Source organism: Hymenobacter persicinus, assembly GCF_004167665.1.
GTDB lineage: Bacteria > Bacteroidota > Bacteroidia > Cytophagales > Hymenobacteraceae > Hymenobacter > Hymenobacter persicinus.
On record NZ_SEWE01000032.1, the window covers coordinates 1 to 57671 of the forward strand.

At 63.8% G+C, this 57671-nt stretch carries 39 protein-coding genes, 1 pseudogene and 1 riboswitch (1 of these 41 running past the window's edge); of the genes and pseudogenes, 9 read left to right on the plus strand and 31 right to left on the minus strand.

All coding sequences use genetic code 11. The features are described from left to right. The 8 genes and pseudogenes from EWM57_RS14485 to EWM57_RS14520 form a co-directional block, all read right to left on the minus strand. Positions 1 to 240 (minus strand): annotated as a pseudogene (locus EWM57_RS14485) (hypothetical protein); the annotation flags it as partial. 125 nt (positions 241 to 365) lie between these two features. Continuing rightward, the gene (locus EWM57_RS14490) at positions 366 to 908 is read right to left on the minus strand and encodes a phage tail protein (RefSeq protein ID WP_129921876.1); all 543 of its coding nucleotides are present in this window, start codon (positions 906 to 908) and stop codon (positions 366 to 368) included. Between the two features lie 114 nt (positions 909 to 1022). Continuing rightward, positions 1023 to 1526 carry a phage tail protein gene (locus tag EWM57_RS21615; protein ID WP_242510079.1) on the minus strand — a complete coding sequence of 168 codons (504 nt, stop codon included), beginning with the start codon at positions 1524 to 1526 and terminating at the stop codon, positions 1023 to 1025. Positions 1527 to 2183: 657 nt separating this feature from the next. Next, entirely contained in the window at positions 2184 to 3338 is a 1155-nt protein-coding gene (gene galK / locus EWM57_RS14500) for a galactokinase (protein WP_129921877.1), read from the minus strand. Between the two features lie 118 nt (positions 3339 to 3456). Further along, positions 3457 to 5940 carry a DUF5686 and carboxypeptidase-like regulatory domain-containing protein gene (locus tag EWM57_RS14505; protein ID WP_165370524.1) on the minus strand — a complete coding sequence of 828 codons (2484 nt, stop codon included), beginning with the start codon at positions 5938 to 5940 and terminating at the stop codon, positions 3457 to 3459. A gap of 278 nt (positions 5941 to 6218) precedes the next feature. Beyond that, positions 6219 to 7184: an NAD(P)/FAD-dependent oxidoreductase gene (locus EWM57_RS14510; protein WP_129921879.1), complete on the minus strand. Its 966-nt coding sequence runs from the start codon at positions 7182 to 7184 to the stop codon at positions 6219 to 6221. A 149-nt stretch (positions 7185 to 7333) separates the two neighbouring features. Next, positions 7334 to 13108 carry a T9SS type A sorting domain-containing protein gene (locus EWM57_RS14515; protein WP_129921880.1) on the minus strand — a complete coding sequence of 1925 codons (5775 nt, stop codon included), beginning with the start codon at positions 13106 to 13108 and terminating at the stop codon, positions 7334 to 7336. 809 nt (positions 13109 to 13917) lie between these two features. After that, positions 13918 to 16650 carry a 4-alpha-glucanotransferase gene (locus EWM57_RS14520; RefSeq protein ID WP_129921881.1) on the minus strand — a complete coding sequence of 911 codons (2733 nt, stop codon included), beginning with the start codon at positions 16648 to 16650 and terminating at the stop codon, positions 13918 to 13920. A gap of 287 nt (positions 16651 to 16937) precedes the next feature. On the opposite strand from EWM57_RS14520, the gene EWM57_RS14525 reads away from it, so the two are divergent. After that, positions 16938 to 22127, plus strand: a complete 5190-nt coding sequence (locus EWM57_RS14525; RefSeq protein WP_129921882.1) for a translocation/assembly module TamB domain-containing protein — start codon at positions 16938 to 16940, stop codon at positions 22125 to 22127. Positions 22128 to 22162: 35 nt separating this feature from the next. Then, positions 22163 to 24508 carry a translocation and assembly module lipoprotein TamL gene (gene tamL / locus EWM57_RS14530; protein WP_129921883.1) on the plus strand — a complete coding sequence of 782 codons (2346 nt, stop codon included), beginning with the start codon at positions 22163 to 22165 and terminating at the stop codon, positions 24506 to 24508. Positions 24509 to 24687: 179 nt separating this feature from the next. Here the strand turns inward: tamL and EWM57_RS14535 are convergent, their stop codons facing one another. The 4 genes from EWM57_RS14535 to fdhD form a co-directional block, all read right to left on the minus strand. Beyond that, positions 24688 to 25248, minus strand: a complete 561-nt coding sequence (locus EWM57_RS14535; RefSeq protein ID WP_129921884.1) for a hypothetical protein — start codon at positions 25246 to 25248, stop codon at positions 24688 to 24690. A 350-nt stretch (positions 25249 to 25598) separates the two neighbouring features. Next, positions 25599 to 28163, minus strand: coding sequence for an FdhF/YdeP family oxidoreductase (locus EWM57_RS14540; protein ID WP_129921885.1), 2565 nt, complete (start codon positions 28161 to 28163; stop codon positions 25599 to 25601). Between the two features lie 50 nt (positions 28164 to 28213). After that, positions 28214 to 28537, minus strand: coding sequence for a DUF7009 family protein (locus tag EWM57_RS14545; protein WP_129921886.1), 324 nt, complete (start codon positions 28535 to 28537; stop codon positions 28214 to 28216). 94 nt (positions 28538 to 28631) lie between these two features. Beyond that, on the minus strand, positions 28632 to 29498 hold the full coding sequence (gene fdhD, locus EWM57_RS14550; protein ID WP_129921887.1) for a formate dehydrogenase accessory sulfurtransferase FdhD: 867 nt from the start codon (positions 29496 to 29498) through the stop codon (positions 28632 to 28634). A 188-nt stretch (positions 29499 to 29686) separates the two neighbouring features. On the opposite strand from fdhD, the gene moeB reads away from it, so the two are divergent. Both moeB and EWM57_RS14560 read left to right on the plus strand, forming a co-directional pair. Continuing rightward, positions 29687 to 30796 (plus strand): molybdopterin-synthase adenylyltransferase MoeB, encoded by a 1110-nt coding sequence (gene moeB / locus EWM57_RS14555; protein ID WP_129921888.1) that lies wholly within the window; start codon positions 29687 to 29689, stop codon positions 30794 to 30796. Positions 30797 to 30829: 33 nt separating this feature from the next. After that, complete coding sequence (locus EWM57_RS14560) at positions 30830 to 31999, plus strand: putative sulfate/molybdate transporter (protein WP_129921889.1); 1170 nt, start codon at positions 30830 to 30832, stop codon at positions 31997 to 31999. Here the strand turns inward: EWM57_RS14560 and EWM57_RS14565 are convergent. The 6 genes from EWM57_RS14565 to moaA form a co-directional block, all read right to left on the minus strand. After that, on the minus strand, positions 31972 to 33210 hold the full coding sequence (locus tag EWM57_RS14565) for a leucine-rich repeat domain-containing protein (protein ID WP_165370525.1): 1239 nt from the start codon (positions 33208 to 33210) through the stop codon (positions 31972 to 31974). The genes EWM57_RS14560 and EWM57_RS14565 overlap by 28 nt on opposite strands. Positions 33211 to 33378: 168 nt before the next feature. Then, the gene (locus EWM57_RS14570; RefSeq protein WP_129921914.1) at positions 33379 to 34077 is read right to left on the minus strand and encodes a ClpP family protease; all 699 of its coding nucleotides are present in this window, start codon (positions 34075 to 34077) and stop codon (positions 33379 to 33381) included. Positions 34078 to 34163: 86 nt separating this feature from the next. After that, positions 34164 to 34448 carry a hypothetical protein gene (locus EWM57_RS14575; protein ID WP_129921891.1) on the minus strand — a complete coding sequence of 95 codons (285 nt, stop codon included), beginning with the start codon at positions 34446 to 34448 and terminating at the stop codon, positions 34164 to 34166. 3 nt (positions 34449 to 34451) lie between these two features. After that, a complete protein-coding gene (locus tag EWM57_RS14580) occupies positions 34452 to 35003 on the minus strand; it encodes an RNA polymerase sigma factor (protein ID WP_129921892.1) in 552 nt (183 codons plus the stop codon). Between the two features lie 488 nt (positions 35004 to 35491). Beyond that, entirely contained in the window at positions 35492 to 36307 is an 816-nt protein-coding gene (locus EWM57_RS14585; protein ID WP_242510080.1) for an alpha/beta hydrolase, read from the minus strand. A gap of 48 nt (positions 36308 to 36355) precedes the next feature. Next, complete coding sequence (moaA, locus tag EWM57_RS14590; protein ID WP_129921893.1) at positions 36356 to 37363, minus strand: GTP 3',8-cyclase MoaA; 1008 nt, start codon at positions 37361 to 37363, stop codon at positions 36356 to 36358. 128 nt (positions 37364 to 37491) lie between these two features. Between moaA and EWM57_RS14595 the strand changes: the two genes are divergently transcribed. Further along, positions 37492 to 37734 carry a MoaD/ThiS family protein gene (locus EWM57_RS14595; RefSeq protein WP_129921894.1) on the plus strand — a complete coding sequence of 81 codons (243 nt, stop codon included), beginning with the start codon at positions 37492 to 37494 and terminating at the stop codon, positions 37732 to 37734. A 72-nt stretch (positions 37735 to 37806) separates the two neighbouring features. Further along, entirely contained in the window at positions 37807 to 38223 is a 417-nt protein-coding gene (locus EWM57_RS14600; protein ID WP_129921895.1) for a molybdenum cofactor biosynthesis protein MoaE, read from the plus strand. A gap of 9 nt (positions 38224 to 38232) precedes the next feature. On the opposite strand, the gene EWM57_RS14605 is transcribed toward EWM57_RS14600, so the two are convergent. Genes EWM57_RS14605 through moaC form a run of 3 tightly spaced genes read right to left on the minus strand, consistent with a single transcriptional unit; the run spans position 38233 to position 41782 of the window. Further along, complete coding sequence (locus EWM57_RS14605) at positions 38233 to 40044, minus strand: S41 family peptidase (protein ID WP_129921896.1); 1812 nt, start codon at positions 40042 to 40044, stop codon at positions 38233 to 38235. A 60-nt stretch (positions 40045 to 40104) separates the two neighbouring features. Beyond that, positions 40105 to 41301, minus strand: coding sequence for an NTP transferase domain-containing protein (locus EWM57_RS14610; protein ID WP_129921897.1), 1197 nt, complete (start codon positions 41299 to 41301; stop codon positions 40105 to 40107). Continuing rightward, entirely contained in the window at positions 41291 to 41782 is a 492-nt protein-coding gene (gene moaC / locus EWM57_RS14615) for a cyclic pyranopterin monophosphate synthase MoaC (RefSeq protein ID WP_129921898.1), read from the minus strand. The genes EWM57_RS14610 and moaC overlap by 11 nt, the downstream gene beginning before the upstream one ends. 220 nt (positions 41783 to 42002) lie before the next feature. On the opposite strand from moaC, the gene EWM57_RS14620 reads away from it, so the two are divergent. Further along, positions 42003 to 43226 carry a molybdopterin molybdotransferase MoeA gene (locus EWM57_RS14620; RefSeq protein WP_129921899.1) on the plus strand — a complete coding sequence of 408 codons (1224 nt, stop codon included), beginning with the start codon at positions 42003 to 42005 and terminating at the stop codon, positions 43224 to 43226. An 80-nt stretch (positions 43227 to 43306) separates the two neighbouring features. Here the strand turns inward: EWM57_RS14620 and EWM57_RS14625 are convergent, their stop codons facing one another. From EWM57_RS14625 to metH, 9 genes are all read right to left on the minus strand, one after another. After that, the gene (locus EWM57_RS14625) at positions 43307 to 43759 is read right to left on the minus strand and encodes a putative signal transducing protein (RefSeq protein WP_165370526.1); all 453 of its coding nucleotides are present in this window, start codon (positions 43757 to 43759) and stop codon (positions 43307 to 43309) included. Between the two features lie 100 nt (positions 43760 to 43859). Further along, entirely contained in the window at positions 43860 to 44009 is a 150-nt protein-coding gene (locus EWM57_RS21195) for an MFS transporter small subunit (RefSeq protein WP_165370527.1), read from the minus strand. Positions 44010 to 44045: 36 nt separating this feature from the next. Then, positions 44046 to 45446: an L-lactate MFS transporter gene (locus EWM57_RS14630; RefSeq protein ID WP_165370528.1), complete on the minus strand. Its 1401-nt coding sequence runs from the start codon at positions 45444 to 45446 to the stop codon at positions 44046 to 44048. A gap of 160 nt (positions 45447 to 45606) precedes the next feature. After that, complete coding sequence (locus tag EWM57_RS14635) at positions 45607 to 47100, minus strand: N-acetylmuramoyl-L-alanine amidase (protein ID WP_129921901.1); 1494 nt, start codon at positions 47098 to 47100, stop codon at positions 45607 to 45609. A gap of 47 nt (positions 47101 to 47147) precedes the next feature. Beyond that, positions 47148 to 47684, minus strand: coding sequence for a hypothetical protein (locus tag EWM57_RS14640; protein ID WP_129921902.1), 537 nt, complete (start codon positions 47682 to 47684; stop codon positions 47148 to 47150). Between the two features lie 66 nt (positions 47685 to 47750). Further along, complete coding sequence (locus EWM57_RS14645) at positions 47751 to 48341, minus strand: energy transducer TonB (RefSeq protein ID WP_165370529.1); 591 nt, start codon at positions 48339 to 48341, stop codon at positions 47751 to 47753. 277 nt (positions 48342 to 48618) lie between these two features. After that, positions 48619 to 49095 (minus strand): tetratricopeptide repeat protein, encoded by a 477-nt coding sequence (locus EWM57_RS14650; RefSeq protein WP_129921904.1) that lies wholly within the window; start codon positions 49093 to 49095, stop codon positions 48619 to 48621. A gap of 124 nt (positions 49096 to 49219) precedes the next feature. Beyond that, positions 49220 to 50176: a methylenetetrahydrofolate reductase [NAD(P)H] gene (gene metF / locus EWM57_RS14655; RefSeq protein WP_129921905.1), complete on the minus strand. Its 957-nt coding sequence runs from the start codon at positions 50174 to 50176 to the stop codon at positions 49220 to 49222. 189 nt (positions 50177 to 50365) lie between these two features. After that, positions 50366 to 54082: a methionine synthase gene (gene metH, locus EWM57_RS14660; protein ID WP_129921906.1), complete on the minus strand. Its 3717-nt coding sequence runs from the start codon at positions 54080 to 54082 to the stop codon at positions 50366 to 50368. Between the two features lie 69 nt (positions 54083 to 54151). Continuing rightward, positions 54152 to 54261, minus strand: a riboswitch (SAM riboswitch). A 119-nt stretch (positions 54262 to 54380) separates the two neighbouring features. Here metH and EWM57_RS14665 point away from each other — a divergent pair. Further along, on the plus strand, positions 54381 to 55505 hold the full coding sequence (locus EWM57_RS14665) for a PA14 domain-containing protein (protein ID WP_165370530.1): 1125 nt from the start codon (positions 54381 to 54383) through the stop codon (positions 55503 to 55505). Between the two features lie 10 nt (positions 55506 to 55515). On the opposite strand, the gene EWM57_RS14670 is transcribed toward EWM57_RS14665, so the two are convergent. Further along, positions 55516 to 57189, minus strand: coding sequence for a hypothetical protein (locus EWM57_RS14670; protein WP_129921908.1), 1674 nt, complete (start codon positions 57187 to 57189; stop codon positions 55516 to 55518). Between the two features lie 190 nt (positions 57190 to 57379). On the opposite strand from EWM57_RS14670, the gene EWM57_RS14675 reads away from it, so the two are divergent. After that, positions 57380 to 57671 carry the start of an alkene reductase gene (locus EWM57_RS14675; protein ID WP_129921909.1) on the plus strand. It continues 815 nt past the right edge of the window, so 292 of the gene's 1107 nt are visible here — the first part of the coding sequence; its start codon is at positions 57380 to 57382; its stop codon lies beyond the right edge, outside the window.

Here is a 57671-nt window from a genome sequence, read left to right on the forward strand (position 1 = left end):
CCCGCCGGGCGTGATTTTACGGATAACGTGGGCGTTGCCACCCGCCACGTAGATGTTGCCGGCCGGATCAATGGCCACGCCCAGAGTGAAGCCGGTGCTAGTACCGGTGCCGGAGGTGGTTCCGTCGCCGGCCACCGTTGTAATCGTCTGGGCATGGCCGGATAGCCTGAGCCCCAGCAGCAGCAGCACTGCCAGGCAAAGCCTGACCAGTCCCTGCCGCATAAAGTATGGGTGATTCACGAGAAAAAGGATTTAGTGAAAAAATGGGACGCCAAGCAATGCAAAGTTGGTAGTCGCAACGGGCACCGCCCTGCTGCCATCGGGCAGGCAGAACGGTGCCCTACGCTGGGGCCACTGGGCCGATATTAGTTGCGCGAGGGATAGATGCCTTCCGTGCAGATGATGTAGTTCAGGCCCAGGTAAGGCTGCATCACGCTTACGGGCTGGTTGCCGCCGGCCACCGAGGTCTGGCCACCCGCTACAGGCGAACCAGTCGACCCGTAGATGTTGGTCGTGGTGGTATCACCGGTACCCGGCACCGAACCGTTGGTCTGGGCCAGTGAAAGGCCGGCCGCCGGAGTTGCCGCCGTGGCTGCGCCTGACATGAACTGCTGGCCGTGCGTGTGCGCGGGCATGTTGTTGGTCGTCAGCGTTACGGTGGGCGTGCCAGCTATCTGGCCCTGGACCACTTGGGGCAGGCCCGGCCCGGTGCCAACGCCTACTGGTACGCGGCCCATCAAGTTGGGCAGGGCAAACGTGGTCTGGCCATTGCCACCATACGTGGTGCCAAGCAGGGAAAACAGGGCACTATTCTGGGCAATGGATAGGATCTGGCCGTTGCAGAACATGAAGCCACGGGGCGCGAAGTTGCCTGCAAACAGTTTGATAACGCCGAGGTACTCTTCCATATGGAAAAAAAGAAAGGAAAGGATGGAAATTAACTTTAGCACCCTGCTAAAGCGAAGGGAAAAAGATTCTTGACGCAGGAAGGTGTTGAGCGGCAATGCTGCCGCTGGGAGGGCTTAGCGCACCAGACGCGTTTTGGCGCGGCGCAGGTGCTGCAAGCGAAGCTCAATGCCGGCCTCGGTCGTGGCGGGGGCATTGGCTACTTTGATAGCCAGCGTGAAGGGAGCCACTGACTGCTCCGGGCTGTGGCCCGGCACGGCCCGACCCGTCGGCACAAGCTTGGGAAGGGCAAAGTTTGCGTTGCCGTCGCCGCCGTACATGGTGCCCAGTAAGGCAAACAGGGCCGGGTGCTGGCTGACGGGTAGTTCGCGCCCGTCGCAGAGAGCCCAACCCTGGGGGACGGTGGGGCCGGCCAGCAGCTTTACCATCCCGATGTATTCTTCGCCGCCCACGTTAGCCGAGGCGGGTAGGGCTGGCGTAGCGGGGGCCGCCAGCAAGGTAGCAGGCGCGGCCAGTAAGCCACTCCCAACGAGGGCGCCCAGTCCTTTCAGCCAGTGGCGACGGGAAGCAAGGCGGGGTTGAGCGGAAGCAGTGGAGAGTTGAGTAAAAAGTATTCCCATGTTGCGAGGCGTGAGGACTGGAACGAAGGTTGTGTGAGGTCGTAGGAAGGAGGGTGATTGTTGCTTAAATCCAAGTGGCAGCGATGAATGCAACAAAAAGGGAGGAAAACCAGTAAGCGTGGAGCCACCAATGGCCTTTCTTTGCTTGCTAGCAAAAGTTAGGCGCGGCAGGAGAGGTTAGAGGGGAAGGAAAGCACAACAGTAGAGGTAAAGGGCACTAGTAAGCAGCTCAGCACCGGTTGGAGCGAGTAATCAAACACGACCGGAGTCATGGGGGCTAAGGCTATGCCGGGGTAAAAAAGCCCAGCAAAGCTTCAGAGGCAGTAAGAGGAGCGGAAATCGAGGCCAGAAAGCGGCCTAATGCAATAGGAGTAACAGGGCGGGTAAGCAGTAGCACACGACGGGCTAAAACTTATACCAAAAGTAGAAAAACTAATTTATATTTTACAATCTTTTAAGAATTTCCATAGTTAATCCAATGTCTTAAGCTCTTATCGGCAGTATGGACGGGCTTTATCTATACCCAGTGCAAACCCTTGGGAATACACTGAACGAACATGGTACATATAATATATACTTATACATTACCTAGGTAGGCGCTGTGGCTGAATACCGAGACAGGACCGAGACCCGCGGTAGGGCGGCCATTGGTAGTACCTAAGCTTCGACCGTACTCACGCCCCCTACGATCGTGGCGTCGTAGGTTTCCAAGGGGCGACCAAAAAACTTTTCGTAGCCCTGGGTCATGTGGTGAGTGAAGTGCTCGACATGCTCGGTGGCCACCAGATTGATAGTGCAGCCGCCAAAACCGCCACCCATCATGCGGGACCCAAACACGCCCGGCGTGGTGCGGGTGAGTTGGACCAGCGTGTCGAGCTCAAGGCAACTCACGGCGTAATTGTCGCGCAGGCCGGCGTGGGAGGCGTAGAGCAGATGGCCGACGGCGCGTAGGTCGCCGGCGGCCAAGTGGCGGCAGGTTTCCTCCACCCGGTGGTTTTCCTGCACCACAAACACGCACCGCTTATGCACCGTAGGGCCTAGCTCGGCACGATGGGCGTGCACCTGGGCCAGGGTCACGTCGCGCAGGGACTGAATTTCGGGGTAGTGTTGCTGCAAAACGGCCATGCCCTGCTCGCACTCCCGGCGGCGGGTGTTGTACTCCGAGCTGGCCAGGCTGTGCTTCACCCCCGAATTGCAGAGCACCAGGTGGTAGGCGGCCGAATCGAAAGGAAAATACTCGTATTCCAGCGAGCGGCAGTCGAGACGCACAACCTGGCCGGCGCGCCCGTGCAGGCTGGCAAACTGATCCATGAGGCCGCACTGCACCCCGGCAAACGTGTGCTCGGCGGCCTGCCCGATCAGGGCCAGCTCCAGCAGGCTGAAGCCGGTACGCAGCAGCTCATTGAGGGCAAAGGCCAGCCCGCATTCTACCGCCGCCGACGAAGACAGCCCCGCCCCCATCGGCACGTTGCCCCCGAACACGCAGTCGAAGCCCGGCACAACAACGCCGCGCTGCTGAAACTGCGCCACCACGCCCAGCAGGTAGTTGGCCCAGGCCGTGTTGGTGCGCTGCACGGCGGCGGCCTCAGCGGTAAAGGACTCGTGCAGGTCGTGGGCGCGCAGGTGGATGGTGGGCGTATTGTTCAAGGCGACGGCAAAAACCATTTCCCGGTCGATGGCCGCGGGCAGCACGAAGCCGCCGTTGTAGTCGGTATGCTCCCCGATGAGGTTGATGCGGCCGGGAGCCCGGACCAGCAGTGGTTCCAAGTCGAAGTGCTGGCGAAACGCGGTGAGAATGGCTTGGGCGAGCATAAGCGGCAGGAAAAGCGGGCGGGAGAACGGACGCTGTGGGCATTATACAACGAAAATCCGGCGCAATGGATAACGTTCTGCCCCGGCTTAATGCAAGGCTTGGGGCAGCCACCCAGGCCTAGAGCTTAAACTGCAGGCTGAGCTTGACGCCAAAAGTCCGGGCCTCGGGGGCGTCGCGGTAGGTGAGGCGGTGCAGGAAGTCGAGGCGCACCACCTTGAAGATGTTTTCCACACCGTAGCCCACCTCGGCGTAGGGCACGTGGCTCAATGACTGAAACGTGGGCAAGGGCCGGCCGTCGAGGGGATGGAAGGCCGGGGTGAGCTGGCGGTTGGCCGCGCTGACGCCGCCGTAGAGCACGTTGGCCGAAGCTAGTAGGCGCCAGTTGAGCTTTTTGAGCAGGGGCACCGAGTTGAGCAGCATCCCCTCGAAGTGGTCCTCGACCCGCAGCGCCACGTACCGGTCACTGACAAACTCGAAGTAGCGCATCAGGTTGAACGCCGCCCCGTTGTAGAACGGCGACTGGTTGCCCAGGTGCGTCTTCAGGATCGGGTAAGGCACCGTGCTCGGAATGTAGCCCGCGTCGAGACGGTAGTCGGCGCGGCCGAGTTGGCCGAGCTGCAGGCTCTGGGTGACGATGAAATTGAACTTCTGGTACTGGAAGTTGCTGCCCAGCACGTGGTTGGCCCCCACGGTATAGCGCAGCGTAAACACCGGCCACTTCATCAGCCCGATGGCTTTGCGGCGGTTTTCGGTTTCGACCAGCACCTCGTCGCGGGCGTAGCGCGACTCCAGGATAACTTCGGCCAAAGTGAAGTTGGCCGACGTAGGCGCGCCGGGCTCCCGCTGCGGGGTTTTGTAGTAGGCAAACTCGTAGAGCGGGTCGAACTGCTGGTGGCGGACCGTGACTTTCTGGGTGAAGCCCCGGAACAGATCGGTTTGCAGGGAGGCCGATGAGAGGTTGCGCATCAGCGGCCGGCCCCGGCGCACGTTGCCCAGGCGGGCCGCGGCGTCGAAGAGGGGATTTTCCTGCCCAAACTCGTTGTCGAGCAAAGCGACCTGGTCCAGGTCGTGGCGGTATTCCACGGTGGCCACGGTCCAGTGGTTACGCTCCACGATGCGGTTGATGCGCACCCCGTATTTGAAGCGGCCGTCGTGGGTGCCGTAGGCCAGGTAGGCCTTGGTGAGCCAGTCGCGGCTCAGCTCGGGCGTGGTGCGGAAGCCGAGGCGGAAGCGGTGGCCCTCCACGTTGTTGAAGCCATAAGTAGCCAGCAGCGGCCCCACGTCGAGCTTGCCCACGCGCTTGTAGCCATTGACCACGATATCGGCCAAATCCAGCAACGACCGGACGCTGGGCAGTTCCTTCACCGAGTCGAGCAGTACGAAGGTGTGCTGCTCCTGGGCACTGAGCGAGTCGGGGCGGTGCTGGGCGAAAAAGTCCCGGGGTACGTCGTAGGCGTCGGCGGCCGTGGCCACCGGCCGGTCGTAAAAGGCCAGGTCGTGGGGGGCGTTGCGGGTGAAGTTGGAGTTGAGGGTGAGCAGGTTGAGCAGCACCCCGGCCTGCTTTTCGGCCGGCGTGACGCGGATAGCAACCTTGGTGCGCACCGGCAGGCCCGGACCCTCGGCGGGCGGGGTCAGCTCCTGAAACACCGTGAACTGGTCCACGAAGTTGATGTTGGCCTGGGGGCTTTTGCGCAGGTCGAGGCGGCGCAGGGCATAGGTTTCGGCCGTAATCCAGATAGTGCCCACGAAAGCCAGATCCTGGGGCCGCCGGGGGGTGACGCCAATCTGGTAGCACCAATCCTTGCCAATCCAGACCGAATCCTGGAGCTCGTACTCGTACGTGAAGCGCCAGCCGTCGGCAATGGGCGAAATGAAGTCCTTGCCCAGCACGTTCTGCCAGTTGGGGTAAAAATCGTAGTCCTGAAAGGAGGAGCCCAGAATCTGGGACAAAACCGAGCCTTCCCGCGGGCCGAGGCCCCGCATCTGGGTTTTGCGGATTTCCTCCCGCTTGCGCCCGGGCCGGTTGCGGGCGTAGTAGCGCGACAGAATTTCGGAGGCGAAGATGGGCAGATTGGCCGCGCCGTCCGCCGGCCGGGCCGCACCCAGACTGTCAGACAAGGTCAACATGTCCTGAATTACGCGGCGCTTGGCCAGGCGGTCGGGCAGGTTGGTGAGCGTGGTCTGGACGCGGTTGTAGGAATCAAACTCAAAGGCCTCGAGGCTGCGCTTGTCGTTTTGGGGCTTGCGGGCCTGCACCCGGCGCAGAATCTCGTAGGCCGGGTTTTCGTGGGGGCGTACCACTACCTCGCCCAGGGAAAAAGCCCCGGAGCCCAGCGCGAAGTTTACCGTCTGCCGGGGCTGGCGACCCACGGCTTTTTTCAATGCCGCAAAGCCCAGGGCCGAGGCCGCCAGCGTATCGAAGGGCTGGGTCACGGTCAACTCGTAGCGGCCCTCAGCGTCGGCGGTGATGCCAATGGCCGTGCCGGGCACAAACAACGACGCGAAAGGTACCGGCTTGCCGTTGCTGGCCTCGGTCACGCGGCCCGAAAACACGAGGCGCTGGGCGCTTCCCGGCAAAACGCCAACCAGCAGCAGGAGCACAAGCAGAAGCAGCGGGTAAACGTTTCTCATGCGGGCGTCAGCGCAACGGGTAGGGGTAAGGCAACAAGGGCAGCTTCGTAAATTATCGGGCCAAGACAAGCGTTTGCCGCCCGCGCCGCATTTCGAATGGATACCGGATTAGCAAGCTAACCAAAAGCCGGTCGGTTCAAAACTGAGCGGGCAAAATTGCGCGTCCAATCCCCGGGCTGTTCCCCCCAACCATCGGCGTTCCGGGAAAGTGCACGGCTGCCCGGAATTGTCCGGTTTTCGGCCGGGAGTTAGCGCGGGCATTCCTCCCGGGTCATCATCTCGTTGATAATCATGGCGGCCCGGGTGCCGTCGGCAGCGGCAATGATGGCTTTCTGGGGGCCGGGGGTGTTGTCGCCGGCGGCGTAGATGCCGGGCACGCTGGTTTGCCCACCCTTGTCGACCCACACCGCGCCCTTGCCCGTAATGCGGCAGCCCAACTCCTGGGCCAACGGGCTGCGTTGGTGCTGCTGGGGATGCAGAAATACCGCGTGTCGGGCCAGCTTGTCGCCGTTCTTAAACACAATGTGGCGCAGTTCCCCGCGCTTGGTGCCTTCGAGGTGGCTGATGGGTTCTTCCAGCACCCGGATGTGCTGCTGGCGTAGGCGCCGCCGGGCGTTCTGGGTCAGGTTGCCGGGGCCGTCAGTTACCAGTATCACGTCCTTCGACCACCGACTGATCAGCAGGGCCAGGCCCGTGGCCGACTTGCCGTGGCCGTACACGGCCAGGGGCGTGTCGCGGGCTTCCCAGCCGTGGCAGTAGGGGCAGTGCAACACGCCGCGGCCCCACATTTCGCGCATGCCGGGCAGGGGTGGCAGTTCGTCTTCCACGCCCGTCGCCAGCAGCACCTTGCGGGCCGTGACCGAGTAGGCGCGGCCGGCCTCGCTTTCTATGGCAACCTGAAAGCCGTAGTCCGTCGGCCGAATCTGGCTGACGCAGGCTTGCTGCAGCTGCACGGTAGTGTAGGGCTTCAACTGCTCCCGCCCCAGCTGGAGCAGGTCGGCGGGCTTGGTGCCGTCGCGGGAGAGAAAGGCATGGACGGCCGGGGACGTGACGTTGCGCGGGGCACCGCTGCCGCACACCAGCACCCGGCGCAGGCAGCGGCCGAGCAGCATGGCGGCGCTGAGGCCGGCGCTGCCCGCGCCCACAATCAGAACGTCGAAGTCGGTGCGGGGCTTTTCGGGCGGGGCGTGGCGGGGAGCAATTTTCTTGGGCATGGCTGATTTGGGAATGCCTACCCTATACCCGCAAAGGGCCCGCACGGTTAAGCTGCCCGCCCGGAAAATGCCCGTTCGGCGCCCGGAGCAGGGGCATAAAAAAAGCCTCTCCCGAGGGGAGAGGCTTTTTTGGGCTTACGCGGGGAAGGTTAGTTTTTCACCAGCGTCTTGGTAATCTTCAGGCCCTGGCCGCGCACGAGCACCACGTAGGTGCCGCGGGGCGCCTGCTCGAGGCTGAGCGTGTGCGAAAGACCACCGGCGCAAGTCGACGTGCTGATGGTGCGGCCCGTCATGTCTACTACCGTTACCTGGTAGCTGCCAGCAGGCAGCGTCGACAGGTCCAGGGTGCTGGCTTCCGTCGTGGGGTTCGGGTAGAGCTGGAACTCACCGGCTACCTGCGCCGTGAAGCTCAGCGTGCGGACGGGGCTGGTGCTGATGGTGCCGTCCGTATCAACCTGCTGCAGGCGGTAGTATACCGTGCCGCTGTACTTGGCGCCCACACCGGCATCGGTGAAGCTGTAGCTGTGCTCCTGGGTGGTGCTGCCCTGGCCTTTCACGGTGCCAATGGCTACGAAGTCGCCGCCGGCAATGGAGCGCTCCACGGTGAAGTGGTCGTTGTTACGCTCCGAGGCCGTGGTCCAGCTCAGGCGAGCGTCGTTTTTCACGGCTTTGGCAGCAAACTCCTTCAGCTCCACGGGCAGGGGCTGGTTGCTCGATACAGTGAACACGCCCGAGTACTCCGAGGTGTTGCCCACGGTCAGCCCGCCCACTACGGCCGGGAGGGTGGCCGTGGCCGTAATCTTGTTGGCCACGAAGCTGGCGGCCTGGGCCGGCGTCACGTCGAACGAGAAGGCGAAGCGGCTGGCGTTAACCTGCGAACCTTGGTTGAGGCCCATGTTGCCCACCACGCCGCTGTACGAACCGATGCGGTTGTCGACGTCGGCCGCGGTGTTCTCGGTAGCCGTAGCGAAGTAGGTAGCGCCTTCGCCGAAGTTCGTGGGGTCGGCGCTGGCAATGAAGAACTCAATCAGAGCACCGGTCCGCGAGTAGCCCGTTACGAGCAGCTTGCCGTTGTTGATGGTGGCCTGGGTGATAACCGGGAAGTTGAACAGACCGTTGGCGCCGCTGGCGGCAGTTTTGCCGTCGGCGTTCAGCGTTACAGCATCGCCGTTCGGGTTAGTGTTGTTAGCCGACAGGTCGATGCCCAAGTCGCCAGCAACCCCGTTGCCGTTGTTGGCGCTGATGTTGTTCTGGCTGAAGCGGTTGCCCGACGTGCCGCTCATGGCCACAATACCGTCGCCGGAGTTGGCCGTGATGGTGTTGCCGCTGAACAGGTTGTTGTTGCCCGACTGGATGCTGATGCCCGCGTCAGTGGCCGAAATCGTACCCACCCCGTTGCCGCTGATGGTGTTGCCGCTGATGGTGTTCGTGGCGTTGGCCCCGATACCGCCGGGCGTGATGAAGGTAATACCGTAGCCGTTGTTGGAGCTGATGGTGTTGCCGCTGATGGTGTTGCTCGAGGCATTAGAGAACAGGATACCGTTGCCGTCGTAGGCAATGGTGCCCGCACCCGCCGCGCTGGAGCGGGCCGAGAGCAGCAGGTTGTTGCTAACCGTGATACCGGTAGCACCGCCGGTGAGCAGCACCGAAGCAATGGCGTTGCCGGAGCTGGTCACGTCCGTCAGTACCGAACCCGTGGCGGCGGCGCCGTTGAAGGTCACGGCCGAGCCGTCGGAGGCTGGGCCACCGGCGGTGCTCAAGCTGCCACCCTTGGCGTTCAGCAGGCCAATCGAAGCAATGCGGGTGTTACCAGCGTTCACCAGCAGGCCGCTCACGCCGGCGTTGAAGCCGAAGTCAATCACCACTTCCGGACCGGTGCTCGTGGCCGACACGGCAGCGGTTTCCCCCGTCAGGTTCGACTGCACCTTGCCGTCGATGGTCGTGTTGGCGTCCGTGATGGCGGGCAGGGACGACGAAGGCGAGAAGGTGAAGACCTTGTTCGTAGCATCATACCCGGCAGCAGCTGCGGTGCCCAGGCGGATGCCCGGTACTGCCGTGCCTGTCGTGCGGCCGTCGCTCAGCATGAAGACGGCGCTTTCCTTGGCGGCCGTCAGGCCCTGCTGGGCCAGCTTGCCGTTGTCGAGGCGGTTGCTGTTGGTGATGAACTGCCGCAGCGAGCCGGGGCCCGAGTCGTTGGTGTTCACCACGGCGTCGAAGTTGAAGCCGAAGTCGTTGATCTGGGCCGTCACGTTCCGGTTTGGTACCACCACGGCGGCCACCGACTGGGGAGCGAAGGAGCCCGAGGTCAGGGCGCTCAGGTTCTGGCTGCCGTTGTTAGCGGCGGCATCGGTCAGAGCCGGGACTTCGCCACCTACTTTGTCCGTCACGCCGGTGCGGAAAGTCTGCACGGGCACCACGGCACCCGAGGCGGTGCGAACCGACGTCACGCCGCTATTCACTACCCGAACGGTGTAGTTGCCGCTGAACACGATGGGGAAGGAGTACAGGCCACCGGTCGTGGTGGTCGTCGTGGCCGACAGCACGCCCGTCTCGTCGTAGAGCTCTACGGTTACGCCGCTGCGGCCAATGGCGTTGGCTGCGAAGCCCGAGGCAATGGCCGAGTTATTGGCATCCTCGTAGGTGCGGCCAGCGCCGCCGCCGTAGTTCACGTCGTCGAAAATGGTGCCGCTCACGGCGGCCGTGATGAACACCGGAATGGTGAACGTGGCCGAGTTGGAGCTCAATGCCCCCGAGTTGTCGTAAGCCTGGTAGCCGAAGGCGGCGTTGCCGGCATAGCCCGCTACGGGGTCAAACTTCAGCTGGCCGGCTTCGGTTGGCGTCAGCTCCTGGCCAGCCGTGACGGCCACGCCATTCAGCGACAGAACCCCTTGCGAAGCATCCGGAATGCTGGTAATCAGGAACGACGCAATGCTGCCGTCCGAATCCGAACCCGACAGGGCCGAGATGCTCGTGGGACCATACTGGTCCGACATCCGCGCGTTGGTCACGTCAGCCACGGTGGGCACCACGTTGGCCGAGCAGTCAGACTTGGCCGCCGTCGTGGCATTCGTGATAACCAGATCATCTACAGTGAAAACAGTCGTACCACGAGTGTTGACGAATACGATCTGGACTTTAAGGTTTCCAGTGACCGTGTAAGGCGACGAAACCGGGAAAGCATTGGTGGATGTAATGTCAGCCGAAGTCACGGAAGCAACCGTAGTGCCTGCGGCATTAATGTAGTTGATGATGTAGTTGGGGCGGTTCTGGTTGTTCTGAACGGTGTTTACCTTGAGGTTGAAGGAAGTGGTACCACCGGTCAGATTGAGGAAAGGCGTCGTATACGAGGTCGTAACGTTGGCCGGCACAGAGGCAGACAGCGACTCACGACCCGTGAGGGAGTTTTCGGTAATGGTCACATCGCCAACGGTAGCTGCGCAGAAGTCAGCAATCCGGCCTTCAAAATCTTCCGAGTAGGTACCGTTGTTGGCCGTATTGATGGTTTGTACAGCCGTGTTATTGCTGTTGTTCCGGTCAGGAGTGGTAGTGGAACCAATGTTGGCAGTGGTCGTCAGATCACCGGTTTGCGTTACGCGGGCCGTAACGGTGAGGGTCTGCGAGCTGCCGGCCGTCATTGCGCCAATGTTCCATACGCCGGTACCGCTGTTGTACGTAGTGCCGGTAGGCGCGGCGGCGCTGACGAAGGTAAGGCCGGTTGGCAACAAATAATCAACCGTAACCCCCGCGCCAACGGCGGAAGAGGAGGCTACTACGGTGTAGGTAACCGTTTGTCCCACGCGGTAAGGGCCGAGCGTCGGCCGCTGCGTTACGCTGAAGTCGGAAGGAGTGGCAATGGTCGATACAACCGGAATGGTGTACGTAGCCGTGTTCGACGACGTCAGAGTCAAATCATCAGTAGCCTTATAGGTGAAGGTGCGGTTGCCGGTCGTGCCGTTGGGCGAGAAAGTGAGGTTGCCGGCATCGGCAGCGGCGATAACCTGGTTTAGGGTTACGTTGGCGCCGTTCAGCTTCAGCGTGCCGTTGCCGGGCAGCGATAGAATCGTGAAGCTGGCAACGGTAGCATCGCCTTGGGGGTCGGTGCCCTGTAGGGGCTCAATAGGGTTGTCCGTCGTGTTGATTGTCAGGGCGCCGGTCGTGACGTTGACGGCCGTGGGGGCCGCGTTGACGACGGTCGTAATCTGCGCGGCGGGCGTGGTGCCGTTGTTGTTGCCCGCTACCGGGTCTGAGGTGTCAGCCGTGTTGCGGGCCGTGCCGGTAACGGTGCTGTTAGGCATGAAGAACGATACCTTGTTGGTCACTGAGGCACCGCTGGCCAGCAGGGGCGTGGTGTTGAACGTCACGATGCCGGTGTTGGCCACGTAAGTGCCATTGGTCACGCTCACGCCGTTGGAGAAAGGCGGCAGCTGAATCGTGGGAACCACGTTGTGCGCCGCGTCCAAGCCCGAGAGGTTGGTGGTCGTGGCAGTGTAGGTTACCAGGGTGTTGAAGTTGGCGTAGGTCGGGCCGCTGATGGTGGTAGCGACGTCGGCCTGCTCGCACCAGGTGAAGGCGGAGATGTACACGGCCTGGGTGCCGGGGTTGGCAATTTCGGTCTGCAGGTTTTTGTAAATCAGTTCCAGACGAACGATGGGCTCGGTGAAGGTGATGGTCACGTTGCCGTCGGGGCCAAACGTACCGCCCGTGCCGGTGGCCGGGTTGGTGCGGCCCGTGATGCGGTTGTTGCCGCTGAAGAAGTTGTTGCCGTTGGGGGCCAGGGAAATGTCACCGGCGTCCAAGCGGACAATCGTGCCGTCGGCCCGGTAGCCGTTGAAGGTCACGTCATCGATGAAGGCGCTGCCTTCCGCGGCCGTACCCTTGTCCAGGTCACCCATGGTGAAGCTGAAGTTGTTCAGCGCCCGGTTGAAGTAGAAGTTGGCCGTGCTAGTCGTGTTGGCCGTCGAGGTGTAGTCCGTAAACCAGTCCAGGGCGTAGCCGGGGCTTGCGGCGCGGTAATCCACGGTGAACTGGGTTTCGCCAGCGGCGGCCGTAGACGAATAGCCGCTCACGCCGTTCAGGTTGTTGGAAATCGTGACCGAGCTGTTGGTAACGGTTGCCGTCCGGTTGGTTTTCCAGTTTTCACCGTCGGTACGGGTCGTGAAGTCGAACACGGAAGCCTGGCCGCAGGTGGCCTTGTTAACCGGAATGCCCAGGCGGCCCGTGTTGGTCGACGTGTTGCCGCTGTTGTCGATGGTGACGAAGCTGGCAATGGCATCGGTACCCGAATAGCCCGCCGCGGGCCGGAAAGCCAGCGTGGTGGCCGCCGAGTAGGTGTAGTTCTGACCCGTAGCTGCGGCGGCGCCGTTCACGAACAGGGCACCCGTGGCAGCATCCGGCAGCTGGGTGAAGCGGAACGAGCTGATCGAACCGTCCGTGTCAATCTGCCGCCAGGCGGTTGGGTCGCGCAGGTCCTGCAGCATCCCGTTGCCAATCAGCGTGGGGTTGGTGTAGTCCCGGGCTTCCGGCGGGAGGTTGTTGACTACCTGGAAGGAGTAGGTAGCCGTGTTGGAAACTTCGTTGTTGGTATCGGTGGCGCGGAAGGTGAAGCTGCGCGCGCCGACGGCGCCGGTGGTCGCAAAGGCAATATACTGGGCCTGGTTGGCCGAAACCGTCATGCCTGCCGTCACCTGGATAAACTGGCTGATGGCCGCGTTGGCCGTGTACAGCGTGCCGTTGGCGGGAATCGTCACGAAGGTGAAGGTGTTCAGGTTGCCGTCGGCGTCGGTGGCGGCCAGGCCGCGGTCCATCTGCACGAGGTTACCGTCGTTCTTCACCAGCGTCGGGGACGTGACGTTGGTGGCCACGGGAGCCGTCGCCGGCTTGCCGAAGCCCGTACCCTGCAGGGGCTGCTTGGCCGTCGGCTTCACCGGGGGAAGAAATGCGGCGGGGAGCAGGGCCTCCGCGGCGGGGCCGCTGAAAGCACCCCGCGACAGCCCCAGGGCCGGAACGGCCGGGGCCTGTTCGGCGGCCGGCTGAGCACTATTTACACGCGGTAGAAATTGTTGAGCCCTGGATTGTTGCAGGGGTGTCAATGTCACACCAAGCAACAAGGCTGCTGTTAAGCGTAAGATTGTTTTCATGAAAAATTACAAAAAGAACAAGAAAGGTTGCAAAAGAAGAGTGCTGAGCACAAGGTCTGCGTACGAAAGTGCAAACTTACTCTGTGTAAATTAATTACGTAGGATTTTTCCCATAAATCTTGCTGAATATTTATCCGCGCCATTGGGTTATTAGCTGAATATTGAACAAAATCCGGGCTCCAGCGTACGGCAGCGCCGATTATGGTGGTCCAGCCAAACCAAGTCCAGCAACTGCCCAAGCGCGGCATTCGACAATAGTTGGCAAGAAGCGCATCACAGAGGGCAGGGCTAAGGCAAACAACGTGAGAAAACACTCCGGACCTATGGCGCGCGGCGGCGGCTAGAGCCCAGCTACAAACTTACTTCTTTGGTCCCAGAGCCGCCCTAGGTTCTCGCTGAACAACCCTGATTACTCGGTGAATGGAAGCTGGACAATACCGAACGGCAGATGGCTCCGCGCCAGCCCTCGGTCCTGCCGCGGACGTACCGCCCGATACATACTACGGCCCGCCCCAAACGGATTTCGCCCGAAGGCTCAGCGCGTCATATTCCTATGAGGCTCTGGTCTTTCGGGCGAAAAATCGCTTTGCAAAGGGCTAGTAACTGCGGTTGCGGCCGCTGCGGGCCACGAGCTGGAGCAAGTCGTGGTTAAAGCCGGCTTGGTGAACCAAGTCTTCCAGCTCCAGGTGCAGGCGGTACTTCCAGAAGTGGGTGGGGTTGGCCGGCACGTTGATCTGCTCGTCCAGCGGGTTGGCCCGGCGCAGGTCCCGGTCCATGGCCAGCAGATCCTGGAGCGGGAATATGGCCCACATAGCCGGGGAGTGCAGGTGCTGGGCCGTGATTTCGCGGGCTACCCAAGGCTCGCAGTGGTAGGGCGCACCCTCGCCCCAGTGGCCCAGAATGGTTTCGAAAAAGCGCTGGGTCCGCTGCGGGTCTTCTTCCCACCAGCCGCGCACGGTGCTCATGTCGTGGGAGCCGGGGCTGACCACCGACAGGTAGGGAGCCGCGTCGGGGTGGCCGAACTCCACCTTGGGGTCGGAGGGCATGCGCTGGATGTTGAGCCCCAGCATGCCCAGGGCCTTCATCACGCCCGGCACCGAGGCCGGTACCATGCCCAGGTCTTCGCCGCAGATGAGCATGTCGGTGGCGTAGCGCACGGGCGGCAGCTTCACCATGCCCTGCTCCCGCCAGAAATCCTCGTGGCGGCGGTAGAAGTAGTCGTTGTAGATGTCGGCCATGCGGTGCCGGTCGGCATCGTTGAGCTCCCGGAACGAGTAGCTCTTGTCGACGGTGATGCGCGGGTGAAACTCGTCGGGGCCGGTCTGCACGAACAGCACCTCGTTGCAGAGCTTGTAAAGGCCCGTGCGCAGCCAGAGCAGGTGCTCGGCGGCGCTGGGCTCGGCGGCGAGCTTGAGCTCGAAGGCGGCTTCAATCTCGCGCTGGGTCTGGTAGCCTGCCTTCAGCAGGAAAGCCCCGTAGCCGACGTCCTGCAGAAACTCGTTTTTGACGGCTTCGGCCTGATCCTTAAAGATATCGGTTAGGATGTGCCAGCGGATGTAGGGCTGGCAGAGGCGGCCGTAGTCGAACCAACCCAGGCGCTGCCCAATCTCGGCGCGCGACATCGGCAGGGCCGGCGAGAAGTGTCCGAGCAACCCTTCTACCGAATGCGCCGGCATTTCCCAGATGCGGAAAAAGCCCAGAATGTGGTCGATGCGGAGCGTGTCGAAGTAGCGGGCCAGGTGGCTCATGCGCTGCTTCCACCAGGTGTAGCCGTCCTGGGCCATTCGTTCCCAGTTGTAGGTCGGGAAGCGCCAGTTCTGGCCCGTGGTGGAGAAGTCGTCCGGCGGGGCGCCGGCCTGCTGGTCCATGTGGTAGAGCTCGGGCTGAGTCCAGGCGTCGACGGAGTGACGGTAGATGCCGATGGGCAGGTCGCCCTTGAGCACCACCCCGCGCTGGCGGGCGTAGTCCACGGCTTCGAGCAGCTGCTTGTCGAGGTGAAACTGGGTGAAGAAGTGCACGCCCACCTCGTCGAAGTCGGGCTGGCTTTCGTCGGTAAAGGAATCCAGGTTCTGCGGGGTCTGAAACTCGGCGGGCCACTGCGAGAAGTCGGCCGTGCCGAACTGGTCGCGCAGGGCGCAGAAGGCGGCGTAAGGCACCAGCCAGCTTTTTTGCTCCTCGCGGAAGGCTTTAAAGGCCGGGTCGGCCAGAAACTGCTTTTTCTCCTGCTGATAGAGCTTCTTGATAAACCGCCACTTGGCTTCCATCACCGGCTCGTAGTCCACGAAGTCGCGGCCGTTGAGCTCGGTGCGCAGGCGTTCCAGCTCGGCTTGGTCGGTGGGGTCGGCCAGCTCGGCAATGGCGTCCAGGTTCAGGTACTGCGGGTGCAGGGCAAACACCGAAATGGCCGCGTAGGGGTACGAATCGACCCAGGTGTGGGTGGCGGTAGTATCGTTGATGGGCAGAATCTGCACCAGCTTCAGACCGGTGCTCACGGCCCAGTCGACGAGCAGCTTCAGGTCGGGAAACTCGCCTACGCCCAGTCCGCGGCGGCTGCGCAGGGCAAATACGGGCAGGGCTACGCCGGCTCCGCGCCAGTTGCCGGTGGGGTAGCGGAAATTCTCATCGGCCAGCACGCGCAGGGTTTTGCGCTCCGCCGAGGCCGAAATCACCCGGTCGTCGCCGCTTTCCAGGTGCAGAATCTTTTTCTCGCGCGGGTCCCAGATGCCGTACTTGTACTGAGCGGTGCGCTCGGGGTATTCCAGGGCCACGTCGGCCGTCCAGGTCGGGTAGCGCTGGTCCGAGAGCACCACGGCCTTGCGGGCGTCCCAGGCGCCCAGGGCCGGGTCGGAGCCGAGCACGCAGAGCTGGTGGTCGGAGTCGACGCGGGGGGCGTCGAGCTGGAAGCGCACCACGGAGTCGGCGAGGCGGGCCGTGGGCTTCTCGGGGGCCGCAGCCGGGGTGGGGCGGCGCATCAGGGCTTTGGTAAAGGCAGCCGTGTGCAGCTCGTTTTCGGGCTGGGCCGCCGGGCGCCAGTAGTCGGCCAGCACGAGGCGGCTGAACTGCCGGCCGTCGTAGCTCACCGTACGGTTGGGGCCCCATTCCCAGTCCTGGCTGCCGGTGCGCTCATCGAGCAGCACGTACTTATACTCTACCGTGCCGGCCTGCTCATCGGGCAAGCTGATTTCCTGGCTCCAAAGGCCCGCCGCGGGCTGGTAGTGCAAGCTCAGGGCGTGGTCGAGGTTCCAGGCACCCAGCGCGGGTGCGGAGCCGCAGACCACCAGGCGCTGGCCCCAGGTGGTGCGGAAGGGCAGAGTAAAGCGAAGAATCATAGGGCGGGAATTCGAATGGGGGCGAAAGATACTAGAGTCTAGGGGGAATCGGGTGTAATCGGGGCCCGGAAAACGTAAATATTTAACGCAACTAATCCGGGGTGAAACGGCGAACCCGGCCCGGTACCGGCGCCCCGCGGTCCGCCCCGAAACCACCCGCCGTTTTCGGGGTCCTAAGCTGAGCCCTACCGCCTTCCGGCCGGCAGCCGGCCAATTCAGAGCCAACCCCGGCGCGGTTTCCTGCGTTTGGACGAACGGAACTTTACGCTTTTTGCCCTATCAACACCTTGCCTACTTACGTTCGTCGCGCCCTCTACGTCATTCTCGGCCTGCTGGCGCTGGTGCTGCTGCTCGTGGTGGTGGCCGTGGTGGCCCTGCAGTTTCCCGCCACCCAAGACTTTGCCGCCCGCCAGGCCGAGAAGTACCTGCGCGGCAAGCTCGGCACGGAGGTGCGCATCGGAAAATTCCGCACCGACTTCCGCCACGCTATTTCCCTCGACAACGTGTATCTGGAAGACCAGCAGAAAGATACGCTGCTGGCTGTGGGGCACGTAGGGGTAGATCTGGACCTGTGGGCCCTGACCAAGTCGCAGATCAACGTGAAAAGCCTGGAGCTCAACGACGGCCGGCTGGCCATCAAGCGCACCGAGCCCGACAGCGTGTCGAACTACGACTTTATCGTGGACGCCTTCACCACGCCTGCCGACCCCGCCGCCCCGGTAGATACCACCGGCGGCTTTAAGTACGACATCGGCGACCTGCACCTGTCCAACATTTTCCTAACCTACCAGGACCAGGTCGACGGCAACGATGTGCGCACCAAGGTTGGGGATCTGGCCGTGACCATGGACGAGGTGGACGTGGACCGGTCCATTTACAAAATCAACTCGGCGGCGCTGAAGAACACCAGCATCGGCATCGTGCAGACCAAGGTGCCGCCGGACACGCCCTCCGAGCCGCTCACGCTCACGTTTGGGCTTAACTCGGCCGCGCTCAACAATGTGCGCCTGACTTACCGCAACCAAGTGGCGGCCCAGTTTATCAGCACCCGCATCGGGGAGGCCGAGGTGACGGCCGACAACATCGACCTGATCCACTCCCGCGTGGCCCTGAATCAGCTCAAGCTGCGCAACACCTCGGTGGCCTACGCCCAGAACGAGAACGTGCCCGTGGAGCAGCGCGTGGTGAACCCCGCCGAAGCCGTGCGCAACCTGAACGAGTCGGTAGAAAAAGCCACCGGCCAGGCCACCAGCTGGGTGGTGACGCTCAAAAAGTCCGATATCAGCGGCGTGGACGTGGCCTTCGACAACTTCGACGAGCCCGCCCAGCGCACCCGCCTGCCGGCTATGGACTACAACCACCTTAAGTTCACGGACCTGGTGCTCAACACGGAGAACCTGTTCTATTCCGAAAACCGCACCACCGGCCGCATCGTGAACCTGGCCGGCAAGGAAAAAAGCGGCTTTCAGGTGGAAAGTGCCCGGGCCGACGTGGTGTTCGACTCGGTGCAGACCCGCCTCGACAGCCTTGACCTGATTACGCCCCACACCCGCATCCGCCGCACCCTGGCCATGCGCTACAAGAGCCTCGACGCGCTGGCCGACGTGAAGCAGCTGCCCAACCTGGGTATCGAAGGCGACCTGCGCAACGTGCGCCTGGGCTTCCGCGACATCCTCTACCTGGCTCCCGACCTGGCCGGCACGGCACCGTTTAACACGGGACCCAACCAGTCGGTGCTGATCAGCGGGCTGGTGAACGGGCGCGTGGGCGACTTCCGGGTGAAGAATCTGGAGTTCGTGGGCTTCCGCAACACGATTCTGCGCGCCGACGGCCGCATTCAGGGTTTGCCCGAAACGGACCGCCGGTTGTACACCGACCTTAACATCAAGCAGTTTACGACCACCAACGCCGACCTGCAGAGTTTGCTGCCCAAGGGCACGATTCCGAAGGAGTACCGCCTGCCCGACCGGATGAGCGTGGCCGGCACTTTTAAAGGGCGCCCCACGGCCCAGGTGTTCGACGCCAACCTGCGCGCGACGACCTCCTTCGGCAACGCTACGGCCCAGGTGAACATGGGCGCCGGGCCGAAAGGGCAGGAGCCGATTACGGCCACCTTCGCCACCCAGGGCCTCGACGTGGGCAAGTTTCTGCGCGACCCGACTATCGGCAAGGTCACGGCTACCGGCCGCCTGAACGCCCGCGGCCTCGACCCGACCCAGATGCGCGGCAAGCTCGTGGCCAACGTGCAGAGTGCCCGCTACAACGGCTACAACTACCGCGGCATCACGGCCAACGTGGACATCGACCGGCAGCTGTATAAGGTGGACGCCAAGAGTAAGTCAGACCCCAACCTGGACTTGGACCTGCTGGCCACGGTGAACCTGCGCGACGCCAAGAACCCAACCTATACCGTGGACCGCCTGAATCTGCGCGGGGCCAACCTCACGGCCCTGGGCTTTTACACCGGCGGCGACCTGCGCATCCAGGGGGATTTGCAGGCCAACATCAGCGGCTCGGATCTGAACTCCCTCAACGGCACGTTTGGGGGCCGCCGCATCGTGATTGTCAAGGATAACCAGCCGTTTGCGTTGGATTCGGTGAACGGGCGCATCCTGCAGCGGCCGGGCCGCACCGAGGTCGACTTTGCCTCCAACGTGCTCGACGCCACGCTGCGCGGCAACACCCGCCTGGGTGACCTGGCCCTGGAGCTGCAGCGCCACCTCGACCGGTATTTCGACCTACCCGGGGTGCAGTACCGGCCGTCGGCTACCTACCGGCAGTTCACCTTCGAGGCCAACCTGAAGAATCCGAAGATTGCCACCCAGCTGGTGCCCGACCTCAAGCAGATTTCGCCTTTCAAGCTCACCGGCAGCTACGACAGCCGGGCGGCTAACCTGACCGTCGACAGCCGCATCCCGCTGATTAAGTACCAGACGTACACCCTCGACTCCCTGCGCTTCCACGTCGACTCCGACCCGCAGAAGCTCGACTACGCCCTCAAGCTGCGCCAGGCCCGCCAGGACACGACCCTGCGCCTGCCCAACCCCAGTCTGACCGGCAGCATTGCCGACAACAAGATTGGCACTAACCTGCGCATCGCCGAGTCGGACAGCGCCCAGAAGCTCAACCTGAGCGGGGTGCTGCAGGTGCTGAATCAGGGCGCGGCCTACGCCTTCAGCTTCGGGCCCAACCTGGTGCTCGACAACCAGCAGTGGACCGTGGCGCCCGGCAACGAGCTGCGTTACACCACCGCCACCGGCGCCATCCAGGCCAACAACGTCCAGCTCAGCCAGGGCAACCAGTCGCTGAAGCTCCAGACCCTGCCCGGCACCCAGTACCCGCTCCAGGCCCTGATTTCCAACTTCGACCTCAACGGCCTGGCCAAGTCGGCCGGCATGCCCGACTCGATGGTGGCCGGCACGCTCAACGGGCAGGCCGTGGCCTACAGCATCGGCAAGCCCAAGCAGGCCTTTACTGCAGACTTGAAGCTGACCAACTTCGCCTACAACAAGGCCGCCATCGGCGACATTGCCCTGCAGGCCACCAACCCCACTCCGGACCGCTACAACGTGGATGCCCGCCTGACCAACGCCACCGGTACCGACGTGCGGGCCGTGGGCTACTATTTGGCCACGCCGCCCAGCCCGATTGAGTTTGCCGTTACGGTCAACAAGTTCGACCTCAAGACCATTGAGCCCTTTTCGGCCGGGCAGCTGCGCGAAATGCTCGGCGGCATCACCGGCAACCTCGCCGTGACGGGCACCGTGGCCCAGCCCCAGATTCGGGGTGTGCTCACCACCACGCCCGACGCGGGCTTCACGCTCACCCAGCTCGGCGCGCCCTACCGCCTGGTTAGCCAGGACGTGACCTTCGGCGGCCGCGGGCTGGAATTCAGCAACTTCACCGTACTCGACTCGGTGGGCAACAAGGCCGTGGTGAACGGCAACGTGTACACCAAAAACTACGTCGACGACTTCCGCTTCGACCTGGAGGCTACTACCGACAAGTTCCTGGCCGTGCAAAGCACCCAGAACGAGAACCCGCTGTTTTGGGGCAAGCTTGTCGTGGACTCCGACTCGCGCATCACCGGCAACCTCACCCTGCCCGTGGTCAACACCCGGGCCGTGGTGGTCGAGGGCTCCGACCTGAAGGTGGCCGTGCCCAACGACGAGGCCGGCTTGGTGGAAAGTGACGGTATCGTCAAGTTTGTGGACAAAAGCGCCCCGCTCGATACCATGCTGGCGCGCAGCGTCAAGCTCGACTCGGCCGAAGCGGCGCCCGGCTACGATATCCGGGCCGTGGTGACGGTGAACGACAACACGCCCTTCACCATCGTTATCGACCCCGTTTCGGGCGACAACCTCAAGGTGTACGCCGCCGGCACGCTCAACACCAAGATTGACCCCAGCGGCAACATCACCCTCACCGGTCGCCTGGAAGTGACCAAGGGCAAGTACGCCATGTCGCTCTACGGCCTGGCTTCCCGGGATTTCGACATCGGTCAGGGCAGCTACATTCAGTGGAGCGGGGACCCCTATAACGCCCAGCTCAACGTGGCCGCCATCTACAACGTGAAGGCGCCGCCGGCCGAGCTGCTCTCGGCCCAGGGCGTGGAAGAGGAAACCCTCAAGGCCGTGGGCCGCAACCAGCTGCCCTTCCAGGTGTATCTGAACGTGACCGGGGAGTTGCTCAAGCCCGTTATCGGCTTCGACATCAAGCTGCCCGAGGAGGCCCGCACCGACTTGCGCGGCCCCATCGAGGCCCGCCTCACCCAGCTGCGCCAGCCCAGCGAAACCACCGAGCTCAACAAGCAGGTGTTCTCGCTGATCGTACTGAACCGCTTTCTGGCCCAGGACCCCTTCCAGAACTCCAACGGCAACTTCGTGGCCGACCAGCTGCGGGGCTCGGCCAGCCAGGTGCTCACCCAGCAGCTCAACAACCTGACCGGCTCCTACCTGTCGAATTTGGGCGTGGAGCTGGGCGTGGATTCCTACGCCGACTACTCCTCGGGCGCGGAGAAAACCCGCACCGACCTGAATGTGGCCGTGCGCCGGCAATTGTTTAACAACCGCCTGACCGTGCGCCTGGGTACCGACGTGCCCCTGGGCGGGGGCAACCAGGCTTCCACGGGGCAGAGCCAGGCCGGCCTGAGCGCCTTCGCCGGCGACGTGAGCATCGAGTACAACGTGCTGGCCAATGGCCGGATTCGCCTGCGGGCCTTCCGCAACAACGCCTACGGCGACATCGACGGCCAATTTGTGCGCACCGGGGCCTCGCTCATCTTCCAGCGCGACTACCAGACCCTGGCCGACCTGTTCCGCGGCATCGACAAGACGGTGAAGGAGGAAGTGAAACTGGAACGCCGCCGCACCCGCCAGGAGCGCAAGGCTGAGCAGGATTCCACCAAGGTGGCTGCCCCGCCCCTGGCCCGCCGCGACACCACTCGCGCTACTCCCCCCGCCGCTACCAGCCGCTAATCATCGTTTTTCGCCGCTTTATTTCGCTTTCGTCCGTGCTTGTACCCCGCCGCCTTTCTTCCGTTTCTTCCCTGCCGCGCCGCGGTCTGGCCGCGCTGACGCTGGCGCTGCTGGCTTCCTGCTCGGGTACGAAGTTTATTCCCGAAGGCGCCAAGCTCTATACCGGCAGCACGGTGAAGGTGAAGTCGGAGGCGCCCATCAAAAACGAGGCGGCCCTGGTCACGGAGCTCGAAGGCGTCGTCACGCCCAAGCCCAACTCCTCCATTCTGGGGCTGCGGCCCAAGCTCTACTTCTGGCACATGGGCGAGGGTAAAACCAAGGGCCTGGGCCACTGGCTGGCCGATAAGTACGGGGAAAAGCCCGTGCTGCTCAGCCAGGCCGACACCCAGAAAGTGAAGCAGCTGATGGTCAACCGCCTCAACAACAACGGCTACTTCAAGCCCAGCGTGGGCAGCAAGATCCAGACCAAGGGCCGCACGGCTTCCATCGACTACACGGCCCTGGTGGGTAAGCCCTACCTGATCAAGGAAATCCACTTCCCCGAGGGCGACACGCTCCTGACCCGGGCCATCCGGGCCACCGAGCCGGGCACGCTGCTCAAGGTTGGCGACCCGTACAGCCTGCAAACCTTTATCAACGAGCGGAACCGTATCGACGGCGTGCTCAAAAACCAGGGCTATTACTACTTCACCCCCGACTACCTGCTCTTTGAAGTCGACAGCACGCTCGACAACCAAGCCAACGTGTACCTGAAGGTGAAGGGCTCGGTGCCGCGCCGGGCCGCCAAGCCCTACGTGCTCAGCCGCGTGACGCTGAACACCGACTACTCCCTGTCGGATACGGCCTCGCTGGGCCGCAAGCCCATCATCTACCAGAAGTACCGCTACTTCCCCGATGAGGAGGTGTTCAAGGCCAAGGCCATTACCAACGCCACCTTCCTGTACCCGGACAGCGTGTACCGCCGCCGCCGCTCCGACCAGACCCTGAGCCGCTTGATGAGCCTGGGCACGTTCAAGTTCGTGGACATCCGCTTCCGCCCCGACCGCGCCGTGCCCGACTCGGCCGGCTTTGGCCACCTGATCAGCAACGTGCGCATGACCCAGCTGCCCAAGAAAAGCCTGCGGGCCGAGGTGCTGCTGGTCAGCAAGAGCAACGGCTTCGTGGGGCCGGGCTTCCGTATCCAGTTTCGCAACCGCTCGGCTCTGCGCGGGGCCGAGCAGTTGCTGGTGAACGTGACGGGCTCGTTTGAAAACCAGACCAAGGCCGGCTCCAACACCATCGGCCTGACTTCCTACGAGCTCGGCGCCGATGCCCAGCTCGTGGTGCCCCGCCTTATCACGCCGCCCTTCGACATCCGGCTGCGCAACTCCGACTTCCAGCCCCGCACCACTTTCGGAGCCGGCTATAAGTACGTGGAGCGCCTGCAGGCCTTCCGCGAGGACGTGTTCAACCTCAACTACGGCTACACCTGGAAAACCAAGCTCACCAACGAGCAGGAGCTGCGCCCCATCGACTTGCAGTATATCCAGCTCAGCGGGACTTCCGACCAGTTCAAGCAGTTGCTGGCCGACCGGCCGTTCCTTGCCAACAGCTTCCGCCAGCAGTTTATCCTGGGCAGCAGCTACCGCTACACCTACAATCAGCAGGCCCTCGAGCAGCGCCGCAACCAGATCTACTTCAGCGGGGGCGTGGAAGTGTCCGGTAATTTGGCTTATCTGTTCAGCAGCCTCACGGGCCAGCCCCAGATAACCACGGCCAGCGGCGACAAGGCCTACACGTTGCTGGGCCAGCAGTTTGCCCAGTATACCAAAGTGGACCTGGAGCTGCGCAACTACTTCCGCACCTCCACCAACCCGACCAGCGGCAACAAGATTGCCACCCGCCTGCTGATCGGGGCTGGCTTGCCCTACCAGAACTCCAACGTGCTGCCCTACCTGAAGCAGTACGGCATCGGCGGACCCAACAGCGTGCGGGCTTTCCGGGCCCGCGGCATCGGGCCGGGGACCTACATGCCGACTACGGCGACCCAGGAAACCAATTACTTCTACGACCAGGTTGGTGACCTGCGCCTGGAGGCCAACGCCGAGTACCGCCAGGATTTGTTTCCCTACGTGAAGGGCGCTTTGTTCGTGGATGCGGGCAACATCTGGCTGGTCAATGAGGACCCGGCCCGCCTCGGCGGCAAGTTCAACCCCGGCACCTTCCTCAACCAGCTGGCCGTGGGCGCCGGCGCCGGCATCCGCATCGACGTGCAGTTCTTCGTCATCCGCCTCGACGCGGCCGTGCCCGTGCGCTACCCTGATGGCCGCACCACCGACCCCGACGGCGGCAAGCGCAGCACCGCCCCCGTCTACAACATTGCCATCGGCTACCCCTTCTAAGGAGCAATAATTTTGCTGTCCTGAGCGCCGTGTTGAACCTTACTCTGCGCCCTTGCTAACCCATAAAAATGAGCACAGCCCCTGACCGTTGGCGCGGTCAGGGGCTGTGCTCATTACTAGAGGCGTTGGAGCCGAGTGTAGAAGGAGTGTTACCCTACCGGCCTTATTCAGGCCGACGGTTAGGTATGGTGCGCGGCCATGCGGCTATGGTAGGCCAGCACGTCTTCGGGGCCATCCTTTGCCATTTGCGGAGCCAGCACCTCGTTGGGCTGAAGCTGCCCGCCGGCCTGCCGGAAAGCGTCGTAGTGCGCCTGGTCCAGGAAGCCGGGCAGCTGATCCTGGGGGAGCCAGTCGCTGAGCAGGCTGGCGAAGTCGAGCCCCTCGAAGGTGGCGTAGGTGCCCGCAGCAGGATCGAGCAGGCCGATGGGGGCGTCGGTGCCTTCGTCGGTGGTTTGCTCGGCCACCAGCAGCATGCCGTAAGCATTGCGGCCAATGACGGTCCGCTCCACACCCGGCGTCAGTCGGTGCGCCCACAGGTCCAGAATGGGGGTGAGCCCGGGCAGCTCGGCCCCAAACAGGTACAGAAACCCGTTGCGATACCAGCCCGCGCCCACCTCGTCGTACATCATCCGCCACAGGCTCTTGTCGAACTTGTCGGCGAAAAAGTCGCCGGGCGGCACGGCGGGCTCAGGGCGGCCGAAGTGGTGGGTGAAAACAGAAATTTCGGGCTCGTCGGACATAAAGGAAAAGTTGCGGGCCGCAAGATTGCGAAGGGAATATTGTTCAGCCCCGCCCGGAACCGAACCAGTTGGGCTCTAAACCTAATCAGTTGGTTTCAAAGGTAAACCAGTTCGGTTTCGAGGTGAACTAGTTGGGTTCCGAGACGAACTGGTTCGGTTCGAAGGTAAACCAGTTAAGTTCTGAACTAAGCTAGTTCGGGTCCGAGGTGAAGTAGTTGGGTTCAAAGGTAAACCAGTTGGGTTCCGAACCCAACCAGTTGGCTTCCGAGCATCCCAGGTGGAGATAGTAGTCGAAAAAAGCCCCGGCACGGATGGGCGCCGGGGCTTCGTCAGTCTGTACTAGCCGGCAGTTATGCCAGCTCCCGGGCCTTTACCCGGGCTTCCAGGTCTTCGCGGGAGGCATTGAGGGCCTTAGTCGGAATCACCGTCACCACCACGTACTTGGACGTAGGTGTGTTGCTGGTTTTGGCCACGCTGGCAATGGGCACCAGCGGGTTGGCCTCGGGGAAGTAGGCGGCCACGTTGCCCTTCGGAATGTCGTAGGGAATAGCCAGAAACTTCTCCACCGTGCGCTCATCACCCTGGAAGTGGCTGGTGATGTCGATGAGGTCCTTGGCCTTGAGCCCCCGGTCGGCCATGTCCTGGCGGTTCATAAACAGCACCCGCCGCTCTCCGTGGATGCCCCGGTACCGGTCGTTGTAGTCGTAGATGGTGGTGTTGAACTGGTCGTGGCTGCGCACGGTCATCAGCACGAGTTGGTCGGGCTCCAGCTTGTACTTCTCCAGCTCGGTGGTGGTGAAGTTGGCCTTGCCGTTCTTGGTGGTGAATTTCCGCTCCCGGGGGCCGTTGGGCAGATAGAACCCGCCGGGCCGCCGCAGCTTCTCGTTGAAATCCTCGAAGCCCGGAATGACGCGGCTGATGTGGTCCCGGATGACGTCGTAGTTCTCGGTCATGGCCACCCAGTCGGCAATGTTGATTTTGTCGCCGAGGGTGGCAATGGCCACGCCGCAGAGGATGGCTACTTCGCTCATCATCTGCCCCGGCAGCGGCACCAGCACGCCCTTGTTCTGACTGACCACGCCCATCGAATTCTCGCAGGACGTCATCTGGTGGCCGCTTTTCTGCATGTCCACGTCGGCGTGGGTGAAGCAGGGCAGCAGTAGGCTGGTTTCCCCCGTCACGAGGTGGCCGCGGTTGAGCTTGGTGCCCACAAACACGGTCAGCTTCTGCTTGCGCATACCCTCGGCAATGACTTCGGTGTCGGGGCCGGCGGCCAGCAGGTTGCCGCCCAGGCCGAAGTAGACCTTGGTTTTACCCTTATACATGGCCTTGATGGCCTCCACCGTATCGTAGCCGTGCTCGTAAGGGGGCTGGAAGTTGAATTCCTGACCCAGCTTGTCCTGGAACTCCTTGGTGGGCTGCTCCCAGACGCCCATGGTCCGGTCGCCCTGCACGTTGGAGTGGCCCCGCACCGGGCAGGTGCCGGCCCCGGGCTTGCCGATGGCGCCCTTCAGCAGATGCAGGTTCACAATTTCCTGGATGGTCTGCACGCCCTGGCGCTGCTGGGTCACGCCCATGGCCCAGCAGGTGATAATCTTCTGCTTGCGGGCCAGCATGTTGGCGGCCTCCAGCAGCTGCGCCCGGGAAATGCCGCTGAGCTCCTCAATGTCTTCCCAGCTCGTGTTGCGGATGTTCTGCTCAAACGAGTCGAAGCCGGTGGTGTACTTATCGATGAAGGGCCGGTCTACAACCAGGCCCGGGTTGGCGTCCTCGGCTTCGAAGAGGTGCTTCATAATGCCGCGCAGCAGGGCCATGTCGCCATCCACGCGCACCTGCAGAAACAGGTCCGTTATCTGGGTGCCGTCACCCATCAGCGCGCCCAGGGCCCGGAGCGGATTCATGAAGTCCTGGGGATTCTTGAAGTGGTTCAGCCCCGCCTCAAACAGCGGGTTGACGGCAATAATCTGGGCTCCGTTGCGCTTGGCCTTCTGCAAGGCCGTGAGCATGCGCGGGTGGTTGGTGCCCGGGTTCTGTCCGATGATGAGGATGACCTCGGCCTCGTGGATGTCGTTGAGCGTGACCGAGCCCTTGCCCAGACCTAGCGTGGGGCTCAGGGCCGCCCCGCTGCTCTCGTGGCACATGTTGGAGCAGTCGGGCAGGTTGTTGGTGCCGAGCAGCTTGGCAAAGAGCTGGAACAGAAAGGCCGGCTCGTTGGGCACCTTGCCCGAAGTATAAAACAGCGCCTCGTTGGGCGAGGCCAGGGCGTTGAGGTTGTCAGCAATGATTTTAAACGCCTCCGCCCACTCGATGGGCGAATAGTGGTTGTCGCCGGGGCGCACCACCATCGGGTGAGTGAGGCGGCCGGCGTTGTTCTGGTCCCGGTCCGTCATCTGCGACAGTTCGGCCAGGCTGTGCTTGGCAAAAAACTCGGGGCCGGCGGCTTTGTCGTCGGCGTCGGAGGCGGTGGCTTTGGCGCCGTTTTCGCAAAACTCGGCCACCGAGCGGTGGTCGTCGGGGTCGGGCCAGGCGCAGGAAGAGCAGTCGAACCCGTCCTTCTGGTTCATTTTCAGCAGCCCGCGGGTGCCCCGGCTCAGGCCGGCCTCGCCCCAGTTGAACTCCATGGACTTGATAACGGCCGTCACGCCGGCGGCCACGCGCTGCTGTTCTTCCAGGCGCAGGCCGGTCAGGGCTTCGGGCGGCTGGGCCAGGATGGGATGCTTGTATTTGGCGTTGGCCACGTCGGGAGCTTTGATGTTGGATTCGTCGCGCTGGTGCTGGGGGTCGGGGCGGTAGTGGTCGGGGGCGGGCGCCTCGCCCTGACCGGGCCGTTCCCCGCTTTTGGGAGTGTTGGCTTCAGCGCCCTGCTGTTGCGTTTTGCCAGCCTGGCTGGGGTCTTCGGCGGGAGATTTTTCCATGACGGGAGGTGGCAAAGTGAAAACGAAGGAGTGAGAAACCTAGCCGCGGGTTAATGTCGGCAGTCCAGGTCTTTTTCAACCAGAATACGCAAGGTCTGGTTTTCGGCTACCAGCAAGGTGGCTGCCAAACCGTTCTGGTCGGTGCCGGTCCAGTGGGCGGCCAGCGTGGCAGGCACCTTCACCGTGACGGCTCCGGCCCCGTAGGTTACCCGAAACTCCTCGGATTCGGCCCGTTCCAGGGCGTAAGTCAGGGTGTCGGTGGCCGTGGGACCCAGGGGCAGGGCGACGGCCACCCGGCCGGTGGCGGCAAACTGCTGCACCTCAGCTTCGGACAGGCGCAGACGTAAGGAGTTTTCTTCGAGGCGAAGCTTCACTGGGTGGAATTCTGAAGGGTGAACTACGAATGCTGGATTACGCAGAGTTGGCGGAAAAGGCGAAAGCAAGCCCTGCTAATTCAGTATTCATGTTTTAAGAATTACCCCGGATGCGCCAGGGGTGGGTGTACACGTTGTAGCGCTGCTGGCGCACGAAGCCGCAGAGCGTCATGCCGAAATCCTGGGCGGCCCGCACGGCCAGGGAGCTGGGTGCGCCCACGGCCGCCATGATGGGAATCCCGGCCACGGCTGCTTTCTGCACCAGCTCAAACGAAGCCCGCCCGCTCACGAGCAGCACGTGCTGGTGCAGGGGCAGCTGGTCGGCGAGCAGCGCGGCCCCAATCACCTTGTCGAGGGCGTTGTGGCGGCCCACGTCTTCGCGGAGCAGGAGCAGCTCCCCGGCGGGGGAAAACAGCGCCGCCGCGTGCAGGCCGCCGGTTTGCTCAAACAGTTCCTGGGCCGCCCGCTGCCGCCCGGGCAACTCGTGAATCACGGACGCCGCCACGTGGGGGCCATCGGCGGGCAGCACGGGGCAGGCGGCGGCGTGCACGGCCTCAATGCTGGTTTTGCCGCAGACCCCGCAGCTGCTGCTGGTGTAGAAGTGGCGCTCCAGCCGCGGCATATCCAGGGGCAGGCCCGCGGCCAGCTCGGCCCGGACCACGTTTTCGCGCTCCTCGGCCTTTTCCACATCGGGGCAATAGAGGACGCCGGTCAGCTCGGCGCGGCTGCGGATGAGCCCCTCAGTGAGCAGGAAGCCTGCCGTCAGCTCGAAGTCGTGGCCCGGCGTGCGCATCGTCACCGACAAGGTGCGGTGCTCCCGCTGCCCCGCCGGCCCGTAGCCCAGCCGGATTTCCAGGGGCTCCTCGGCGGCCAGCACGTCGGAGGCCTCGGTCAGGTGGGTACCCGCCACTTTCTGGATGGTGGCGTACTCGTAGCTGGTCGGCGGCAGGAAGGCTTTCACGGGAGAATTATGAATGCTGAATTGGTACTTACGGGCTTCCGGCGGGCTTGGGGAAAGGGCTGAAGAAAGCCGAGGGCGGGCCGAAGGGTAACTTTTAAGTTGGGGCGTAAGTTTAGAACCAGAGCTGAATTCGGAAACGCGCCTGCTGCGAATTCCGAATGCACAGTCCAGATTTAAAATTCTCCGCAATGCTTACTCCCGACGAACGGCAGCGCTACCGCCGCCACCTGCAGCTGCCCGAAATCGGGGACGCCGGCCAGGAAAAGCTCAAGGCGGCCCGGGTGCTGGTGGTGGGTGCCGGCGGCCTGGGCTGCCCGGTACTCCAGTACCTGGCCGCGGCCGGCGTGGGCACGCTCGGCATTGCCGACGACGACCAGGTCGAAACCAGCAACCTGCAGCGCCAGATCCTGTTCGGGTCCGCCGACCTGGGCCAGAACAAGGCCGAGGCCGCCGCCCGGGCCGTGCAGCGCCTCAACCCACTGGTGCACTGTCAGGTATATCCGCACCGCATCGACCGGGCCGCCGTGCGCGAGCTGGTGGGCCGCTACGACGTGGTGGTGGACGGCTCCGACAACTTCCCGACCCGCTACCTGCTCAACGACGCCTGCGTGAGCACCGGCCGGCCCCTAATTTCGGGCGCCATCTACAAGTTTGAGGGGCAGGTGTCGGTGTTCAACTACGCCGGCGGCCCCAGCTACCGCTGCCTGTTTCCGACCCCGCCCTCGGCCACCGAGGCGCCCAACTGCGACGCCACCGGCGTGCTGGGCGTGCTGCCGGGCTTGATTGGCTGCGCCCAGGCCAACGAGGCGCTGAAGGTAATTCTGGACCTGGGCGAAGTGCTCAGCGGCCGGCTTTGGGTGTTCGATGCCCTCTCGTTTCAAACCCGCATCCTGAAGTTTCCGCGCCACGCCGAGCGGGCCCGCATCAGCCTCGAAACTGCCGACCCCGCCGACTACGCCGAGCTCTGTCAGCCCGGCCTGGCCAGCCTGACGGCGCCCCAGCTCCAGCTGCAGCTCAGCTCGGCCACCCCGCCCTTTCTGCTCGACGTGCGCGAGCCCGAGGAGTACGCCACCTGCCACCTGCCCGGCGCCACGCTGGTGCCGTTGGGCAGCCTGGAGCACAGCCTGGCCCGGATTCCGCGTCACCATCCGGTGGTGGTATATTGCCACCGCGGGGGCCGCAGCGCCCAGGCCATTGCTCGCCTGCAGCACGAGTTCGGCTTCGACAACCTGCTCAACCTGCAGGGCGGCATCCAGGCCTGGGCCGAAACCGTCGACGCCGACATGCCGCAGTATTAGAGCCGTTTTTTCTCCTGATTCCTCCCTTTTTTCGTGCCGCTTACCGCTCCTCCCGCCGTTCCGGCCCGCCCCCGCATCCGCTTCGACCGCAACGAGCTGGCCGGGGCCTTTGGCGACCTGGGCACCGACCTGCCCCTGCTCATCGGCATCATTGCCGCTTCCGGCGTCGATAGCGCCGGGGTACTGATTGTGTTCGGGCTGCTGCAGGTGTTTTCGGGGCTCTGGTACGGTATGCCCATGCCAGTGCAGCCGCTCAAGGCCTTTGCGGCGCTGGTTATTGCCCAAAAGATTCCCGGCCGCATCATCTTCGGGGGCGGCTTGGCCATTGGGCTGAGCATGCTGGTGCTGGCCGCCACCGGCCTCATCGACGCCCTGGCCCGTCTGATTCCCAAGCCGGTCATTCGCGGCATTCAGTTCGGGCTGGCCTTGCAGCTGGCCACGCTGGCGCTCAAGGAGTACGTGCCCGCCGACGGCCTGCCCGGTTTTGCCCTGGCCGCGGCGGCGTTTCTGATTACGGTGGTGCTGCTCGGCAACCGCCGCTGGCCCGCGGCCCTGGTCGTTATTGCCCTGGGCGTGGCGTATGCGCTGGTTTTCAAGCTCGATCTGGCCACGGCCCAGAAAGCCATCGGCCTGCACCTGCCCGGGTTCCACATCCCCGGGCGCGCCGACATCCTGACCGGGGCCGTGCTGCTGGCGCTGCCCCAGATTCCGTTGTCGCTCGGCAACTCGATTTTAGCCACCAAGCAGGTGCTCACCGACCACTTCCCCGAGCGCAAGGTCACGGTGCGGCAGATCAGCTTCACCTACGCCTGCATGAACCTGGTGGCCCCGTTTTTCGGCGGCTTTCCGGTCTGCCACGGCTCGGGCGGACTAGTCGGCCACTACGCCTTCGGGGCCCGGACCGGCGGCTCGGTGGTGCTCTATGGCAGCCTGTTTCTGGTGCTGGGCCTGTTTTTCAGCCAGGGCTTTGCCGAAGTCGTGCAGATCTTCCCGCTGCCGGTGCTGGGCGTGTTGCTGCTCTTCGAAGCCCTGACCCTGGCCGCCCTGCTCCGTGACATCATCATCTCGAAAGCCGACCTGACGGTGGCCCTGCTCGTGGGCTTGCTCTGCGCGGGGCTCCCCTACGGCTACCTGGTTGGGCTGCTGGCGGGCACGGCAGTGTATTACGCTATGCGTCAGGGCTGGATCGGCTTGGGGAAGTAGGGGTAGTATTTCAGCTCCAGCTTTTTGAGCTTCGGCAGCCGCCGCAAGTTCACGTCGGCAGAGTCAAGCCCGTTGTCTTGAACATTTAGTTCTTCCAACGGCAACTGATAAATAACCTCGGGCAATTTGTTGGCAAGACCACCTTTCAAATTGAGTTTCCGCAGCCGTGGTAGGGCCAGCAGGGCGTCAAGATCCGTCATTTGGTTGCGGTGTTTATCGTTCCAGAAGCCCTCCAGCCCCAATACCTCCAGCTGTTGAAGTCGACGGATGCTTCCGGGCACTATCCGGAGGTTGGCATTGCCCAGGGAGAGTTTCCGCAGGCTGGTCAGGCCATTCACGGCTTCCGGATACCGCACTAGGCGATTATCATCGAGGTTGAGCACGCGCAAGCTTTTCAGCCGGCTGATTGAAGCCGGAATGCTGTCCAGGCGGTTGTATTCCAGATTCAGCTCCTGCAGGCTGTCGAGCTGGTAAAGTACCGTCGGGAATTCCGTCAGGTGATTGTAGCTCAGGTCCAGCTTTTTCAGGCGCTTTAGCTTCTCGAAGCCAGCTGGCAGACGCGGCAGGCCGCTCAAGTGCAGGCGTAGGCTGTCGAGATTATACAGCTCGCCCAGCCGGCTGTACAGCGTATCGGGGCCGCTGTCCCGGCCGTTGCGCTTCTCGTACTGAATTGCGTAGGTGGTCAGATCCAGTGACCTGACTTTCGCCGGCTCTTTCAGGGCCAGGCGTAGGTCATCATAATGGCCCTGAAAGTCCTTGCGAGTACGCTGGAAGTAGGTGGAATCCAGCCGGAAAGTAAACGTGCCCCGCACCAGGGGCTTCTGCTGCCCTTTCGAATTCACATACTGCAAATCGAGCCGCAGGCGGGGCTGAGTAGGCGAGTTGTTCAGCCGGGTAACGGTGCCCGTGATGTTCCGGAACTGCTCGAAGTGCCACGTGGCCCGGTCGTAGCCAATGACGGAAAAGGCCGAGTTGGGAACCGGCAGCGGCTGGCTGATGGGCAGATTGGCTATTTGCTTGACGCGTACAAACAGCTCTTTGCTATACCAAGTGTCACTGATGTAGGGCCGGGTAGAAGAATAGCTGTACTGCAACACTTCGAAGCGGCCACTATCCAGCTCCGTGCCGCCGATTATATCCGCCCGGCGCAGATACTTGGTCCGGGTTTGACTTTCCTGCCAGTGGAGTGTACGCCTATAAATTCTTTTCACAGGCTTGCAGGCCACCGCCACCTGCAAGCAACTGAAGAGCAGCCAAAAATTATAGTTTATCCGCACAGCTTACAGTTACTCTACATCGAAATGCTCTTCCCAACCCGAAATTTGCTGTTCTAAATTACAGCATTGCCAGCCATTTCTGCTCACGGGCCGGGCGCCATGCTATTCCGTTTTCCGTTCCAGCACCTCGTCAATCAAACCGTACTCTTTGGCCTCGTCGGCGCGCATCCAGTAGTCTCGGTCGGAGTCGTCGTGGATCTGCTGGTAGGTTTTGCCGGTACGGTCGGCGTAAATCTGGTAGAGCTCCTGCCGCAGCTTGACCACTTCCCGGGCCGTTATTTCGATGTCGGCCGAGGGGCCCTGCACCCCACCGGAGGGCTGGTGAATCATGACCCGGGCGTGGGGCAGGGCCGAGCGTTTGCCCAGGGCCCCACCGCAGAGCAGGAACGCGCCCATCGAGGCCGCCAGCCCGGTGCAGATGGTGGCCACGTCGGGCTGCACGTACTGCATGGTGTCGAAAATGCCCAGGCCGGCGTACACCGAGCCCCCGGGGGAATTGATGTAGAGCAGAATGTCCTTCTTGGCATCCACCGACTCCAGAAAGAGCAGCTGGGCCGTGATGATGTTGGCAATATTGTCGTCGACGGCCTGGCCCAGAAAGATGATCCGGTCCATAATCAGGCGCGAAAACACGTCGATTTCGGCGAAGCGGGTGGGCCGCTCCTCAATCACGGAGCGGGTCATGCCCGTGAGCTGGGGATAGAAGCGGCCTTCGAACTGGTGCTGGTACCGGTCGAGGCTGGCGCCGGACAGTCCCTGGCCCTGGACGGCAAATTTTCGGAATTCCTGGGAAATGAGCATGGAAAAGAAGGGGTTAGGAGAAGGCATGGTAAAGCCGGTCGGCCTTTTCAGGGGTCGAAAGCAAACGGTAGGAAAGCGGTAGAAAACTAGCGGCGGCCCAGCAGGTGGCTTAGGTGGTCGGTGGCAGTTTGCAGCCAGGTGCGGCGGCGGGTGGTGCGCTCCAAGTGGGCGTGAATCTGGCGCAGCTCATGGCGCAGCTGCTGGCGGCCGGCCTCGCGCAGGGCCTGGTAGAGCTGAACCTGCGTTTGGGCGTCGGCGGCCAGGTTGGGGTCGGTGAGCAGCTGAACCTGCCACTGGGCGGCCTCAGCGGGCGTGGGCCGGCCCAGCAGGTGGTGCTCAAGGTACTGCAAACGGTCGAGGGCGGGGCGCATGGCTTAGTGGGCTAGGGTGGCTACGGCGGCCCGCACCGACTTGCGCAGGCGCTCCAGGCACTTGAACTTCTGCACGGTGGCCGAGCGCACGCTGCCGTAGTCATGGGCCGCAGCAATCTGGTCCAGGGGCTGCTGGAAGTAGTAGAAGTCCAGCAGCAGGCTCTGGCACTTCTCCCCGAGGCGGGCCAGATAGTCGAGCACAGGCACGGAGGCAGGCTCATCCGCCGGGGTTTCGGCGGGCGGCTCGGGCTGGTTGGTGAGGTCGGTAAGGGGCAGGCGGGCGCGGCGGTCCAGCTCCTGCCGCCACCGGTTGCGGCTGATGCCCACCAGCAGCGTGCTCACCGAGGACGACAGCACGAAGGTGTCGGCCACGGCCTTTTCGTAGAAGATGACCATGGCGTCCTGGAAAATGTCCTGGGCATCCTGGGCCGAGCCTCCGTGCTGCTGCACGTAGCGGCGCACCAACGGAAAGGCCCGTTGGTAGATTCGGGTCATGGTGTGTTCTCGGTCGGTGAGCAGGGCCTGCCGGAGCGAGGCGGAGGTTTCGGTTTCCATAATACTGGTGCGCCTGGGAAGTGGGAGAGTGCCGTTCTGCCAGTTAATCGGCAAAAGCACGAACTATCACCCCCGGCCACCCCAAAAATTACCACTTACTTTTCACTCTGCGCCCCGCCACCCCGCCGCCGTGAACGAACGCAGGGACGCCGTGAGTCATCGGAGGAGCAGCGGGAGCCAGCGCAGGGCCGGTGTTAACGAACGTAGGGCCGGCGTGAACGAGCGCAGGGCCGGTGTTGGCGAACGTAGAGACGGCGTGAACTATCGTAGGGACGGTGTGAATGATCTACTGCAGGCCGTGAGCGACTTACGGCAGGGTGTGAATCATCTACTGCAGGGCGTGAGCGAGATACTGCGCAGCAAGCAGGTGCGGGCTGGGGTGAGGCCAACGAAGCGGGAGAGATGCTTCGACTCCGCTTGATTCGCGGAATGCTCAGCATGACGGACTGGAAAAGAAAAGGGAAGGTGTCATTTCTGGCTTGTTTTCCTTAACCCAACGGCTGGCCCAGCACCTGCCGCAGGGCGGCCTGGTAGAATGGGTTAGTGGTCATGCCGTTGTGGCCCACGCCGGGTAGGGTGATAAACTGGTCCTGGGGCTTAAGCAGGGCCTTGAGCTGGAGCGTGGTCCGGTGGTCGATGACCTCGTCCTGGTCGCCGTGGAAGATGACGACGGGGCAGGCTACGCGGGGCAACACGGCGTCGGTGTTGAGGGGGTAGCGCACAATGGCGCCGGGCACCCAGGGATAGTGCTGCCGGGCCACGGCCCGCATGCTGAAGTAGGGGGCTTGCAACAGCAGCCGCTGCGGGTGTTCCTGGGCGGCCAGCCAGGTGGCCAGGCCCGTGCCGAGGGAGTAGCCCAGAATGGTGATATGGCTTTCGGGAAATTCCGTCAGCAGCTGTCGGTAGGCGGTCTGCACGTCGGCCAGCAGCTGGGCCTGGCTGCTGATAACGCCTTCGCTTTTGCCGTAGCCGCGGTAGTCGAGCATAAACACCGAGTAGCCCAGCCCGGTGTAAGTAGCCGCGGCTTCGCCCCAGCTGTCGAGGGCCCCGCTGTTGCCGTGCAGGTAGAAAATCAGGCCCCGGGGTGAGTCGGCCCGAAACAGCAGGCCATGCAGGCGGGTGCCGTCGGCCATGGGCAGCCAGCGCTCCTCCCAGGGGGTGGCGAAGGCAAAGCGGTAGTCGGCGGGCAGCTTGGTGGGAAAGAACAGCAGGCGCTCCTGCCGGAAGTAGATAAAGCTCACTACCGCCGCGTACAGCAGCGCGCCGAGGCCCAGGAGCCAGAGCAGAATTTTCAAAGCCAGCATCTTGAGTCGAAGTGAGCCGGGAAGATGCGCAAAGAAATCGAGGGAAGCCTAGCCCCCAATCGTGCTCATCGACTCGAAGCTGAGCTGGTGCACGGGGCGCTGCCGCTCGGCCTCGAAGCCGTCGGCGGCCCGGTGGCGGAAGGCGTGGGCCAGGGCCGCCGTCACCTCAGCATCGGAGGCGCCGCCGCGCAGCAAGGCCCGCACGTCGAGCACCCCTTGGTCGTAGAGGCAGGTTTTGAGCCCGCCCTCGGCCGTCAGGCGCAGGCGGTTGCAGGTGCCGCAGAACGTGCGCGAGTACGCCGCAATAATGCCCACCGTGCCCTGGTGGCCGGCCAGGCTGTACTCCGAAGCCGTGGCCCCGGGCTGCTTGGTGATGGGCGTAAAGGCGCCCAGGTGCGCCTCCAGGTGCTCGCGGATGCGCACGTGGCTCCACGGAATCTGGATGGCGCCGTGGCTGCCGCCATTAAAGGGCATCTCCTCGATAAAGCGCACTTCCACCGGCAGGTCCCGGGTCAACTCGGCCAGGGGCACTAGGTCCTGGGTGTTCTGCCCGTCCATCACCACGGCGTTGATCTTGACCTTGATGCCGGCGGCCAGCAGGGCGTAAAACGTGTCGAGCACCCGGGGCAGCTCGTCGCGGCGGGTGATGGCGGCAAACCGGGCCCGGTCCAGGGTGTCGAGGCTCAGGTTGACGGTCCGCACGCCCAACCGCACCAGCTCGGGAATGTGGGGCTCGGTGAGCACGCCGTTGGTGGTCAGGCTGATGTCCTGAATGCCCGGAATCTGGCTCAGGCGCCCGATAAACGGCACCAGGTCGCGGCGCACGAAGGGCTCCCCGCCGGTGAGGCGCACCTTGCGCACGCCCAGGCCGGCCAGCAGTCCCACCACCCGCTCCATCTCCTCGTAGGTCAGCAGTTCGCGCTTGGGCATGTACTGGATGCCCTGCTCGGGCATGCAGTAGAAGCAGCGCAGATTGCAGCGGTCCGTGACGGCCAGGCGCACGTATTCGAGCGGGCGGCCGTGGTTGTCGAACAAAACGGGGGAGGCAACGGACATAGCAGGGAAAATCAGGTAGTGCCTCAACGTAAGCACCGGCAAAAGGGGTTCAGAACAAAAAACGACAAATTTGCCTTTCTGTTCCACCGCGGCCCGCGTATACCAGCCCCGGCGACTGAGATAAACAAATGAAACTGAAAATTGCTCTTTTTGGCATTGCCAAAGAAATTGTGGGTAGCTCCCAACTCGACCTGACCGCGCCCGACCAGCAGTCGGTAACCGGCCTGATGGACCAGCTGCGCGGCCAGTATCCCGCCCTGGGCGAGCTGACCAGCTTTGCCGTGGCCGTCAACAGCGAGTACGCCGCCGCGGACTACCGCCTGCAGGAAAACGACGAAATAGCCCTGATTCCGCCCGTCAGCGGGGGCTAAGGATTAAGAAGAACGGCTGACCTTCTGCCCAAGCGCAGGAGGTCAGTTTACGAAAGACGACAGCAAAACCGAATGCACATATTTCTTACCGACCAGCCCATCGACGTGGCCGCCGTGCTGGCGTCCGTGCAGGACGAGGGCGCGGGAGCCGTCAACTCGTTTATCGGCACCGTCCGCAACCAGAGCACCGGCCGCCGGGTGGTTCGCCTCGACTACGAAGCCTACGACGCCATGGCCGTGCACCAGATGCGCCGGGTAGCCGAGCAGGCCCAGGAAATGTGGCCCATGCTGCGGCAAGTGGCCGTGACGCACCGCAAGGGCCGCCTCGACATCGGGGACGTGGCCGTGGTCGTGGCCGTGTCCACCCCCCACCGCGCCGACTCCTTTGCCGCCTGCCAGTTTATCATCGACACCATCAAGCAGGTGGTGCCCATCTGGAAAAAGGAAGAATACGAGGACGGCTCCGTCTGGGTGGCCGCCCATCCGTAGGCGCCGGGTTCAGGGCTTTGGACTATTGGTAAGCAGCTCCACGGCCCGCTCCAGCACCTCGTCGCGCCCGGCTCGGATGCCGGCAATGGTAGGCTTCACCTCCACGTCGGGCACGATGCCCACGCGCTGGGTCTCGCGGCCGTCGGGGTAGTAAACGCCCAGGCCCGAAATGCGGGTGACGATGTTGCCGGGCAGCACGATGGCCGACACGTTGCCATCGGCGCCGGCGGTGGTGCTGCCCAGTACGGTGGCGCCTGGCACCGCGCGCAGGGCCAGGGCCGTGTACTCGGAAAGGCTCTGGGACAACTCGTTCACCAGAATGACCACCTTGCCTGCGTACACCGGACCTTCCCCCTCAGGCAACTTATAGTAAGGTTTGCGCACGAAGGTGCCGGGGTAAGTCGTGAGCGGCTCGCTGAACTGTACAAAGTCCACCGGTTTGGCCAGCAGGTATTGCGGCAGGGTGAAGACCACGAAGTCCGCCGGGTAATTGCGAATGTCGATGATCAGGCCCTTCGTGGTTCGGGCCTGCTGCATGATGGCCGGCAGGTCTTTGCTCAGCAGGGAGCCCAGGGTAAGGTGGCCGATATTGCCGGGCAAGGTGTGCCAGGCGGGGGCATTGGGGTCGGCAGTGCCGTTGTTGAGGCCCATATTCAGGCGGGCGGCAGGATAGCGCGGTAGGGTCACGGGCCGCTCCTGGCCGTCGCGGCGCACGAGCAGCGTCACTTGCCCGGTGCTGCCGCGCAGCAGGTCCCGGGCCACGTTGCGCAACTGGGCCGCGTCGTTGGAGGCCGGCGTGAGCGGGCGGCGCTGCGCAAGCAGTGTGGGCACCGGCTGCCCGTCCACGGCCGTTACCACGTCGCCGGGCAGCAGGCCGGTGGCGGGGCCCAGCAGCGGGTCGAAGTAGCCCGTCACCACGGCCTGGCCCTCCACGAAACGCACCTGCACCGGCGCGAAGAACGTGCCCCGGTAAGCGGCAACCACCTTGTCGGCGTCGAAGAGGGTGGCGTGGGAGTCGTGGAGACGCGCAATGAGGGCCAGGGCCGCCAGCCGGTACTGTTCGGGCGTGCGGGCGCCCAGAAACGTCGGAATAAACTCGTTGAGCACCGGCTGCCAGTCCTCGCCAATGGCGTAGCGGTAGGGGAAAAAGTAGGCAATCATGTTCCAGTAGCGAAACAGCGCCAGCAGGCGCAGGCCGTCATCGGGCAGGCTGCCTTGCAGGCGCGGGTAGCTGCTCTCGTGCTCAAAGACCGGGTTGTGGGCGCCCGCCGCCAGCCGCACGTAGTAGTGCGGGCCCTGGTTGCGGTTGCGGCGCAGGTGTTCCAGCTGCCGGCTTAGCTGCGCACTCACCTGCTTTTTGTCGGTTAGCCAGGCCAGGTCGGGCTGCAGGCGCAGGGAGTCGGGGGCGGGCTCCCGGCAAGTAGGGCAGGCCGGCACGGGACCCAGGCGGCTGAGCCAGGCACTCAGCACGCGGCTGCGGGCCTGTACCGAGTGGCTGCGCAGCACCAGGGGCAGCACCCGCAGCAGGGCGGCATCGAGGTTGTGCTGCCCGGCCGCCACTGCCGGATGATAATACTTGGCAAAGCCCCACACCCGGCCCAACACCGCCAGGTTGTCGAGCTGGCGGCGGCTCAGGTTGGTCAGTTGCAGGCCCGAGCCCGTGGCAAATGCCGTATCGTGGTCGGCTGGGTAAGTCGGACCGGTTTCGAGCGGGGCCGGCCCGGTGAGTTGGTGGTCTGGCAGCCGGTCAGGTAGCGAGGTGGCAGTGGCAGTAGTTGCGCTGAGCAGGACGCTGAGCAGGAGCAGATAGTAGCGGATCATATAACGGCTAGAGTCGGGGTGACGCCCGAAAGTAGCAGGCGCCCCCCGACTCCGGCCGGTTTATTTTCCAGTGGGCTGCCCTAACTCCCGGCGCACCTGCTCCGCCTCGTCGGGCGTGTTCACGTTGCGCAGCTCCCGCGGGTCGGGGGCGGCCAGCAGCTCGATATCGGAGTTGATCAGGGCCTTGCGGGGGCAGGAATAGCCCAAACTCAGAAAGCGGAGCAGCACGCCGTAGCTGCGGGGCTCCCAGATGGTAATCAGGGGTTCGGGAAACTCGTTTTCGGGGCTCTGAAACGCCGTGGCGACCTTGGCCGCGTTGCGGTGGCCAGCCAAGTGGCGCAGGGTGGCTTCCGTCAGCAAAGGCAGGTCGCAGGCTACCACCAGCCAAGCCGCGTTGGGGTCAGTTTGCAGGGCACTCAGAATACCGCCCAGCGGCCCCAGCTCCAGGAATCGGTCGGGCAGGGCCTGCAGGCCGGCGGGCAGCTCGGCTACTTGGTCGGGGCGGCAGGACACGTGCACGTTGGAGCACACCGCCGCCAGCAGCTGCGCCGCGTAGGCGCGCTGTTCCTGGCCGTGGTAGGCGAGGCGGCCCTTGTCGGTGAGCATGCGCTGGCTCCGACCCCCGGCCAGCACCAGGCCCCGCAGCGGCGGCCGGTGCAGCTGCCACCACTCCCGGATAAAGGCCGCAACAGCTTCGGTATCGTCCAGCAGCAGGGTCGGAATCTGGCCCTTTTCGGCAAAGTGCGCCAGCAGGTACGCCGGCAACTCCCGCACGCCTTCGGAGAGCAGGATCAGCTGCACGTCGGTGAGGCGGTCCAGCTTCTTTTCCAACGGCTTGGCCGGGTCCAGGATGATGATCTGCTGGCGGGCGCGAAAGTGGTTGCCATTAACGAGCACCAGGCTCTGGTGGGCCAGCAACTCTTTCTGGGCAAAGCTGTCCAGCTCCCGGCGCTGGTCGACCCGGCGGAAGGTAATTTTGTCGGTCAGCTCGGCGCTGGCTCCGGCCTGCATAATGGGGCTGGCCCCGCCCGCGCCGCCCTCGGCGGCCTCGTCCCCGGCGGCGTGGTCGGCATCGACGTAGCCCACGCTCAGCGCGGGAGCCAACAAGGGTAGCAGCCGGGTGACCAGCTCCTTGATCTTGCCGCAGGGCGCACCCAGAATAGCCAGCTCGTGGCGGCTGAATTCGCCCACGGCGGGGCGGGCCAGGGCGGCGTGCTTGGTCCGGGTCTGGGACGGAGTGGGGGCATTAGCCGGCATGGTGGAAGTCGTTTTTGCCGCCGGTTTTGTCCAGCAGGCGGGTTTCCTGAATCACGATGTCGTGCGACATGGCCTTGCACATATCGTACACGGTGAGGGCCGCCACGGAAGCGCCGGTCAGGGCTTCCATCTCCACGCCGGTTTTGCCGGTTACGGTGGCCGTGCAGATGATGTGGATGGCGTCGGGTTCCTGCACCTCAATCTGAATCTGGCAGTCGTCGAGGCCCAGCGGGTGGCAAAGCGGAATCAGGTCGGCGGTTTTCTTGGCGGCCATGATGCCGGCCAGAATGGCGGTTTGAAACACCGGTCCCTTGCGGGTGGGCAGGTCGCCGGCCTGGACCAGCTTCAGAATGTCGGCTCCCAGCACCACGCGGCTGCGGGCCCGGGCCAGGCGGCGGGTTGGAGTCTTGGCCCCCACGTCGACCATAGCGGGCTGCCCGGCGGCGTTGAGGTGGGTGAAGGAAGAAGCAAGGTCGGACATAAGGCAGAAGGAGCGTGTGAAGAAAAAGCCGGAGCAGCCGGCAAAAGTTGCGAGAAACTGCGGAACCCCGCGTAAAAACCAGCCGGGCCCCGGCCGGGGCAACGCAGCTTAAACGGCAAATCCAGCTCGGCGGCGGACGCCGGGCCCCGGCGCGGGCGCCGATGAGCGGGTTCGGGCGTACTTTGCGCTCCTGCTTTCCCGTTTGCCATATTCCGCCGCCATGATTTCCGTTGAAGAAGCCTCCCGCCTCGTGCTGGCCACCGTCCGTCCCCAGCCGACTGAAACCGTTGCGCTGACCGAAGCTACCGGCCGCGTGCTGCAAATCGCGCTGCACGCCGACCGGGACTTTCCGCCCTTTCACCGCGTGGCCATGGACGGCATTGCCGTGGCCTTTGCCGCCGTGGCCGGGGGGCAGACGGAGTTTCCCATTGAGGCCACCCAGCTGGCCGGAGCCGTGCCGCAGCCGCTGCTGAACCCGGGCGCGGCCATCGAAATTATGACCGGAGCCATGTTGCCGCCCGGCACCGACGCCGTGGTGCGCTACGAAGACCTCGAGCTGCGGGAAGAAGCCGGCCGCCGGATTGCCCGGGTGCTGGTGCCGCCGCCCGCCGCTGGCCACAACGTGCACCGCCAAGCTGCCGACCGCCGGCAGGGCGACCTGCTGCTGCCGGCCGGGGTGCGGCTGGGGCCGGCCGAAATTGCGGTAGCGGCAACTATCGGAGCCAGTACGGTGCCGGTGGCCCGGCGGCTGCGGGTGGCCGTGGTCAGCACCGGCGACGAGCTGGTGGAACTCGACCAAGCTCCGCTGCCCCACCAGATCCGGCGCTCCAATGCCTACATGGTGCGGGCGGCGTTGCTTGAAGTCGGGGCCGAAGCAGAAATCTTTCATTTCAACGACGACCAGGCTGCCCTGCGCCAGGGGTTGCCGCCGCTGCTGGCCACCTTCGACGCGCTGGTACTCAGCGGGGGCGTCTCGAAGGGCCAGGCCGATTTTCTGCCCGGCGCGTTGCAGGAAGTGGGAGTGGCGCAGGTATTTCACGAGGTGCGGCAGCGGCCGGGCAAGCCGTTCTGGTTTGGGCAACAGGCCGGCGGGGCGGTAGTCTTTGCTTTGCCCGGCAATCCGGTGTCCACTTTCGTTAATTTCTACCAGTACGTGCGGCCCTGGCTGCGGCAATGCCTGCAGCCCCAGGCCCCGCGGCCCGAGCTCAAAGCTCAGCTGGCCGCGTCCGTTACCTTCCGGCCGCGCCTGACCCACTTTCTGCCCGTGCAACTAGACTATTCGCCTCAGGGCTGCCTGCTGGCCCACCCCCAGCCCGCCGGGGGCTCCGGCGACCTGGCCTCCCTGCTCCAGTGCGACGGATTTCTGCGCCTCGATGCCGAGCAGGAGGAGTTTCGGGCCGGGGAGGCTCTGCCGCTGGTACGCTTTCGGGAAGAGGTGAGATAGTGGGATGGTGAGTTGTCGTTCCGTTTGCGCATTTGGCGTAGATCCGCGCCGGCCGAACATCAATTCACCAATTCACCATTTCACAGTTTCCCCTCCGTGCGCTTGAACTCGTGGCGGCAGTGGAAGCAGTGGTAGCGCTTGCCCCGCAACGGGTAGCCCAGCACCATCGACAGCAGCAGCATGGGCCAGCTGTAGGTGTTGCGCGTGGCGGGTCCGAAGGCCACGTCGGTGGAGTCGCAGGCGGGGCAGTGCAGCTCGTCGGCGGGTGGGGTGTCGTCGGCCCGGGCGACGGTCATGGGCACGGTTTCGTAGCGCAGGATTTCGGCGGCGGCCGGCGCGTCCTGCTCCCGCACGTGCAGGCGCACGCCGCCCGAGGCCGGCCCGTAGAGGCGGTTGAGCGAAACTAGGTTTTCATTCGTCAGAAAGCAGGGAATCTGCTCGGCCTCCAGGCGGCCCTTGGCCAAGTGGGCCGTGATGGGGTCAGCAAAGGATTCGAGGAGCACAATGCGGGATTCCGGCGGCTGGGAGGTCATGATTCGGAAGGCATAATCGGAGCCTAAGAAACAAACAAAAAGAGCATTTGGCGCCCGGCCAAATGCTCTTTTTTTCATGGGTATGCGCCGAAATACGCGGCTACTGAAACAAGGCCAGGGCCTTCACAAAAGTCTGCGACACGCCCCAGAGCAGCGGGATACCCACGAAGGCCCAGGCAATGACCAGCGCGCCGGTGGAGGAGCTGGTTTCGGTGGTAGAAGCGGGAGTCGAATTGGCGGGTTGATTCATGGCGAACTAGGGAAAAGAAAAGTGAACAGGTGGGGCTTAGTGGCCGCCGGCCTCGGGCGTTACGGGCCCTTTTTCGTTGTAGCGCTCATTGACGGCCGTCACGGCCAGGTTGGCCAGAAAGCCTACGGCCAGCAGGCCCGCCATGGTGTAGAACACGGGCTGGTAAGCGGCGGCGCCCTTGAGCCCTTCGGCCTTGCGGCTCTCCGACAGCCAGTTGACGATAACCGGGCCCAGCACCCCCGCCGTGCTCCAGGCCGTGAGCAGCCGGCCGTGGATGGCACCGACCTGGTACTTGCCAAACAGGTCGGAGAGGTAGGCCGGAATCGTGGCGAAGCCCCCACCGTACATGCTGATAATCACGCAGGCCACCACCACGAACAGCGTGAGCTGAGCGTTATGGCCCAGCGTGGGCACCAGGGCGTACATCACGATGCCCAGACCGAAATAAATGGCATAGGTGACCTTGCGGCCCAGCTTATCCGAGGCCGACGACCAGAAGAATCGGCCGAGCAGGTTGAACAAGCTCAGCAGCCCCACAAAGCCGGCGGCGGCGGCCACGGTCACGCCCCGGCCCGGGCCCATGGCCTTGTCGGAAAATGTTTCCTGAATCAGGGGCGAGGCCGTTTCCAGCACGCCGATACCCGCCGTCACGTTGGTCAGCAGCACCACCCACAGCAGCCAGAACTGGGGCGTCTTGATGGCATTGTCGGCTGATACGTTGCCGCTGGTAATCAGGGCGCTGTGCTCGGCGTTGGGCACGTAGCCGGCCGGGGCCCAGTCGTCGGCGGGCACCCGAATGGTCCAAACGCCGAACTGCATGAACAGGAAGTAGATGATGCCCAGCGTGATAAAGGTGGGTGCCACGCCCATTGGCGCTGAGTCCTTGAAGTGAGCCATCAGGGCCACCGACAGCGGGGAGGCAATCATGGCCCCGCCTCCGAAGCCCATAATGGCCATGCCGGTAGCTACGCCTTTGCGGTCGGGAAACCACTTAATCAGGGTGCTGACGGGCGAAATGTAGCCGATGCCCAGGCCGATGCCCCCCACGAAGCCGTAGCCGAAGTACAGTAGGGGCAGGCTGTGCAGGTGCACACCCAGGGAGCCGATAAAAAAGCCGCCCGCAAAGCACAGGGCCGCCGCCATCATGGCCTTGCGCGGCCCAACCCGTTCGAGCCACTTGCCGAAGATGGCCGCCGACAGCCCCAGCAGCACAATGGCAATGGAGAAAATCCACCCGATCTGGCCGGGCGTCCAGTCGCCGGTGGCCGGATGGTCCACGTCGCCGCTAAGCAGGGCGCCAAGCGGTTTTTTGAAGACGCTGAAGGCGTAGGCCTGGCCGATAGCAAGGTGAATGGCGAGGGCGGCGGGCGGAATCAGCCAGCGGTTGTAGCCGGGGCCCGCAATGGTGCGGCTGCGGTCCAGTAGAGAAACTGCCATGGGGATGTGGTGGGTTAGAAGAAAAAGAGCGAGGTCCCGGCCGCAGCCCGGCCAGCAATTGGGGTCGTGGTGCTTGGAGACAAGGAAGATAGCCGCTTTAACGGCCTATTCTCACCCGTGTACGGATAAATATTGCTAAACAGCTATAGGTGCCTCGCGTTTAGCGCAGCGCGGGCTCCTTCAGCAGCCAGCCCCGCGGACCTTGGGCCCGGCTGGCACGCAGAAAACCTTCCAGGCCGGCCCGCATCCGTTCGGCCATCTGCTGCTGAAACTGCGGGTCCACGAGCCGCTTTTCGTCTTCGGCATTCGAGAGAAAAGCCGTTTCAACCAGAGCGTTGGGGTATTCGGTAGGGCCGTTGAGGCCGAAGTTGAAGCTGCCCACGTTGCCGAAACCCTTGAGGCCAGTCTGCCGCATCTGTTCGTAGAGGGCCAGCGCCAGCGGCCGAAAGGCCACGTAGCGGTAAAAGGTGCTCGTGCCCTGCACTGCGGGGCTGCCCGCCGAGTTGACGTGGATGCTGACCAGCAGATCGGGGCGCAGCTGGCGCAGCAGCAGCACCCGGTAGCCGTTGTCGACGGTGGCTTGGGTTTCGCGGGTCATCAGTACCCGGGCGCCGGCCTGCTCCAGTTCCCGGCGCAGCTTCTGGGCAATGGCCAGCGTGAGCACCTTCTCCTGGCTGCCGGCGGTGCTGGTGGCTCCCACGTTTTCGCCCCCGTGCCCGGCGTCGATGGCGACGATGAGGCCGCGCAGGCGCATCTTGGCCGGGGGGCGCTTTACTTTGATGACCAGCGTGTTGCCCTGGTAGCCAATGCTGTAGCCCCAGGCCTGCTGGTGGCGCAGGGGCAAAATCAGGCGGAAAACGTCGGGCTGGAGCTGCTGGTAGCGCACGTCGCCGAGCTCCCGAATGCCGTCGCGCTGGGTTATCCAGTTGGTGTTGGAAGTGGCCCCGAATACGTCCACAACCAGCGTGGTCGGGTCCTGGAGCAGCTCGGAGCGGTAGGGTAGGCGGGCATCGAGCGGCACGCGCACGTAGTCGTAGAGCGAGTCGCCGCTGACGCTCCAGGAGCCGGTCAGGGACGTAGGCACGAAGCTGCCGGGCGGCAGCAGGCGCACCACGTCCTGGGGCACCCAGGCCTGCTGATTCTCGGCTAGCCGCACCCGGTACTGGCCGCCCACCATGCCGGTGAGGTGCAGCACCACGAGCGAATCGAGGTAGCCCATCTTGGCCCCGCCGAGCCGGTCTTCGCCCAGGCCGTAATTCAGATACGCCAGCGGCCCCTTGGTAACGGCCAGCTGGGGTATATTCGCGTCCAGAAAGCGCACCTTCGAGCGGCTGACGGCCGAGGCCAGCACCGTGCTGTCGGGGCGCAGAACCTGAAACTGAATGGGCCGGTTGTGGAGCGTGTCGCCGGGCTGGACCACGTAAGTAGCCTGGTAGATGCCGCGCTGCCCCTTCGTCAGTGCCGGGTTCAGTTCCGGCATGGGCAAGCCGCGCAGAAACGTGACGCGCTGGCCGGGCAGACCCTTTAGGCGCACCTGCAGCCGGTCGCCGGGCTGAAGCCACTGGTTGGCGGCGGGCACGGTTTCGGCGCTGGTAATCGGGCTTTGGGCGTGGGCAGAGCCGGCCAGCAGTGCCAGGGCGGGCAGTAGACGCAAAAAGCCCCGTAACGAAGACGGGGCTTTACGAAGCGGGGTAAGCACGGCTAGTTTTTAACGGCTTGGCCCAAATCCTTCACGTCGCGGCCAGTTTCGAGGGCCGTAAACTCGGCCTGCAGGGCGCGGATGTGGAGCTCGTCGCGGCCTTTCACGTCGAGACGGATGGCCTTGAGCTGCTCGTTGAGGCGCTTGTAGATGGCTGTGGCGTAGTCCCAGTCGCGCTGGGTCCACTGCTTCTGCCGGGCGCGCACCTGCTGCAAAAACTGCTTGTAGGCCGGCTCGATGGTGGTGGGCGTCAGCGTTTCGATGCTCGCGTAGGTACCCAGCAGCTCGGCCGTAAACGTGCTCAGACTGGTGTTGTCGAGAGGCTGACGGTTGCGGGCCCGCGAGGTTGAGTCGAAGGTAGCGGCGCGGTGCCCGGCCGTTTTGAGCTTGGCCGCGGCCCGGTCGGCGAGGCTGTCGAGGTTGCGGGCTTCGGTGCGCACAATCTCCTGCCGCTCCCGCGGGGTAGTGTCGCAGCTGGTCAGGGCAACGGCCGCCAGCAGGGCCGCCGCTGGCAGAAAAAACAGGCTGGATGATTTCATAGCCGGGGTGTACGTAATTCCGGCGCCGGGGATGTAGGCCCCATCTGCCCGGCGCCGGCCTGCGCCTTACTGCGCAACCACCACCGGCGCCTGGAGCTTGAAGGTAAAGGGCAGCTCGTAGACCACCGGCACCGCGTGGCCGTCCTTACGAGCCGGAATCCACTGGTTGGGAATCTTGCGGCACACGCGCATGGCTTCCTCGTCGCAGCCCCCGCCCACGCTGAGCAGAACTTTGTGGTTGGAAGCCTGGCCCAGCGTGTCGATGGTAACGGCAATGAGCACCTTGCCCTGCAGGTTGCGCTGCTGGGCGGCCGTCGGATACACCAGCTTGCTCGTGTAAGCTGCCAAGGCCACGTCGCCACCGATAAACAGCGGAGGCTGGTCGACGCGGCTGCGGGTCCACTGCCCGGGCTGCAGCTCGACCAGGTAGGGAATGTCTTCCACGGGGCGGAAGAAAATAAGCTTCTTGGTGGTGTGGTCGTACTTCTGCACCTTCACCTGGCGGCCGTCGCGGGTGTGGGCGTAGTACTCCCAGACGCCGACTTTGGTGCCTTTCTCCAGCATACCGCTTTCGGTGTCGGTAGTGCGCAGGCGCTGGGCAAGGGAGGAAAAAGGCAGGAGCAGGGCGAAGAGCCCAAACAGTAAGAGTTTGTTCATAATTGGTGGGAATTGGGGATGGCAGCAGGGCGCGGGCAAAAGCCAACCACTTCCTTTTTCCATGCGGCGGACCGAACGGGGAAGAAAGTAATTGGTAAAATTATTACCGTTTAAATACAATTAAGGGCGCTGGATATTGATAGCGCTGCTAAACTGTATTTAACTCGGTAACCAATGATAAGCAGACTGATACGGAGACTAATACCGGGCTTGAGCAAACCATTGATCCGGGAAATTTACAACTATTCCGGTTCTCGCCAAAAAATAAGTTGGTTTGTCAGGCCTGCCCGCCGAGGCGGTCCTGCAGGTCACGCAGCTGGCTTTGCAGGCCGGGCAGGTGGGGGCAGATGCGGGCCAGCCGCTGCAACACGTGCAGGGCACCCCGGTCGTCGCCGAGCATGCGCAGGATGGTGGCCCAACCGGCCAGGGCGCCGAAATGGCGGGGCTCACGCCGCAGGGTTTCGGCAATGTCGAGCAGGGAGGTGCGGTACTCGCCGCGCAGGTAGCGGGCCGTGGCGCGCTTGTTCCAGCCCTCGGCAAACGCCGGCCGGGCCTCAATGATGGCACTGAACTCGTGGATGGCGAGGGTGTAATCGTCGGCGGCCAAGGCGCGCATGCCGGCCTCGAGCTGCTTGTCGAGCAGGGCGTCGCCGGTTTCGAGCCAGAGCTGCCAGATGCCGTTTTGCAGGGCTTCAATCTCGGCCGGCACCGTGGCCGTGCGCAGCTGGTCAAACAGGGCGTCGAGCGGAGTCAAATGGTGAGATAGTGAAATGGTGAATTTGTGAAGGTGACGCTGGGCTGCCATGCTGCCGTGCCATTGGCGCAGGTAGCGCTAATAGAACGAAAACTCGCCATTTCACAAGTTCACCAGTTTACCTTTAAAACAGCGCCGCGGCCACCCGGCGGATGGATTCGGACTTGCCCATGGAGTAGTAGTGCAGGCAGGGCACGCCGTGGGCCATCAGCTCCCGGCTCTGGTTGATGCACCACTCAATGCCAATCTGGCGGGCCGCCTCGTTGTCGGGGGCCAGGTGCACGGCTTCGGCCAGCTCCTCGGGGATGTTGAGGTAGAAGGAGCGGGGCAGCATGGTGAGCTGGCCCTTGGTGGTCAGGGGCTTGAGGCCGGGAATGATGGGCACGGTGATGCCCGCGTCGCGGCAGCGCTTTTCGAAGGCGAAAAACTGCTCGTTATCGAAAAACATCTGGGTCACGATGTACTCGGCGCCGCGGTCCACCTTGTGCTTGAGGTAGCGCAGGTCGGCGCCGTAGTTGGGGGCCTCGAAGTGCTTTTCGGGGTAGCCGGCCGTGCCGATGCAGAAGTTGGTGGCCCAGGTGTCGTCCTGTTCCTCGTCGAGGTACTCGCCCTTGTTGAGGTTGGCTACCTGCCCGATCAGGTCGCAGGCGTAGCTGTGGCCGTCGGGCTCGGGCTTGAACATTCCTTCGCTCTTAATCGGGTCGCCGCGCAGGGCCAGCACGTTGTCGATGCCCAGAAAGTGCAGGTCAATCAGGGCGTTTTCGGTTTCCTCCTTCGAGAAGCCCCCGCAGATGAGGTGGGGCACGGTGTCCACGTCGAAGCGGTTTTTGATGGCCGCGCAGATGCCCACCGTGCCGGGCCGACGACGCACGGTTTTCTTCTCGAGCAGGCCGTTGGGGTGCTGGCGGTACACGTACTCCTCGCGGTGGTAGGTCACGTCAATAAACGGCGGCTTGAACTCCAGCAAAGGTTCGATATTCGAAAACAGCGTCTGGATATTCTCGCCCTTGCGGGGCGGCAGCACCTCGAAGGAAAACAGCGTCTTGCCGGCGGCGCGGGACAGGTGGTCGGTTACTTTCATAGAGAGCTCCGACCAGGGGCCGAAGAGGCATTGCGTGGGTAATGGTAGCTCCCCTCCTCAGATGAGGAGGAGTTGGGTGGGTGACAGTCGTTGAACAAGTCAGAATTAGTTTTAACGGGTCGTTCAACAATTTTACCACCCCGGCCTTCGGCCACCCCTCCTTGAAAAAAAGGAGGGGAACTTACGTTCCTACAGCGCCGTGACGGGCACGGTGGTAGGCTCGTAGTTCAGGTTCGGCGACAACCACCGCTCCAGCTCGGCCACGGGCATGTTTTTGCGCCGGGCAATATCCTCGACTTGGTCTTTGCCGATTTTACCCAGGCCGAAGTAGCGGGAATCGGGGTGGGCGTAGTAGAGGCCGCTGACCGAGGAAGCGGGGTACATAGCCAGGTTTTCGGTGAGCTGGATGCCGGTCTGGTTGTCGGCGTCGAGCAGCTTGAACAGGGTGATTTTCTCGGTGTGGTCGGGGCAGCCGGGGTAGCCGGGGGCGGGCCGCACGCCGCGGTACTGCTCCTGAATCAGCTCTTCCTTAGTCAGCTTTTCGTCGGCCGAGTAACCCCAGAACTCCTCCCGCACCCGCTGGTGGAGCCGCTCCGCAAAAGCCTCGGCCAGCCGGTCGGCCAGGGCCTTGATCATGATAACCGAGTAATCGTCGTGGTCGGCCTCAAACTGCTCGATGAGCTTTTCAATGCCCAAACCGGCCGTGACGGCAAAGCCCCCGATATAGTCCGGCCGGCCGGAGTCCTTGGGCGCGAGGAAGTCGGAAAAGGCGAGGTTGGGAATGTTCGGGCCCTTTTCGCCCTGCTGGCGCAGGGTGAAAAACTCGGTCTGCACGCGGCTGCGCGTATCGTCGGCGTACACTTCGATGGTGTCGGCATCGACGGTGTTGGCGGGCCAGAAGCCGACCACGGCCCGGGCCGTGAGCAGGTTTTCGGCAATGACTTTTTGCAGCATGGCCTGGGCGTCGGCGAAGAGCTTGGTGGCGGCTTCGCCCAGGTTTTCGTCGTCCAGGATGCGCGGGTAGCGGCCCTTTAGCTCCCAGGTATGAAAGAACGGCGTCCAGTCGATGTACTCGGCCAGCTCGGCCAGCGGGTAGTTATCGAGGACTTTGGTGCCCAGGAACGTGGGCTTGGTAATGGGCACGGCGGTCCAGTCCGACTTAAAGCCGTTGGCCCGGGCCGCCTCAATGGGCAGGTAGCTTTTCTCGCGCTGGCGGCCGGCGTAATCCTGGCGCAGGGCGGTGTACTCGTCGCGCACGGTGCGGGCGTAGGCTTCGGCGCTGGAGCCCAGCAGGCTGGCGGCCACGCCCACCGAGCGGGAGGCGTCGTGCACGTGCACCAGGGGGCCGGAGTAGGAGGGCGCCACCTTCACGGCCGCGTGCAGGCGGGAGGTGGTAGCTCCACCGATGAGCAGCGGGATTTTCAGGCCGCGCTGCTCCATTTCCTGGGCCACGTACACCATCTCGTCGAGGCTGGGCGTAATCAGGCCGCTGAGGCCGATAACGTCGACCTGCTGCTTTACGGCCTCGTCCAGAATCCGCTCCAGGGGCACCATCACGCCCAGGTCCACGATGTCGAAGTTGTTGCAGGCCAAGACCACGCCCACGATGTTCTTGCCGATGTCGTGCACGTCGCCTTTCACGGTGGCCAGCAGGATTTTGCCGGCCGTCTGCCGCTCCGAGCCCTGCTTGTCGGCCAGCAGGTAGGGCTCCAGGTAGGCCACGGCCTTTTTCATCACCCGGGCCGACTTCACCACCTGGGGCAGAAACATCTTGCCGGCCCCGAACAGGTCGCCGACCACGTTCATGCCGGCCATCAGCGGGCCTTCAATGACTTCGAGCGGGCGGCCCACCTGCTGGCGCACTTCCTCGGTGTCCTGGTCGATAAACTCGGTGATGCCGCGCACCAGCGCGTGCTGAAGCCGCTCGGCCACCGGCAGGCTGCGCCAGGCGTCGGCTACCACTTCCACCTTATCCTTCTGCTTGACGGTCTCGGCGAAATCGACGAGCCGCTCGGTGGCGTCGGGGCGGCGGTTGAGCAGCACGTCTTCCACCAATTCCAGCAAATCCTGCGGGATTTCGTCGTAGACGGCCAGCTGCCCGGGGTTGACGATGCCCATGTCGAGGCCGGCGCGGATGGCGTGGTAGAGGAAGGCCGAGTGCATGGCTTCGCGCACCACGTCGTTGCCGCGGAAGGAGAAGCTGATGTTCGACACCCCGCCGCTGGTGAGCACGCCGGGCAGGTTTTGCTTGATCCAGCGCACGGCCTCGATAAAGTCGAGGGCGTAGTGGCGGTGCTCCTCCATGCCAGTGCCCACCGTGAGGATGTTGGGGTCGAAGATGATGTCCGAAGCCGGGAAGCCGACTTCGTTCACCAGGATGTCGTAGCTGCGCTTGCAGATGGCAATGCGCTTTTCGAGCGTGTCGGCCTGCCCGTTTTCATCAAAGGCCATGACCACCATGGCCGCGCCGTAGGCCCGTACCGTACGGGCGCGCTGCCTGAACACTTCCTCGCCTTCCTTCAGCGAAATCGAGTTGACGATGCTCTTACCCTGGGTGCACTTCAGACCGGCTTCGAGCACGCTCCACTTCGAGGAGTCAATCATCACCGGCACCCGGGAAATGTCGGGCTCGGAGGCAATCAGGTTCAGAAAGGTCGTCATAGCCTGCTCGGAGTCGAGCATGCCCTCGTCCATGTTCACGTCGAGCACCTGGGCGCCGCCTTCCACCTGCTCACGCGCTACTTGGAGCGCGGCTTCATAGGCGCCGGTCCGGATCAGGCGGGCAAAGGCCCGGGAGCCGGTCACGTTGCACCGCTCCCCCACGTTCACAAACAAGGAGTCGGGCGTGATGCCGAAGGGCTCCAGCCCGGCCAGGCGGGTGGCCGGGGGTACCTGGTGCAGCCGGCGAGGCGGGTATTTATCGGCCAGCTTGGCCAGCTCGGCAATGTGCTGAGGCGTGGTGCCGCAACAACCGCCGGCCACGGTCACGATGCCTTCCTTGAGGTAATTTTCGACGACGGCCGCAAATTCCTGGGCCGACTCGTCGTAGCCGCCGAAAGCATTGGGCAGGCCGGCGTTGGGGTAGGCCGAAATGTGCACGTCGGCCAGACGGCTCAGCTCTTTCACGTAGCCGTGGAGCTGGTCGGCGCCGAGGGCGCAGTTCAGGCCCACGCTCAGCAAAGGCAAATGGCTGATAGAGTTCCAAAAGGCCTCCACCGTCTGGCCCGAGAGGGTGCGGCCGGAGGCGTCGGTGATGGTGCCCGAAATCATAACCGGCACGACTTTGCCGCCTTCGTCGAAGAACTTCTGCACCGCAAACAGGGCCGCCTTGGCGTTGAGCGTATCGAAGATGGTTTCAATCAGCAGCGTGTCGGAGCCGCCCTCCACGAGGCCGCGCACCTGCTCGTGGTAGGCGGTGGCCAATTCGTCGAAGGTGACGGCGCGGAAGCCGGGCCGGTTCACGTCCGGCGACAACGAGGCCGTGCGGTTGGTGGGGCCGATGGCGCCGGCCACGAAGCGGGGCTTCTGCGGGTTGCGGGCCGTGAACTCGTCGGCCACTTCCCGGGCAATGCGCGCCGATTCGAAGTTGAGCTCATACACCACGTGCTCCAGTCCGTAGTCGGCCTGGGCAATGGTGGTGCCGCTGAACGTGTTGGTTTCCACCATGTCGGCCCCGGCTTCGAAGTAGTCGGCGTGGATGCCCCGGATAATGTCGGGGCGGGTCAGGCTGAGCAGGTCGTTGTTGCCGCGCAGGGGTTTGGGGTGGTCGGCGAAGCGGGAGCCGCGAAAGTCCTCCTCGGTCAGCGTGTGGCGCTGAATCATGGTGCCCATGGCCCCATCGAGCACGAGGATGCGCTGCTGCAGAATGTCGTAAAGCGGGGAGGCGGGGCGGGGCGTGGGCTGCATATCGGCGGCTTTCCAAATAAGGCGGTACTAAAAAGCCTATCCAGAAAGAGCCGCGCGGGGCGAGTCCTGTTCTTATCTTCTTCCAGAGCCGGAGCTGTGAAATGGGAGTTGGCACCTTGTTTTATTTCAGGTTGCCAAGACGTCGTCGGGCCCAGTCCCTCGGTCTTTCTGGATAAGTAACATCACGAAGATACAGCAGGAATTTGCGGAATCCAATTTTGAAAGAACCGGGGTATTCCGCTTTTTCGGCTGTCCTTCGGGCCACGGTTTACGCCGGCCCGCCATGCTTCGTATTGCTATGCTACCTCCCCTTCGCCTGCTCCTGTGGACTGCCTTGCTGCTGCTGCCCGCGGCGCTGCTAGGGCAGCGCCTGCCCAAAACGGCCGGCGCCGGCCTGCGGGCGCAGTACTACGACGGCAGGAACTTCGAGAAGCTGGTACTCACCCGTCTCGACCCGACCATCGACTTCAACTGGACTCTGGGCCCATCCAGCCCCAACAAGGCGCCCCAGCAGTTTGTGGAGCCTGGTCCGGGCGTGCCGGCCGAGTATTTCTCGGTGCGCTGGATGGGCCACCTCTACGCCCCGGTCACCGGCCGCTACACCTTCCGCATGGTCAGCGACGACGGCATGCGGGTGTGGGTGGGCGGCAAGAAAGTCCTGAGTTCCTGGCACGACCAGGCGGCCACCGAAGTCACGGCCGAAGTCGACCTAATCGGGGGGCGCTACTATCCGCTGCGGGTCGAGTACTACCAAATGCAGCGGGACACCCGGGCCCTGCTGGCCTGGCAGCGCCCGGATGAGCCGTCGGCCGAACCCGCGCCGATACCACCTGCTTTTCTCTACGCCGCGCTGCCCCCCACGGCCAAGCCCATTCCGGTTCCGGCAGCCGCGCCGCCCGTGGCAGCGAAGAGCTCGGGCGGGCCGGCACCCGCCAAGCCTGCCCTGGTACCCGCTCGGCCACCCGCCCCGAAGCCCACGGCCGTACTGCGCCGCCGGCCCGCCGCCGTAGTGCCCACGCCAGTGCCCCGGCCCGCTGCTGATAGTGCTACCAAGTCGTTGCCCGATTTATCGGCCCTGAGCCGGGGGGCGGCCGTTACGCTGCCCAACCTGTACTTCACCCAGAGCACGGCCGCGCTGCTACCGGCCTCGCGGCCCATGCTCAACCAGCTGGCCCGCACCCTGCAGGCCCAGCCCGCGCTTCGCCTCGAAATTGCGGGCCACACCGACAACGTGGGCGAGCCGGCCCTGAACCTGCGCCTGTCGGAGCAGCGGGCCCGGGTGGTGCGGCGCTACCTCGTGCAGCAGGGCATCGATTCGGTGCGGCTGACGGCCAAGGGCTACGGCGATACACGCCCCGTGGCCGACAACCGGGACCCGCAGCAGCGGCCCCGCAACCGCCGGGTGGAAGTGGTGGTGCAGTAAGAAGCAGAGCTTAAGGCTGGACTTCCACGCTCAAAATAATGGTGCGCATGGTGGGCAGCCATAGGCGCTGCCGGGCGTGGTGCTGCTCCAAAAATGCCGCCACGGCCGGGGTGGGTGGCGTATCCGGGTTCAGGTCAAACAGCATAAGCGTGGGCCGGGAGGTGCGCAGGGGGGCGTGGGCCAGCAGGGAGTCGGCATCGAGCACGATGTGGCCGGCCAGCCGGGCCGCAATTTCCACCCGCTTGTTGTAGTAGTTACGCCCCATAATCACCGGTTCCCCGGGCTGCACCGTGCGCAAAAACCGGTCGAGCTGGCGCACGTCGGCACTGATACCCTGGGATTTATCCATAAAGAAAGCCGGCTCCTTCAGCAGGTTCTGGGCCGTGCGCCGGTCCCGGGTGGCCAACGACAAGAGCAGCGAAAACCCGAGCAGCGCTACGGCCACCCTACGTCCGGCGGGATTCAGCCGGGCGGGGCGGGCCAAGGTCAGCACCAACAGCATGGCCGAAACGCTCATAAAGGCCGGTAGAAAGTAGCGGGTGTCGGCCACGTAGGTCCAGCGGCCGCCGGCAAACCAGCCTACCAGCGCGGCCGGGTAGCGCAGGGAAAGCGCCGTCAACAGGCCGGCGCAGAGCAGGGCCGTGCCGCCCGCCAGCAGGTGAAACAGCACCCCGGGCGTGGGCCAAAGCCGTCCTTGCCGGTAGGCTGCCCGCCATTCCTGCCGCAGCCCCAGGGCCAGCACCCCGGCTACTACTACCGATACCGCCAGCACCGCCCCAACTCGTAGCGCGACGCCGTGAGGCACCCGGCTGAAGTCCAGCTCGTTTGAGAAAAAGCTGTGGTAGAGCACCGGGTCGAATTGTCCGAGATGGTACCAGTACAGGCCCAGCCGGGCGGCCGTTGGGGCCTCGGTGGCCAGCTGGGTGTAGAACTTGGTGATGTAGTAGGCGTCGCCGGCAATGCGAGCCTGATAGAGCAGCAGCGCCCCGACCAGCGCCAGCAGCAGCAGCAGACTCGCCAGAGCCGGGCGCCGCAGTTGGGGCCGCCAGCGCCAGGCAAACACCAGCAGGGTCAGCGGCAGAAAAAACGCCAGCGGGTAGTAGGCAAACCGCAGCAGGCAGGCCCCAAACCCCAGCGCGCTCATCAGTAGCGGGCCCGGGCCGGGCGGGCGGCGGGCCGGGCGAGTAAGCAGCTGCAGCAGCACCGCCAGCCCACCGGTGTAGCAGGCCAGGGCCAGCAGGTCAGTGCCGAACAGCAGGTGAAACGGGGCATTGCTCAGGCCCCAGAACAGGAAGATTACCGCCGGGGCGTAGGGCACTAGCCTGCTTTTGAGCGGTTTGAGTAGCCACCACCAGGCCAGCAGCAACCCCAGCAGGCCGGCCCAGTGCATCACCTGAGTGCCCACCAGCACCTCGGGCGACACCCAGCGCAGCAGCCCCGCCATCAGCCAGGCGTAGCCGGGCGGCCACAGGTTCAGGGGCTCAAACACCGGGGCCGACACATCCTGCCAGTTCACCCGGGCCAGGCTCACCCCGTGCCCGCGCAGCAGATTGACCGCGCTTTCGGTCTGGGTCTGCATGTCGCGGGTGAGGGCGGGCATGGCCAGCTCGTGGGCCCAGCGCAGCAGCACGGCCAGGCCGAAAGCCAGTCGGTTGAGCAGGGGCCAGGAAAGCTTGGAAGGCATAGCGAAAGGGCGAGGCGGGCCGGACAGGGGTGCGGCGAAGGTAGCGCAAGGCCGGGCAGCGGACAACGTTGCCGGTGGGCGCGCATGCCGGTCGGCAACTTTACGGGGCTCCGGTGGTTCATACCCGCAGCCGCCCCGCCCACGTCCGCGGCGGAAGCGGCTTTTCACCCGCCGTAAACCTTACGTTCTCATGTCCCAAGACCAAGCCATCCTGTTTTCGCCCGCTACGCTGGGCGCCCTCACGCTTAAAAACCACGTGGTAATGGCCCCTCTGACCCGCAGTCGGGCCATTGGCAACACGCCCAACGAGTTGATGGCTACCTACTACGGGCAGCGCGCCGAAGCGGGCCTGATCATCACCGAAGGCACTTCACCCGCCCCCGAGGGCCTGGGCTACGCCCGCATTCCGGGCTTGTTCAACGCTGATCAGGTGGCCGGCTGGAAGCTGGTCACGGATGCCGTACACGCCCGGGGCGGCCGGA

What these genes read in the sequence shown, in the direction of transcription:
- moeB (WP_129921888.1), top strand. Translation starts at nt 29,687, where the DNA reads ATGCTTACTCCCGACGAACGGCAGCGCTACCGCCGCCACCTGCAGCTG.
- EWM57_RS14625 (WP_165370526.1), bottom strand. Translation starts at nt 43,759, where the DNA reads ATGACCTCCCAGCCGCCGGAATCCCGCATTGTGCTCCTCGAATCCTTT.
- moaC (WP_129921898.1), bottom strand. Translation starts at nt 41,782, where the DNA reads ATGTCCGACCTTGCTTCTTCCTTCACCCACCTCAACGCCGCCGGGCAG.
- EWM57_RS14595 (WP_129921894.1), top strand. Translation starts at nt 37,492, where the DNA reads ATGAAACTGAAAATTGCTCTTTTTGGCATTGCCAAAGAAATTGTGGGT.
- EWM57_RS14645 (WP_165370529.1), bottom strand. Translation starts at nt 48,341, where the DNA reads ATGAACAAACTCTTACTGTTTGGGCTCTTCGCCCTGCTCCTGCCTTTT.
- EWM57_RS21195 (WP_165370527.1), bottom strand. Translation starts at nt 44,009, where the DNA reads ATGAATCAACCCGCCAATTCGACTCCCGCTTCTACCACCGAAACCAGC.
- EWM57_RS14620 (WP_129921899.1), top strand. Translation starts at nt 42,003, where the DNA reads ATGATTTCCGTTGAAGAAGCCTCCCGCCTCGTGCTGGCCACCGTCCGT.
- EWM57_RS14520 (WP_129921881.1), bottom strand. Translation starts at nt 16,650, where the DNA reads ATGATTCTTCGCTTTACTCTGCCCTTCCGCACCACCTGGGGCCAGCGC.
- galK (WP_129921877.1), bottom strand. Translation starts at nt 3,338, where the DNA reads ATGCTCGCCCAAGCCATTCTCACCGCGTTTCGCCAGCACTTCGACTTG.
- EWM57_RS14575 (WP_129921891.1), bottom strand. Translation starts at nt 34,448, where the DNA reads ATGCGCCCCGCCCTCGACCGTTTGCAGTACCTTGAGCACCACCTGCTG.
- EWM57_RS14535 (WP_129921884.1), bottom strand. Translation starts at nt 25,248, where the DNA reads ATGTCCGACGAGCCCGAAATTTCTGTTTTCACCCACCACTTCGGCCGC.
- EWM57_RS14490 (WP_129921876.1), bottom strand. Translation starts at nt 908, where the DNA reads ATGGAAGAGTACCTCGGCGTTATCAAACTGTTTGCAGGCAACTTCGCG.
- EWM57_RS14510 (WP_129921879.1), bottom strand. Translation starts at nt 7,184, where the DNA reads ATGCCCAAGAAAATTGCTCCCCGCCACGCCCCGCCCGAAAAGCCCCGC.
- EWM57_RS14640 (WP_129921902.1), bottom strand. Translation starts at nt 47,684, where the DNA reads ATGAAATCATCCAGCCTGTTTTTTCTGCCAGCGGCGGCCCTGCTGGCG.
- EWM57_RS14630 (WP_165370528.1), bottom strand. Translation starts at nt 45,446, where the DNA reads ATGGCAGTTTCTCTACTGGACCGCAGCCGCACCATTGCGGGCCCCGGC.
- moaA (WP_129921893.1), bottom strand. Translation starts at nt 37,363, where the DNA reads ATGTCCGTTGCCTCCCCCGTTTTGTTCGACAACCACGGCCGCCCGCTC.
- metH (WP_129921906.1), bottom strand. Translation starts at nt 54,082, where the DNA reads ATGCAGCCCACGCCCCGCCCCGCCTCCCCGCTTTACGACATTCTGCAG.
- EWM57_RS14670 (WP_129921908.1), bottom strand. Translation starts at nt 57,189, where the DNA reads ATGCCTTCCAAGCTTTCCTGGCCCCTGCTCAACCGACTGGCTTTCGGC.
- metF (WP_129921905.1), bottom strand. Translation starts at nt 50,176, where the DNA reads ATGAAAGTAACCGACCACCTGTCCCGCGCCGCCGGCAAGACGCTGTTT.
- EWM57_RS14600 (WP_129921895.1), top strand. Translation starts at nt 37,807, where the DNA reads ATGCACATATTTCTTACCGACCAGCCCATCGACGTGGCCGCCGTGCTG.
- EWM57_RS14585 (WP_242510080.1), bottom strand. Translation starts at nt 36,307, where the DNA reads ATGCTGGCTTTGAAAATTCTGCTCTGGCTCCTGGGCCTCGGCGCGCTG.
- EWM57_RS14665 (WP_165370530.1), top strand. Translation starts at nt 54,381, where the DNA reads ATGCTACCTCCCCTTCGCCTGCTCCTGTGGACTGCCTTGCTGCTGCTG.
- EWM57_RS14605 (WP_129921896.1), bottom strand. Translation starts at nt 40,044, where the DNA reads ATGATCCGCTACTATCTGCTCCTGCTCAGCGTCCTGCTCAGCGCAACT.
- EWM57_RS14570 (WP_129921914.1), bottom strand. Translation starts at nt 34,077, where the DNA reads ATGCTCATTTCCCAGGAATTCCGAAAATTTGCCGTCCAGGGCCAGGGA.
- EWM57_RS21615 (WP_242510079.1), bottom strand. Translation starts at nt 1,526, where the DNA reads ATGGGAATACTTTTTACTCAACTCTCCACTGCTTCCGCTCAACCCCGC.
- EWM57_RS14540 (WP_129921885.1), bottom strand. Translation starts at nt 28,163, where the DNA reads ATGGAAAAATCTCCCGCCGAAGACCCCAGCCAGGCTGGCAAAACGCAA.
- EWM57_RS14580 (WP_129921892.1), bottom strand. Translation starts at nt 35,003, where the DNA reads ATGGAAACCGAAACCTCCGCCTCGCTCCGGCAGGCCCTGCTCACCGAC.
- EWM57_RS14610 (WP_129921897.1), bottom strand. Translation starts at nt 41,301, where the DNA reads ATGCCGGCTAATGCCCCCACTCCGTCCCAGACCCGGACCAAGCACGCC.